This window comes from Yoonia sp. (assembly GCF_965660735.1).
GTDB lineage: Bacteria > Pseudomonadota > Alphaproteobacteria > Rhodobacterales > Rhodobacteraceae > Yoonia.
In genome coordinates this window covers 1-45976 of the sequence record NZ_CBFIBD010000026.1, presented here as the reverse complement: position 1 = coordinate 45976, position 45976 = coordinate 1, and the positions used below count along the sequence as shown (strand labels likewise).

Below are 45976 nucleotides of genomic sequence, written 5' to 3'. Positions count from 1 at the left end.
CCATGTAGGTAAACGCATTCGTCATCGCCGTTGGATGAACGGCACCACGCAGCAACAACTGGCCGAGCAGGTGGGGATCAAGTTCCAGCAAATCCAGAAATATGAAACAGGCATGAATCGCGTCAGTGCATCGCGCCTTTGGGACATTGCGAATGTCTTGAATGTGCCGGTGTCCTTTTTCTTTGAAGGTCTTGATGCGCAACCTGTGGCTGCCGCAGGAAACAAGGATATGCCCGGGGATATCCTGACAGACAAGGAAGCGCTGGAATTGCTGCGCTCTTACTACGCGATCCCTGAAAATCAGCGCCGCCGCCTGTTCGATCTGGCCCGCGTCCTGAGTGAAGCCGCCTGAAAGCAGCCTTGACCAACCCGTCTGCACCGCGCTACCGCAACGTGCGAGGCTGGCGCAGATGGGATGACATGCATGGAATTGGATACGACCACCCAGGCGGAACTGATCCGCGTGGCGCATCTTCTTGCGGATACGGCCCGGCCTGAAACCCTCCGGTTGTTCCGCAGCGTCGATTTGGTCGCTGACGACAAGGGACCGGGCGCCTTTGATCCTGTGACCGCTGCCGACCGTGCGGCTGAACAAGCCATGCGCACTGTTCTGGCCCGTGAGCGCCCCGATGATGCCATCCTTGGCGAAGAATTCGGCCATGCCGCTGGCACCAGTGGCCTGACATGGGTGCTGGACCCGATCGACGGCACCCGTGGCTACATGAGCGGGACACCGACATGGGGCGTGCTGGTGGCTGTTTCCGATGAAAACGGCCCGCTGTTCGGCCTGATCGACCAGCCTTATATTGGCGAACGCTTTGTTGGTGGATTGGGGCAGGCTGAATTGGCCGGGCCACATGGCACGCAGCCCCTGCGCACCCGTCAGGGCAGCGATCTGGCGGGCGCGACCCTGCTGACGACATTCCCCGAGCTTGGCACACCAGACGAGATGCGCGCGTTTCAGGCCGTGTCGGCACGGGCCCGGCTGACACGCTATGGTATGGATTGCTACGCCTACGCGCTTGTCGCGGCCGGCCAGGTCGATCTGGTGATCGAGGCAGGGTTGAACCCCTATGATATTCACGCCCCCATTGCCGTCATTCAGGCGGCGGGCGGAATTGTGACCAGTTGGACCGGTGGCCCGGCCCATGACGGGGGGCGCGTTATTGCCGCCGCCAACCCGACTGTCCATGCTGCAGCACTGGCTGTTTTGCAGGATACCTTGCATGAGTGATATGCTGATCCGCAATGCGATGACCATTCTGACGATGGATGATTCCCGGGCGGAACTGGCCGGGTCCGACATTCGGATCAGAGGCGGCGTGATTGCCGCCATTGGGCACGATCTGCCCGCCGAAGGTTGTGCCATCCTTGATGCCGCAGGTGCGGTTGTGACCCCCGGTCTGGTGAATACCCATCATCATCTATACCAGACGCTGACCCGGGCGGTCCCCGGCGGTCAGGACGCGCTGCTGTTCGGCTGGCTGCAAACGCTCTATCCGATCTGGGCGCGCTTTGGGCCGGATGAAATGTTCACTTCGGCGCAGATCGGGCTGGCAGAATTGGCCCTTTCGGGCTGTTCGCTGACATCCGATCATCTGTATCTCTTTCCCAACGGATCACGGCTGGATGACACGATTGCCGCGGCCTCGCAGGTCGGCCTGCGGTTTCACCCCACCCGCGGCGCGATGAGCATCGGAGAGAGCGCCGGTGGCCTGCCCCCCGACAGTCTGGTCGAAGACGAGGCGTCGATCCTGAACGATTGCATCCGCGTCATTGATGCCTTCCACGACCCGAACCCGGGCGCGATGGTGCGCGTCGGTGTCGCCCCTTGCAGCCCGTTTTCCGTGACCCGCGATCTGATGCGCGACGCGGCCCTGCTGGCCCGCGACAAGGGCGTGATGCTCCACACCCATCTGGCCGAAAACGAAGAAGACATCGCCTATTCACTGGAAAAATTCGGCTGCCGTCCAGGGCAGTATGCGCAAGACCTGGGGTGGACCGGCGATGATGTCTGGCATGCGCATTGCGTGAAACTGGATGCGCAGGAAATCAGCTTGTTCGCGCGCAGTCGCACCGGCGTTGCACACTGTCCTTGTTCGAACTGCCGCCTTGGGTCGGGCATAGCACCTGTGCGTGCGATGCGCGACGCTGGTGTGCGCGTGGGGTTGGGCGTGGATGGATCGGCCAGCAATGATGTCGGTAACCTGATGGCCGAGGCGCGGCAGGCGATGCTGTTGCAGCGGGTGCAGAATGGTGCCGATGCGATGTCAGCGCGCGAGGCGCTGGAAATCGCCACGCGTGGCGGCGCACAGGTGCTGGGCCGCGACGATTGCGGTCAGATCGCCGTGGGCAAACGCGCCGATATCGCGATCTGGGACGCGCGCGCGGTGGAAAACGCAGGGTCATGGGATCCGGCGGCGCTGGTGCTGGCGGGGCCTGCCAAGGTGCGTGATCTGTTCGTCGAAGGGCGGCAGGTGGTCGCGGGCGGCCGGATGACGACCATTGATCTTGATGCGACGATTACCCGGCAGAACAAATTGGCGGCACGGCTGGCAGAATAGCCGGTCCCTGTCATCTTGTTCAGGAGTAGACAAAGGACATTGGAAATGCGGATTTGGGTGGCTGTGATTGCGATGATGATGGTGACGGCATGCACCGAAACTGTGGCGGTCAAGGCGATGGACCAGCCCGTGACGGGTCGTTTCGCCAAAGATATGAACACATTCCGCGGCAGTCAGGGGCAGGGCGCTGTCGCACCAGACCGCCGCCTGCAACGCGCCGCCCAAGCCCATGCAAATGACATGGTGCGGCGCGGTTATTTTGCCCACCAATCGCCTGACGGTGGCAGGATGAGCGACCGCATCGCCGCCAGCGGCTATCGCGCCTGTGCCGCGGCGGAAAACATCGCCTTTGGACAAAAGACCGAAGCCGCCGTTTTCGCTGCATGGCGTGCCTCTGCTGGCCACCGGCGCAACATGCTGGGTAGCACCTTTGTCGACTATGGCATGGGCCGGTCGGGTGATACCTGGGTCTTGCTGCTGGCGCGGGACTGCTAGCGGCGCTGGCCCGCAATCCAGACAGCGCGCACCGCGCGATCGTCGCCCATCATGATCGTCGGAAACAGCGCATCCCAGATATCATTCGCCCGCGCGCTGCGCTGGGCAATCGCGGGCGTCGATGCCAGGTCAAGCACCACAAGGTCCGCCATGGCACCAACCCCCAGATGGCCGATCTGCCCGCCCATATGCAACGATTGCGCCGATCCTTCGGTCGCCAGCCACAACAGTTGCGCGGGATGCAACGCGACCCCGCGCAACTGCCCGATTTCATAAGCCGCAGCCATCGTGCGCAGCATCGAAAACGATGATCCGCCGCCGGTATCTGTCGCCAGCCCGATCCGCAGTCCGGCCTGCGCCAGCCCCATCAGATCGAACAGCCCCGACCCGATAAAGGTGTTCGACGTCGGGCAATGCACGACCGCCGCACCCACTTCGGTCAGGCGGTCCACCTCGCGCGGTTCCAGATGGATCGCGTGGCCATAAAGGCCGCGCGCGCCAAGCAGGCCATGACGTTCGTATGTATCGAGATAATCGCGGGCGTGCGGGAACAAATCGCGGACCCATGCGATTTCAGGCTGCTGCTCGCTCAGGTGGGTCTGCATCAGGCAATCTGGATATTCGGCCCAAAGCGCCCCAAGTGCTGCAAGCTGCTCTGCCGTAGATGTAGGCGAAAACCGCGGCGTGATCGCATATTGCGCCCGTCCTGTGCCGTGCCACTTGTCCAACAGGGACTTGCTGTCGTCATAGGCGCCTTGCGCAGTGTCGCGCAGCGTGTCGGGTGCATTGCGGTCCATGCAGGTCTTGCCCGCGACCACGGCCATGTTGCGCGCGCCGGCGGCGGTGAAAAACGCATCCACGCTGGCAAGGTGGATGGTGCAGAAACTGGTCAGCGTCGTGGTGCCGTGGTCCAGCGCCAGATCAAGCGTGCGCGCGGCCACATCGGCGGCATAGGCCGGATCGCCAAAGCGGGATTCTTCAGGGAAGGTGTAGGTGTTCAGCCAGTCGATCAGCTGTTTGCCCCAACTGGCGATCATGCCGGTCTGGGGGTAATGCATATGGGCATCGACAAAGCCGGCGCTGATCAGTGCCGCGCCATAATCGGTGACAGGTGCATCGGGATGGGCCGCACGCAACAGATCGGCGCTGCCCACAGCGGCGATCCGGCCACCTTCGATCAGAACCGCACCGTGGCGTTCATATCGCACCGCATCGGTCCAGTCCCCCGTCAGTGCGGGGCCCGCAAAGCCAAGCGTTTGTCCAAGAAGTAGCTGCTGTGCCATCGAATTTCCTTATGCGCGCCGATCAATGCGATAAATCACGGAATCGCGTTGTCTGGCTAGGCCATTTGGTTATGTTGCGGACACAAAGAGGGGTGCAGCATGGCCGATCCGACCGAGACCAGCGAAGACGAGGCCTTTGGCATCACCGACCGGCTGATCGCCGAAGTGCTGGAGGCCGTCGCCGAAAACGCACCCGATGCAATCGGCGCGCTGCTAGAGCCGCTGCACCCGGCCGATATCGCCCACTTGCTGGAACAGATCGACAACCGCGACCGGCGCGACCTGCTTGCCGTCTGGAAGGGCGGGATTGACGGCGACGTCTTGTCGGAACTGAATGAACAAATCCGCGAAGAGGTAATTGAACAGCTTGCGCCCGCCGAACTGGCCGACGCTGTGCGCGATCTGGACAGCGACGACGTTGTCGATCTGGTCGAGTATCTGGACGAAGAACAGCAAGAGGCGTTTCTGGGCGCGCTCGAGGCGGGCGACCGGGTCGTCATCGAACAGGCGCTGTCCTATCCCGAAGAATCCGCCGGACGGCACATGCAATCCGAACTGGTGCGTGCGCCCGAACATTGGACCGTGGGCGATGCCATCGATTATATGCGGTCCGATGTGGTGCTGCCTGAACAGTTTTACCATGTTATCCTTGTCGATCCCCGGCTCAAGGCCATCGGCTATGTCACGCTGGGGCGTATCCTGAGCCATGCACGCGCCACCCCGCTGGTCGATCTTGCCGAAGACAGTTTTCGCACCTTTCACGTCGAACAAGACGTGGAGGAGGTGGCGCAGGCGATCAACCACTATCACATGATCACGGCCCCCGTGGTGGACGATGACGACAGGATCGTCGGGGTGATCACCATCGACGACGCCATGGCGTTTCTGGAAGAAGAAGCCGAAGAAGACATCCTGCGCCTTGCCGGTGTGGGCGAAGGTAGCCTGTCGGATTCCGTGCTGCAAACCACGCGCTGGCGGCTGCCTTGGCTGGCGGTTAACCTGCTGACAGCGATTTTGGCATCGCTTGTCATTTCACTGTTCGAGGAAACCATTGCGGGCCTGGTCGCCCTTGCCGTTCTGATGCCCATTGTCGCATCCATGGGCGGGAACGCGGGAACACAATCCCTGACGGTGGCCGTGCGCGCGATTGCGACCCGCGACCTGACATCATCGAACGTGTGGCGTGTGATCCGCCGCGAAGTCCTGGTCGGTTTAATCAACGGTTTGATCTTTGCGCTGGTAATGGGTGTTGTGGGGCTGGTCTGGTTCGGGTCGCCGATGTTGGGTGTGGTCATTGGCGTGGCGATGGTCTTCAACCTTGTGGTGGCGGGGCTGGCAGGGACGGTGGTGCCGGTTGTGCTGGACAAGATCGGGGTTGACCCGGCCCTGGCCTCCGGCACGTTTGTGACGACAGTGACCGATGTGGTGGGTTTTTTCGCCTTCCTCGGGCTTGCAGCACTTTGGCTGATCTGATGGACAAAAGCGCCGCACGCGATGCTGCATTCGCGCGGCGGGCGCAGGCCCATGCAATAGGACAGGGCACCGCCGCACATCTGAGCACCGTTCTGGCAGGATATCGCGGTGTGCCGCTGTCCGGCTACATGGCGATGCGCACGGAAATCGACCCGACGGCGGCGATGGAAGAGGCCGCAGCACACGGTCCCGTCGGCGTGCCGGTGATCATGGGCAAGGGCCAGCCCCTGCAATTCCGCCTGTGGGAGCCGGGGTGCGCGATGGTGGCGGGGCAATTCGGCGCGCAGATCCCTGAAAACGGCGACTGGATGCAGCCTGAAATCGTCATCGTCCCGTTGGTCGCCTTTGACAGGCGCGGCGGGCGGCTGGGCTATGGCGGCGGGTTTTACGACCGGACGCTGGAACTGCTGCGCAGCCGGCGACCCACGCTGGCGATCGGCTTTGCCTATGCCGCACAGGAAGACAGCGCACTGCCGCTGGAACCTACCGACCAACCTCTTGACCTGATCGTGACGGAACAGGGCGTGATCACGCCCTGACGCTTCTTTGTCGTTCAAATATCCCCGCCGGAGGCCACAAATTTCGCGAAATTTGTGTCGTCCCCAGAGGCATGCGTCAGGTGCTGGAAAAAGCGTCCATCACGTCGTCAGAGGCCTCGAAATTAGCGGTGACGCGCTGCACATCATCGTCCTCTTCCAAGGTGTCCAGCAGCTTCATCAGCTTGGTCAAGCCTTCCAGATCGACCTCTGTCGTGATGTTGGGCTGCCAGATCAGTTTGGTCGATTCTGATTCGCCCAATGCGGCTTCCAGTGCCGTGGCGACATCGTTCAGGTCGGTGTCGGCGCAGATGATGACGTGATTGTCTTCATCGCTTTGCACGTCTTCGGCACCCGCCTCGATCGCGGCCATCATCACCGTGTCGGCGTCGCCCACGGATGCGGGATAAACCACCTGGCCCTTGCGGTCGAACATGAATCCGACAGACCCGGTTTCACCCAGATTGCCACCATGTTTGGAAAATGTGGACCGGACGGTCGATCCGGTGCGGTTGCGGTTGTCGGTCATCGCCTCGACAATCACGGCAACGCCGCCGGGGCCATAACCTTCATAGCGGATTTCGTCATAGTTTTCCGCATCCCCACCTTGGGATTTCTTGATCGCACGGTCAATCACGTCCTTGGGCACCGAGCTTGATTTCGCTTCCTTGACCGCAAGACGCAGGCGGGGATTCTTGTCAGGGTCCGGGTCGCCCATCTTTGCAGCAACGGTGATTTCCTTGGCCAGCTTGGAAAACAGCTTGGAGCGCAGTTTATCCTGTCGTCCCTTGCGGTGCTGGATATTTGCCCATTTTGAGTGGCCGGCCATCGGAAACCTCGTCAGATGTGGAGTAAATCTGCGTCTCTATAAGGCAAGGGCAGGGCTGCCCGCAACCCACGTCCTAGAGGGGCCAGACAAAGGGAATGACAAAGGATACCACAGGGGCCAGCGACAAGTTCAGCGGGATACCGAATTTCAGAAAATCGGCAAACCGATACCCCCCCGGCCCATAGACCAGCGTGTTGGTCTGGTATCCGATGGGCGTGGCAAAGCTGGCGCTGGCGGCGATCATCACGGCTACGACCAGCGGGCGCGGATCGACGCCCAGTGCGCTGGCCAGGCCGATCGCGATGGGGGTCATGACGACCGCAACGGCATTGTTCGACACCAGTTCGGTCAGCAGGCTGGACAGCATGTAAACCGCCAAGACGATGAAGAACGGCGGCAGCACCATCATCACCGGCGACAGCGTGTCGGCGATCATCGCGACCGCGCCCGAGGATTGCAGCGCCGATCCGACCCCCAGCATCGCAAAGATCAGCGCCAGAAGGCGGCCTTCGATAAAGGAAAACGCCTCGTCCGCGTCGATGCAGCCGGTCATCAATACAACTGTCACCCCGACCATGGCCAGCAACAGGATCGGTGCGACACCAAGCGCTGCCAGAATGACCACGCCCAACAGCGTTCCGATCGCCACAGGCGCATGTCCGCGCCGATAGGCCCGCTGCGACGGTTTCGACACATCGCCAAGGTTCATGTCCTCGGCCAGCCGCTGGATATCTTCGGGCGCGCCCTCCAACAGCAGTGTGTCTCCGACGCGCACGACAATATCGTCCATCTGCTGAGCGATATTGATGTCGCGCCGGTGGACCGCCAGCGTATAGACCGCATAGCGCCGCCGCAGCCGCAGTGAGCCCAGCCGCCGTCCCACCATCTTGCAGTTGGGGGTGATCAGCACCTCGACCGTGGTGGTCTCCACCGCTGACACCTGATCGACGCGGCGCAGGTCCTTGGTCGCTTGCAATGACAGCAGTTCGGACATTTCGGTGCGTAGCACGACCCGGTCGCCAACTTGCAACTCAACGCCCTTTAGGTTGCGCCGCAGCGATTTGTCGCCGCGCACGACGTCGATCAGCCGCACGCCGTCGCGTTTGAACAACTGCACGCCGGTCACTTCGCGGCCGATCAGGTTGCTGTCGGGGGGGATCACCGCCTCGGTGAAAAACCGCATCTTTGAGCGGTCCGACAGCATGGTCGCCATGCTGGGCCTGTCAGGCAGCAGGCGCGGCCCCATGACGAAAAGATAAAGAAAGGTCCATATCACCACGACGGCACCCACGGGCATGATTTCGAGAATGCCAAAGGGCTCCAGCCCCGAAGCCCGCGCGACCCCGTCGACCAGCAGGTTGGTCGAGGTGCCAAGCAGCGTCAGCGTGCCGCCGACAATGGCCGCATAGCTAAGCGGGATCAGCAGCTTGCTGGCGGATGTTCCCAAGGTGCGCGCGAGCTGCACAAAAACCGGGATCATCACGACAACCAGCGGCGTGTTGTTCATGATCGCGCTGCCCAGTGCGACAAAGATCAGCCCCCCCCCTATAGCACGCGCGGGGCTGACCTTGGCCTGCCGTTCGGCTAGCTGGGTCATGCTGTGCAGCGCGCCGGTGCGCACCAGGGCACCGACGATGATGAACATTGCCGCAATCGTCCAGGGGGCGGGGTTGGACAGCGCCGCGACTGCGTCGGTGTAGGGCAGAACACCGGTGACAAGCAGCGTCGATACGCCGATCAGGGCGACGACTTCGGTGGGGTATGTTTCGCGCAAGAACATCACGAACATCGCGGCGATAACGGCGATGGTGAGAAACGCAGATTGCGTCTGGCTTAATGCGAACAGATTATTCATGGTATCCAGCCTTGCGAATGGGGCTGATCAGGGCAAGCAGAGCCGCTGTCACGTGGGTCCGGCCTGCGCCAACCGGCCACCCTGCCGGATCATTTCAACGCGTGTCGCCTTGCCGGTGCGATCGTCGGTTTCGACATATAACCCCGAAAGGGTGGCGGATTCGGTTGCGGGGGTGAACCGCGCCTTGGGCATGCCGGTGATGAAACGGCGCAGCGGTTCTGTCTTTTCCATCCCGATGACGGAATTGTAATCGCCGCACATGCCTGCATCGGACAGGTAAGCGGTGCCACCGGGCAGGATCATCGCATCTGCGGTCGGGATGTGCGTATGCGTACCGACGACGATGCTGGCGCGCCCGTCGCAGAAATGGCCCATGGCCATCTTTTCTGATGTCGCCTCGCAGTGCACGTCGATCAGGCTGGCCTGCACCTGCCCGCCCATGGGATACTGGCGCAGCGTGGCATCCAGCGCCGAAAACGGATCATCAAAGGGCCGTTTCATGAAAACCTGCCCCAGAACCTGCGCGACCAACACCTTGCGCCCGCCGGGGGCGGTGAAAACGCGTGCGCCGGCCCCGGGGGCCGCCTTGGAATAGTTGAGCGGGCGAATGATGCGCGGTTCCTTTTCGATGAAACCCAGCATGTCCTTTTGATCAAAGGCATGATCGCCCAGCGTCACCACATCGGCACCCGCATCCAGCAACAGCTTGGCGTGATCGGTGGACAGCCCCATGCCGGATGTGGCATTTTCGCCGTTCACGACGACGAAATCCAGCCGCCAGTCCTGACGCAATTGCGACAGATGCGCTGTAACAGCGGCCCGGCCTGCGCGGCCCATGACATCACCAAGGAAAAGAATTCTCATGTCACCCTGTTAGGTGGTCTGCAAAAAATCTTCTAGAAGATTTTTTCGTGCAGGCTCTTTAGGCAGGATTTCTGCGCGGTCACGCTTGCCTTGTTGCACGGATGGTGCCACCGCTATGGCATGCAAAATATTTCTACCTCGCGCCCACTTGCCGGTGTTTTCTGGATGGTTGTTACCGGCCTGATGTTTGTTGCCGTAACGGCAATCGTGAAATATCTGGGCAAGGATGTTCCCGCCGCAGAGGCCGCGTTCCTGCGTTATCTGCTTGGACTGGTGTTCTTGTTGCCGATGATCCGCCCGATCCTGAACGCGCGGCTGACCCAAAGACAACTGCGGCTGTTCGCCGCGCGCGGTGTGATGCATACGCTGGCGGTGATCTTGTGGTTCTTTGCCATGGCCCGCATCCCTATCGCAGAGGTGACGGCGATGAATTATCTGTCGCCGGTGTATGTTTCAATCGGGGCGGCATTGTTTTTGGGTGAGAAACTCCCGCCGCGCCGCCTGATCGCCGTGCTGTTGGCGCTGGTGGGTGCGGCGGTTATTTTGCGCCCCGGCATGAAGGCAGTGGAACCGGGGCATATCGCGATGCTGGCGACGGCCGTGTTTTTTGCCATCGGCTATCTGATTGCGAAACAGCTTTCGGGTGAATTGTCACCGGCTGTTGTGGTGGGGATGCTGTCGATCACGGTCACGATCGGGCTGGCCCCGTTTGCCGCGGCGGTCTGGGTGACGCCGACATGGGGGCAGTTGGGCGGGTTGTTTCTGGTCGCCTGTTTTGCCACGGCGGGGCACTATACGATGACCATGGCCTTTGCTGCGGCCCCGCTGACCGTCACCCAGCCGGTGACCTTTCTGCAACTGGTCTGGGCGGTGCTGCTGGGTGCTGTGTTTTTTGGCGAGGCGGTGGATGCCTTTGTGGTGCTTGGCGGCGTCATCATCATGGCCTCGGTCAGTTTCATCACCTGGCGCGAGGCGGTGGCACGGCGCGCCGTTACCCCGGCCGTGCCCGCGACAAAGGTCTGATTGCGCCTTTGGCGCAGCCTCCGGCGGGGATATTTCTACTCGGAAGAAGCCGGGGCGAGGCGTGCAAGGATCGACGCTTGCGTGATCTGGCCAACAGGCTGGCCGTTCTCTGTCACTTGCAAAGCCGTGGTTTCAATCATCTGCATGATGTCATGGACAGGGGTTTCCGCATCTATCGCTGGTCCAGCCGCATCGCCTGCAATCATCACGTCCCGTGCGGTCAGTACGCCCAGCGGGTTCATATGGGCCACGAAATCGGCCACATATTCATTTGCGGGGTTCGTGAAAATCTCGCGCGGTGTGCCGATTTGCACGATCCGACCACCTTCCATGATGGCGATCCGGTTGCCCAGTTTGAACGCCTCGTCCAGATCATGGCTGACGAAGATGATCGTCTTGTTCCGTTTGGCCTGCTGGTCAAGCAGTTCGTCCTGAAGCCGCGTGCGGATCAGCGGATCGAGTGCCGAGAAAGGTTCGTCCATCAGCAAAATCGGCGCATCCGTGGCAAAGGCCCGCGCCAGCCCGACGCGCTGTTGCATTCCGCCCGAAAGCTCGCCCACCAGTGCATCGGCCCTGTCATCAAGCCCCACCATCTGCAATTCCCGATCGACCTGTTTGTTTCGCGCGGCCTTGTCCAGCCCGGCCAGCTCGAGCCCCAGCCCCACGTTGTCGCGCACAGTCCGCCATGGCAGCAGGCCGAATTGCTGGAACACCATCGACACATATTCCCGCCGGACCCTGCGCAGGTCGCTGGCCGATGCACTGCCGACGCCGCATGTCCAGTTGCCGTCGTGGATTCGCACCTCGCCGCGGATCACGGGATTCAGCCCGTTGACCGCGCGCAAGAGCGTGGATTTGCCAGACCCCGACAGCCCCATCAGCACGAGGATTTCGCCCTCGGCCACGTTCAGCGAACAGTCATGCACGCCCAGCACCTGGCCCGTCGCCTCGCGGATTTCCGGGCGTTCCTGCCCCTGATCCATCAGCGGCAGGGCGGTTTCCGGTCTGTCCCCGAAGACGATGGACACATTATCAAATTCAACAGCATTCATTTCGATTTCACCCGCAACATCCTGTCCAGCATGATCGCGACAACCACGATGACAAAGCCGGATTCAAACCCCAGCGATGTGTTGACCGTATTCAGCGCCCGGATCACGGGCACGCCCAATCCGCTGGCCCCTACAAGGGCCGCGATGACGACCATCGACAGCGACAGCATGATCGTCTGGTTCAGTCCCGCCATGATCTGCGGCAGCGCCGAGGGCAATTCAACCTTGAACAGCACCTGCCGTTTTGTGGCGCCAAAGGCTTGCGCGGCTTCAAGCAATGGTGTCGGTGTCGAGGACACGCCCAGATGCGTCAGCCGGATTGGCGCGGGCAGCACAAAGATCACTGTGGCGATCAGCCCAGGCACCATGCCGATGCCAAAGAACACGATGGCCGGGATCAGATAGACAAACGTCGGCAGCGTCTGCATCAGGTCCAGGACCGGCGCCATCGCCCGGTAAAGCCGGGGCCGGTGTGCGGCGGCGATCCCGATGGGCACGCCCACGCCCATGCAGACAACGCAAGCCGACAGCACCAGCGTCAGCGATTGCATCGTTTCTTCCCAGTAATCCTGATTGAGGATGAATAGAAACCCCAGCACGATCAGCAGCGGCGTTTTCCAGTTGCGTTGCAGCAACCACGTCAACGCGGCAAAGGCAGCTATGATGATAAAGGGATGCGGCGTTTCCAGAACCCACAGGATCCCGTCAATCAATGCCTCCATCGCGTTGGACAGCCAGTCAAAGAAAAAACCCATGTTGCGGTTCATCCAGTCAAAGATGGATTTTGCCCAAGGGCCAATGGGGATCTTGTTTTGGGTCAGCCAGTCCATGCATGCCTCGTCTGATACGAAAAAGGCGGCCCCGTCGGGGACCGCCTGTCAATGTGTGGTTACTGGGCCAGCTTTGCGGCCACGGCAGCGGCGGCATCGCCACCATCCTTGGTGGTCACACCGTCCAGCCAGCCTGCGTAGGCGTCGGGATTGGCGGCCAGCCATGCGGTCGCGGCATCGGCCGGGTCTGCGCCATCATTCAGGATCGCGCCCATGATCTCGTTTTCCATGGCCAGCGTGAATTCCAGATTTGTCAGCAGCGCACCTACATTGGGGCATTCATCCACAAAACCGGCGCGGGTGTTGGTGTAAACCGTCGCACCGCCCAGGTTCGGGCCAAACCAGTCATCGCCGCCTTCCAGATAGGACATATCGAAATTGGCATTCATCGGGTGTGGTTCCCAGCCCAGGAACACGATCGGTTCGCCCCGGCCAGACGCGCGGTCAACCTGTGCCAGCATCCCCTGTTCGGAACTTTCGGCAACCGCGAACCCGTTCAGCCCGAATGCGTCGGCTTCGATCATGTCAAGGATCAGGCGGTTGCCGTCATTGCCGGGTTCGATCCCATAGATCTTGCCGTCCAGCGCGTCTGCATTGGCAGCGATATCTGCGAATGAGGCAATGCCCATGTCGGCAGCGGCGCGATTGACGGCCAGCGTATATTTCGCCCCCTCAAGATTGGCGCGCACGGTGTCCACAGTGCCCGCTTCGCGGTAGGGGGCGATGTCGGCCTCCATCGTGGGCATCCAGTTGCCAAGGAATACGTCGACGTCGCCTTCGGCCAGCGAAATATAGGTCACTGGAACCGACAGCAGTTTGATGTCTGTGTCATAACCCAGCGCATCCAGCACAACCGATGTGGCCGCGGTGGTCGCAGTGATGTCGGTCCAGCCAACGTCAGAAAACGTGATCGTGTCGCAGTCGGCCAGTGCAGGTGAGGCAGCAACAAGCGCCAGCACGGATAGGGTGGATTTGAATGTCATTTCTTTCTCCCGGTTGTTTCTTGATTGACGAGTCAATAAAGAACGTTTTAGGTGCCATGGCAACCCCTTTGAGGATGATATGCCAAAGCTTGGAATGGAGCCTATCCGCCGCGCGGCCCTAGTGAAAGCCACGATTGATGAAATCGGGGCGGCGGGAACGTTGGATGTGACGGTTAGCCAGATCGCCAAGCGTGCCGGCATGTCATCGGCGCTGGCGCATCACTATTTTGGCGGCAAGGAACAGATTTTCCTGGCGGCGATGCGCCATACGCTGACGGTTTACGGGGCCGAAGTGCGCGGTGCCATGGCAATGGCGGACGGCGATCTGCCCCGGCTGGAGGCGATCATCCGCGCGGGATTTACATCGTCGAACTTCCGGCGCGAGGTCGTTGCCGCATGGCTGAATTTCTATGTGCTGGCGCAGTCGTCACCGGATGCGCGACGTTTGCTGTCGGTCTATCAGCGGCGATTGCACAGCAATCTGGTGTATAACCTGCGCCCGCTGATCGGGGATCGCGCAGATCAGGCTGCGGCGCGGATTGCAGGGCTGATCGACGGGCTATACCTGCGCCGCGGCCTGCAATGGTCAAAGCGCTGCGATTTGCCCGCCGCCGACCATGTGCTCACACTGCTCCGGTTGGAATTGAAAGGGACAGCGATATGACACAGCCAAATATCCTGATCATCATGGTCGATCAGCTCAGCGGGACCTTCTTTCCGGATGGGCCCGCTGACTGGTTGCATGCACCCAATCTGAAAAAACTTGCCGCGCGATCGACACGTTTCGCCAACGCCTATACCGCCTCACCGCTTTGCGCGCCGGGGCGGGCCGCGTTCATGTCGGGGCAATTGCCGTCGCGCAACGGTGTCTATGACAATGCCGCCGAATTCACCTCTTCCATACCAACCTTTGCGCACCATCTGCGCCGCGCGGGTTATCAGACTTGCCTGTCGGGCAAGATGCATTTTGTCGGGCCCGACCAGATGCACGGTTTCGAAGAACGCCTGACCACTGATATCTACCCTGCCGATTTCGGCTGGACCCCGGATTACCGCAAGCCGGGCGACCGGATCGACTGGTGGTATCACAACATGGGGTCGGTAACCGGCGCTGGCGTGGCCGAGATCACCAACCAGATGGAATATGACGACGAGGTGGCATATAATGCGACACGTCAACTGTATGATTTGTCGCGCGGCCATGACGTGCGGCCGTGGTGCCTGACCGTCAGCTTCACCCATCCACATGACCCTTATGTGGCGCGCAAGAAATACTGGGATCTGTACGCAGACTGCGACCACCTGATGCCGCAGGTGGGCCCGATCCCCTATGACGAACAGGATGCACACTCCAAACGCATCCTCGATGCCAATGACCGCGACAATTTCAACATCACCGAAGACCACATAAAGCGCGCCCGCCGGGCCTATTTCGCCAATATCTCTTACCTCGACGACAAGGTGGGCGAAGTGCTGCAAACGCTTGAAGACACACGACAGGATGCCACGATCCTTTTTGTGTCCGATCACGGCGACATGCTGGGTGAACGCGGCCTGTGGTTCAAGATGTCTTTCTTCGAAGGGTCGGCACGTGTCCCGCTGATGATCGCCAGCCCCGACATGGAACCGGGCCTGAACCCCACACCGGTCAGCAATATCGATGTCACGCCAACGCTTTGCGATCTGGCCGGTGTGGATATGTCAGAGGTCATGCCATGGACGATGGGCGAAAGCCTTGTGCATCTGGGGCAGGGCGGCACACGTGATACGCCCGTCGCGATGGAATACGCCGCCGAAGCCAGCAACGCGCCTCTGGTGTCGCTGCGCTATGGCAAGTGGAAATACAACCGCTGCGCGCTGGACCCTGACCAATTGTTCGACCTTGATGCCGACCCGTACGAGCTGACGAACCTTGCCGATGTCCCGGCGCACCAGGGCACGCTGATCCAGCTGCGTGCCAAATCAGAAGCCCGCTGGGACCTTGCCCGTTTCGATGCCGATGTGCGTCAAAGTCAGGCCTGCCGCTGGGTGGTCTACGAGGCGCTGCGCAACGGCAACTACTACCCATGGGACTACCAGCCGCTGCAAAAAGCGTCTGAACGCTACATGCGCAATCACATGGACCTGAATGTTCTGGAAGAAAACCAGCGTTTCCCACGCGGCGAGTAGTCGCTTCTTCCGAGTTTAAATATCCCCGCCGGAGGCTCCGCACCATGCAAATACAACCAACCGCCAGCCATTTCATCGATGGCAAGTATGTCGAAGACACAGCCGGAGAGGTGATCGAGGTCATCTATCCCTACACAGGCAAGGTCATTGCCACCTTGCACGCAGCCACACCTGCGATTGTCGGCCAGGCACTTGACGCGGCAAGACGCGCACAAAAGGAATGGGCGGGCTGGTCCGCCACCGAACGGGGCCGCGTGCTGCGCCGGGCCGCCGATATCATGCGTGCGCGCAACCATGACCTGTCGGTGCTGGAAACCTATGACACAGGCAAGCCATATCAGGAAACATCCGTCGCGGACGCCACATCGGGGGCCGATGCGCTGGAATATTTCGGCGGGCTGGCCGCCAGCATTACCGGCGAATACATCCCCCTGGGGGATGATTTCGTCTATACCCGCCGCGAACCGCTGGGCGTTTGCGTGGGCATTGGCGCATGGAACTACCCCACCCAAATCGCCTGCTGGAAAGGCGCACCCGCGCTGGCCTGCGGCAACGCGATGGTGTTCAAGCCGTCGGAAACCACGCCGCTGTCGGCGCTCAAGGTGGCCGAGATATTATGTGAGGCTGGCGCCCCCGCGGGCGTCTACAACGTCATTCAGGGCTACGGCGCCGTTGGCGCATCGCTGATCACCGACCCCCGCGTGGACAAGGTGTCACTGACGGGTTCGGTGCCCACCGGCCGCAAGGTCTATGCTGCCGCAGCGGAAGGTATCCGCAATGTCACGATGGAACTGGGTGGCAAATCGCCCTTGGTTATCTTTGACGATGCTGATCTGGAAAGCGCGGTTTCGGGGGCCATCCTGGGCAATTTCTATTCCTCGGGGCAGGTTTGTTCCAACGGCACGCGGGTGTTCGTGCAAAACGGAATCAAGGATGCGTTCCTCAAACGCCTGACGGAACGGTTGGCGGGTGTCAAAATGGGCGATCCGCAAGACCCCGATGTGAACTTTGGCCCGATGGTATCGGAAAAACAGCGCGATATCGTCGAAGGTTTCATCGCCAAGGGGATCGCGGAAGGGGCGACGCTGGTTTGTGGCGGCAAACGCCCCGACATGCCGGGGTTCTTTCTGGAACCCACGGTTTTCGCCGATGTCAGCGACGATATGACCATCGCGCGCGATGAAATCTTTGGCCCCGTCATGTCGGTCTTTGATTTCGACACGGAAGAAGAAGCGCTGATGCGTGCCAACGACACGATCTATGGCCTTGCCGCAGGGGTCTTTACCGCCGACCTGACCCGCGGGCACCGCATGGCCGCCGGCTTTGCTGCTGGCACCTGCTATATCAACACCTACAACGATGCCCCGGTTGAAGCACCTTTTGGCGGTTCCAAACTGTCTGGCGTGGGGCGTGAAAACTCCAAGGCGGCGATCGAATACTACAGCCAGATCAAAAGCGTCTATGTCCGCATGGGCGACCTGGAGGCACCTTTCTAGATGCAAGCTGATTATGTCATCGTCGGCGCGGGCAGTGCGGGTTGCGCCATGGCCTACCGTCTGGCCGAAGCGGGCAAGCAGGTTCTGGTCATCGAACACGGCGGGTCCGACCGTGGCCCGTTCATCCAGATGCCTGCCGCACTGTCATACCCGATGAACATGAAGATGTATGACTGGGGTTTGAAAACCGAACCCGAACCGCATCTTGGCGGGCGGCAGTTGGTGACGCCCCGTGGCAAGGTCATTGGCGGGTCGTCATCCATCAACGGCATGATCTATGTGCGCGGCCATGCGCGTGATTTCGATCACTGGGCCGAGAGCGGCGCACAGGGCTGGTCCTATGCCGATGTGCTGCCCTATTTCAAACGGATGGAAAACTGGCATGACGGCGGCCATGGCGGTGATCCGGCTTGGCGCGGCACCGATGGCCCGTTGCATGTCACACGCGGGCCCCGCAAGAACCCGCTGACCCGTGCCTTTGTCGCAGCGGGGCATCAGGCAGGCTATCCTGTCACAGGGGATTACAATGGCGAACAGCAGGAAGGGTTCGGCCCTTTCGATGCGACCATCTACAAGGGTCACCGCTGGTCGGCCGCGAGCGCCTATCTGCGTCCGGCACTGAAACGTCCCAATTGCACCCTGACCCGTGCATTTGCCCGCCGTATCGTGATCGAAAACGGTCGCGCTGTCGGGGTCGAGGTCAGCCGCGGCAACAAGACCTTCGTGATACGCGCCAATGTCGAGGTGATCATTGCGGCGTCGTCGCTGAATTCGCCCAAACTTCTGATGCTGTCGGGCATTGGCCCGGCGGCGCATCTGGCGGAACACGGGATCGACGTGGTCGCCGACCGTCCGGGTGTCGGCCAGAACCTTCAGGACCATCTGGAACTTTATATTCAGCAGGCGGCGACCAAACCGGTATCGCTGTTTTCCTACTGGAACCTGCGCGGCAAGGCGCGGATCGGGGCGGAATGGCTGTTGTGGAAAACCGGGCTTGGCAGTTCGAACCAGTTCGAAAGCGCGGGCTTTATCAGGTCGCGTGCCGGCGTCGATTATCCCGATATCCAGTACCATTTCCTGCCGATTGCGGTCAGCTATGACGGCAAGGTTGCCCCAGAAGGCCACGGGTTCCAGGCGCATGTCGGCCCGATGCGGTCTGTCTCGCGCGGGCAGGTCACACTGCGGTCGTCCGACCCGAACGACAATCCGCGCATTCAGTTCAACTATATGTCCGACCCATCAGACTGGGAGGATTTCCGCACCTCAATCCACCTGACCCGCGAGATTTTCGCCCAACCCGCATTTGACGACTATCGTGGTCATGAAATTCAGCCCGGTGACGCCGCGCAGACGGATGAAGAACTGGATGCCTTTATTCGCGATCACGTCGAAAGCGCCTATCATCCCTGTGGCACCTGCAAGATGGGCGCTGTTGATGATCCTATGGCGGTGGTCGATCCGCAGGCGCGCGTGATCGGAGTTGACGGGTTACGGCTGGCGGACAGTTCGATCTTTCCGCGCATCACGAACGGTAATCTGAATGGGCCGTCGATCATGGTGGGTGAAAAGGTGTCTGACCACATCCTGCAACGTCATCCGTTGCCCCCCGCCAATGACCAGCCCTGGATACACCCTGCGTGGGAAACGTCACAGCGTTAAGGTTTGTTAACCTTCGTTAACGAATTGGCTTGAGGGTTCGCAGCAGGACAATCATGCCTGCCGCATGACCCGACCCCTTTTCCTTTTTCTGGCGCTGTTTCTTGCAACGGGTAGCTTTGCTGCGCCTGGTGGCGTCTTGCGTGTGATTGACGCGGACACGTTTGATATCGGTGGCGTGCGCGTGCGGTTGTTTGGCGTGGACGCGCCAGAGATGGGACAGCCCTGTGCATCCGGCGGGCAGAAATGGGATTGCGGGCGCTGGGCGCGGGACGTGGTGCGCGACCGTTTCGAAGGCCAGCGCGCCCGCTGCACCCAGCAAGATATCGACCGGTATGGGCGGGTCGTGGCGACTTGTGATGTCGGCGGGGTTGATCTGGGGGCCGCACTTGTCAGTGACGGCATCGCCTGGGCTTACCGGCGCTATTCCAGCAAGTACGATCTGGATGAAAAGGCGGCGGCGGTGGCCGGGCGGGGCCTGTGGGGGTTTGATGTGGAAAGGCCTGCCGATTACCGCGCGGGACAGGCTGCGGCACGTAACGCGCCGGAAACAGATTGCGTGATCAAGGGCAATATTTCCAAAAGCGGACGCATCTATCACGTGCCCGGCGGGCGCGATTATGATCGCACCGCGATCAACCCTTCGCGCGGCGAACGCTGGTTTTGCAGCAGGTCCGAGGCCGAAGCCGCAGGATGGCGGGCGACCAGAAACTGAGTACTTTGATCCGTATCAAGGTCTGTGATCTGACCTGTCTGTAAGTGTGACGCGACAGACGACGAAAGGACCATTCAGATGTCGCACACACCACATGAACTGCACGAGGAATTCCCCGAACATGCCGCCACATTGCATCGCCTAAAGGAAACAGATCCGCATTTTGCAAAACTGTCCGAAGAGTATCACACCGTCAATCGCGCCATCCACCGGGCCGAGACCGATGTCGAACCGACCGACGATCTGCACATGGCGGAAATGCGCAAGCAACGTCTTGCACTCAAGGACGAGATTGCCGCGCTGCTGCGCGACGCCGCCTGATCAGGCGGTCTCCTTGCCTTCGACGGTGTCTTGAAACCGTTCAAAGAACTGGTCAGCCATCTTGCGGGCAAAACCGCCCACGATCCGGCTGCCCAGTTGCGCAAGTTTGCCGCCCACCTTGGCGTCGACCGAATACGTCAACTCGGTGCCTTCGGCGACTTCGGTCAGGCTGACATCGGCGCGCCCCTTGGCAAAACCGGCGACACCGCCCTTGCCTTCACCGACAAGGGTGTAACTTTCGGGGGCGTTCACGTTTTCCAGCGTGACCGCGCCCTTGAAGGTGGCTGACACTGGTCCGACCTTTTGTTTCACCACGGCCTCGAATCCGTCTTCGTGTGATCCGGCCAGTTCCTGACAGCCGGGGATGCAGGCGCGCAGTGTTTCGGCGTCGTTCAGATGCGCCCAGACTGTTGCGCGATCCGCGGCGATGACCCGTGTGCCGGATAATTCCATTGTGTTCCCTTCCTTAAGCTTGCGGCCAATGGTCGGCCATGCATCCGCGCTTGGCAATCACGAATATCAATCCAGCTGATAGGGCAGCATGCCGCGCCGGTCGGGATCGACACGCAACTGCCTTTCCAGCGGCGGCACCGATCGTTGGTGGCAGTCGCGTCTTTCGCAGATACGGCAGGAGATTCCGATGGGCGCATAGGCCGAAGGGGCGCCGGCATCCATATGGTCGGCATAGACCAGCGCGGCGGCATGGCGAACCTCGCAGCCCAGCCCGATGGCATAGCGCCGGGTGGGCGCATTATAGGCCCCGCCGGATTTGCTGACATCGCGGGCAAGGCAGAAATACCGCGCCCCGTCCGGTGTTTCAGCCAGTTGCCGCAGGAATTGGCCGGGCAGTTCAAACGCCTGATGGACGTTCCAAAGCGGGCAGGCCCCGCCATAGCGGGCGAATTGCAGGGTCGTGGCGGAATGCCGTTTGGTGATCGTGCCGGCCTGATCGACACGGACAAAAAAGAACGGAATCCCCTTGGCGCCCGGCCGTTGCAGCGTCGACAGACGGTGCGCCACCTGTTCCAGCGATGCGCCAAAGCGCGTCGCCAGCAATTCCAGATCGTGCCGGGTGTCCTGTGCGGCGGCCAGAAACGGGCCATAGGGCATCAGCGCGGCACCCGCGAAATAATTGGCCAGCCCGACGCGGGCGATGCTGCGGGCCTCGTCCGACTGGAAACGCGCCAGATCCAGCGTGGCATCCAGCAATTGCCCCTGCGTGATCAGCGCGACCTGCAACAGCAGTTGAAAGGTTTGCGTGGCCGGGGCGGCATGGCGCGAAATGGTCAGCGTTTTCGCTGCCGGATCGAACCGGCGCACCGCATCGCTGTCGCCAATGAGGGTGGTGATCTGGCGGGCAGCAAGGGTGCGGACGGCTGCATCGGCCATTGCCTCATCGGGCTTGCGCTGTGCTGCAAAACGTTCGGCACTGCGGTCCACCGCATCTATGTAATTGTCGCAATAGTGGAAAAAATCGCGGACTTCTTCCCATGGGCTGGGTTGCAGGCGGGCATCTTCGCGGCCCAATGCCTCGTCCAGTGATGCCAGGCGTTCGTGGGTTTGCCGATAGGATGCGTGCAAGTCCAGGAATGCACGCGCCAGCGCGGGGGCATTCGATGCCGCCAACCGCAGATCAGCCAGCGCAGGGGCAGAGCCGGTAAACACAGGATCGGCCAAGGCCTCGCGCATGTCACTGACAAGGCGCGCCTCGTCGCCCGCCTGTAACTCGGTCACGTCAAAGCCGAATTCCTGCGCCAGCCCCAACACGACGGATGTGGACACGGGCCGGTTGTTGTTTTCCATCTGGTTGAGATAGGGCAGCGAGACGCCCAGCTTGCCTGCGAAATCCTTTTGTGTCAGCGCCAACCGCCCACGTAATTCACGCAGCTTGGCCCCGGCATAAAGTTTCTGGATCGCCATCGCGCACCTTTGCAGTTTTGCGGACCATGATTAGCCGCTGCAAAGCGCGCGTCAACCGATGCGTTTTTCCCGCCAGATCACAAACAGCACTGACACCAGCGCCAGGGCGGACACTGTCAGCATCAGCAGTTGCAGCGGCAATGTGCCGGTTTCCACGGTCAGGATCCCGCCCGCTATCTGCGACAGCCCGGCACCGCCGCCGATCATGATTGCGCCACCCAATCCACTGGCAGTGCCGGCCAGATGTGGCCGGACAGAGATCAGCCCCGCAGAGACATTGGGCATCGTCAATCCGTTGCCCAGCCCCAAGAGGGTGCAAAAACCAAAGAACAGCACCGCATGATCCACGCCCGCCAGTGTAAGTGCTGTCGACGTGCCCAGCCCGACGATAACGACGACGGTGCCGATAATTGCCATCCTGTTGATCCCGAAACGGCTGGAATAGCGCCCCGAAAAGAAATTGCCGAGGGCATAGCCGACGGCGGGCGCACCCAATGCAAAACCGCTCCAGAACAGGGACAGGCCAAAGATGTTGCTGGCCACGAATGATGCGCCGCCCAGCAGCGCGAAAAACGCCCCTGACGCGAATGCAGCACACAGCGCATAACCCCAGAACCGGGGTGAGACGAACAATTCGGGATAGGTGCGGACCTGTTCGGCAAAGCTGGTGCCGCTGCCGACGACGGTTTCGCCCTGATCCATGTAGCACAGGATGAAAACGCCGATGCCCACAAGGGTCAGGAAGACGAATGTGGCGCGCCAGTCAAACACCTCGGCCAAGGCGCCACCGATCATCGGGCCGACCAGCGGCACCAGCGCCATACCCATGGTGACATAGCCGATCATGGATGCGGCTTTGTCCTGATCGACGATGTCGCGCACGATGGCCCTGCTCAGCACCATGGCCGATGCGACGGTGGCTTGCAGCATACGGAAAAACAAGAACGCCGTTACATTTTGGCTGAACAATGCACCGATGCTGGCGATGATGAATATCCCAAGCGAGATCAACACGACCCGCCGCCGTCCGAACCTGTCGGATATCGGTCCGACGAATATCTGCAACACTGCTGTTGTTGCCAGATAGCCGGACAGCGCGATCTGGATAACGGCATAATCGGTATCGAAATAAACAGCCATCGCCGCCAGCGACGGCAGGAAGATCGACATGTTCAGCGCGGCAACCCCCGTCAGCAGGACAAGGGTCAAAAGATGCGGCGGTGTGGTGCGGTCCAGGAAGCGGACAGAGGGCATGGTTGTCATGCCCAAGCTTTACGCCCGCCCGTTGGGGGTGTCCATTGGCATGGCTGCACAGTCAGTCTGCAGTTGGGGTATTTGCAGATTTGCGAATATCAATATTTGCAAACCGCAATCTTTGCAAATATCCCAGTCAATGCTTCTCATGCGGCCATAAACTGCTACACAGAGTGGATAAAAGCAGGGGGGAGTATCCGCATGGATGTCTTGGACGAACTTGAACACCGTCGCAACACGGCCCGTATGGGTGGAGGTGAACGCCGCATCGCAGCACAGCATGCCAAGGGCAAGCTGACCGCGCGCGAGCGGATTGAACTGTTGCTTGACGATGGATCGTTCGAGGAATTCGACATGTTCGTGGCGCACCGCTGCACCGATTTCGGCATGGAGACAGACCGGCCTGCGGGTGACGGCGTTGTCACCGGCTGGGGCACGGTCAATGGCCGCATGGTTTATGTGTTTTCACAGGATTTCACTGTCTTTGGCGGGTCACTGTCGGAAACCCATGCGCAGAAGATCTGCAAGATCATGGATATGGCGATGCAGAACGGCGCGCCCGTGATCGGGATCAACGATTCAGGTGGTGCGCGCATTCAGGAAGGTGTCGCCAGCCTTGCAGGTTATGCCGAAGTGTTTCAGCGCAACATCATGGCCTCCGGTGTCGTGCCGCAGATCAGTGTCATCATGGGGCCTTGCGCCGGTGGTGCTGTATATTCCCCCGCCATGACCGATTTCATCTTCATGGTCAAAGACAGCAGCTATATGTTCGTGACTGGTCCCGACGTGGTGAAAACCGTCACCAACGAGGTGGTGACTGCCGAGGAACTGGGCGGTGCCTCGACCCATACCCGCAAATCATCCGTGGCTGACGGCGCGTTCGACAATGATGTCGAGGCGCTGGCAGAGGTGCGGCGTCTTGTCGATTTCCTGCCGCTGAACAATCGGCAAAAACCGCCTGTCCGGCCCTTTTTCGACAACGTGAACCGGATAGAGGACAGCCTTGATACACTGATCCCGGACAACGCCAATACCCCCTACGACATGAAAGAGTTGATCCATAAACTGGCTGATGAAAGTGATTTTTACGAAATTCAGGAAGATTTCGCCAAGAACATCCTGACCGGTTTCATCCGGCTGGAAGGGTCAACTGTGGGTGTTGTCGCCAACCAGCCCATGGTGCTGGCGGGGTGTCTGGATATCGACAGTTCGCGCAAGGCTGCGCGTTTCGTGCGGTTCTGCGATGCCTTTGAAATTCCGATCCTGACGCTGGTTGATGTGCCCGGCTTCCTGCCCGGCACCGGGCAGGAATATGGCGGCGTCATCAAACACGGCGCAAAGCTGTTGTTCGCCTATGGCGAAGCGACCGTGCCCAAGGTTACTGTGATCACCCGCAAGGCCTATGGTGGCGCTTATGACGTGATGGCGTCCAAACACCTGCGCGGTGACTTCAACTATGCCTGGCCGACTGCGGAAATCGCCGTGATGGGCGCCAAGGGCGCGACCGAGATCATCTATCGTGGCAAAACCGCCGAAGAAATCGCCGAGCGGACCAAGGAATATGAAGACCGTTTCGCCAACCCGTTTGTCGCCGCCGAAAAGGGGTTCATCGACGAGGTGATCATGCCCCATTCCACGCGCAAGCGGATCTGTCGGGCCTTTGCATCGCTGCGCAGCAAGCAGTTGCAGAACCCGTGGAAAAAACACGACAACATTCCGCTGTGATGCGGCAAGGGTAGATCTGACATGGCTTTGCCATACATGGAAAAACATCGTGGCTTTCCGGGCCGTTTGCCAGGGACGGATTTTCAGTTCGTGCTGCGGCGCGCCAACAAGGACGGTGCGACACCGCTTGTCGCGCGCACCCGCTATCCCGACCGCCGCCCGCCCGACAAGCGCGCCGATGCGGGGTTCATGCAGGCGCTGTGGGACCATTTCGGAACTGAACCCTTCGTGCGCGGTAATCTGGATGCAGGGCGGCTTGGCTGGCTGTTCAGCCGCGAGGTGATCCCGGCCGAAGACCCGTTCGACCCGGCCAGCTATGAGGCGTTGCTGCGGATCAATGTGGATGTGGCCCGCGTCACCTTCCCTGATATCAACTGGGATCAAGCATAATGCCGCAGGCGACTGATATGCCGGTGGTGCTGCGATTTGGGCAGGTTTATGCCAATTTCGGGCTTCGGCGCGCCCCCATCTATGCAGTGCGGGCGAAATCCGGCAACATCGACCTCGGCGCACGAAAGACCTGCAAACGGCCTGCTGCGCCTTGTCCACAATGTTACCCTTCCCCAGACCGGCGTGCCCCTTTTCGGGGGCGGCCGGTCCTCTTTTATGGCGGTTTTTCGCGGGTGCGAGCGACTGGATCGACATCTGCTATTGGATATCACGTCGGTCTGGCTATGAATGGTGGGACCGTTGGCGTTTATTCCGGCGCATCCATTATACAAACAGTAGGCGATACATCATGCAAAAAAAATCACTCATCCTGGCCGTTGTTGCCATGTTCGGACTGGCCGGTTGCCTTGAAGGCGACGTGGAACGCGGCGTGGCGGGCGCTGGTGCAGGCTTTGTCGCATCCGAAGTCCTTGGCACGGACCGCACAGGGTCCATCCTTGCCGGTGCTGCCGCTGGCGTGCTGTGCGACGACGCGGGCATCAACGGCTGCCGCTAGGCTGAACAGACGCGCCCCTGGGGCGTATTGTAATCACTTCAACCGCCGCAGGGGCTATCCCCTTGCGGCGGTTTTGCGTTTTGGGGACAAAAACTGATGTTCAAGAAAATACTTATCGCCAACCGCGGCGAAATCGCCTGCCGTGTGATCAAGACAGCCCGCAAGATGGGCATCAAGACGGTGGCGATCTATTCCGACGCCGACCGCAATGCGTTGCATGTCAAGATGGCGGACGAGGCGGTGCATATCGGCCCCGCGCCTGCCAACCAGTCCTATATCGTCATCGACAAGGTGATGGATGCCATAAAGGCGACAGGGGCCGAGGCCGTGCATCCCGGTTACGGTTTCCTGTCCGAAAACGCCAAATTCGCCGAGGCGCTGGCGGCTGCCGGTGTTGCATTCATCGGCCCGCCCAAGGGCGCAATCGAGGCGATGGGCGACAAGATCACCTCGAAAAAGCTGGCACAAGAGGCGAATGTATCGACCGTGCCCGGCTACATGGGCCTGATTGCCGACGCAGACGAGGCCGTGACGATTTCGAACGAAATCGGCTATCCGGTGATGATCAAGGCCAGCGCGGGCGGCGGTGGCAAGGGTATGCGCATCGCCTGGAATGACGAGGAAGCCCGCGAGGGTTTCCAAAGTTCCAAGAACGAAGCCGCAAGCAGCTTTGGCGATGACCGGATATTTATTGAAAAGTTCGTGACGCAGCCGCGCCACATCGAAATTCAGGTGCTGGCCGACAGCCACGGCAATGCGGTTTACCTGCATGAACGCGAATGTTCGATCCAGCGCCGCAATCAAAAGGTCGTGGAAGAGGCGCCCAGCCCGTTCCTTGACGCGGAAACGCGCAAGGCGATGGGCGAACAATCTGTCGCGCTGGCGCAGGCGGTTGGCTACACAAGTGCGGGCACGGTGGAATTCATCGTGGACGGCAACCGGAATTTCTTTTTTCTGGAAATGAACACGCGGTTGCAGGTGGAACACCCGGTGACCGAACTGATCACCGGCATTGATCTGGTCGAACAGATGATCCGCGTCGCGGCAGGGGAAAAGCTAACCTTTGCGCAAGGTGACCTGAAAATCAACGGCTGGGCCATGGAAAGCCGTCTTTATGCCGAAGACCCCTATCGCGGGTTCCTGCCCTCGATCGGGCGGCTGAGCCGCTATCGCCCGCCGCTGGAAGAGGCAACGCCAGTGCGCGCCGTGCGCAATGATACCGGCGTTTTCGAAGGCGGCGAGATCAGCATGTATTACGATCCGATGATCGCCAAGCTGTGCACATGGGCCCCCGACCGGGCAACGGCGATCGAGGAAATGCGCCTTGCGCTGGACGGGTTCGAGTTGGAAGGGATCGGGCATAACCTGCCGTTCCTGGCCGCAGTCTATGATCACCCAAAATTCATCGCCGGCACCATGACGACCGCCTTCATCGAGGAAGAATTTCCCGATGGCTTTGACGGCGTTACGCTGCCGGATGTCACCTGCACCCGCATCGCCGCTGCTGCCGCCGCAATGCACCGGGTTGCCGAAATTCGCCGTGCGCGTATTTCAGGTCGCATGGACAACCACGAACGTCATGTGGGCGAAGATTGGGTCGTGAGCCTGCAAGGTGCGTCACATGCGGTTGTGATCACCGCCGACAAAGGCGGCGCGGATGTGCAGATCAATGGCAGCACTTTGCGCGTCGAAAGCGACTGGACACCGGGCGATCCGCTTGCGCGCTTGTCCGTCGATGGGGACCCGCTGGTGCTGAAGGTGGGCAAGATTTCCGGTGGATTCCGCGTCCGGTATCGGGGTGCGGACCTGAAGGTGCATGTGCGCACGCCGCGTCAGGCGGAATTGGCGGCGCTGATGCCCGAAAAATTGCCCCCCGATACGTCCAAATCGTTGCTTTGCCCGATGCCCGGCCTGATCGTAAAGGTCAACGTGGCCGAAGGCGACGAGGTGCAGGAAGGTCAGGCGCTCTGCACGGTCGAGGCGATGAAGATGGAAAATATCCTGCGCGCCGAACGCAAGGGTATTGTCAAAAAGGTCAACGCGGACGCGGGTGACAGCCTCGCGGTCGATGACGTGATCATGGAGTTCGAATGAACGCTCAGCGAATATTGGGCGCGCGCCGGTCCTCGACCTCTTGTTGGCGCAGGGGCATCTTGTCGATGGAACGTGTAATCTCGCGCACGTCCCATGGGCTGGGCTTGCGAAAGGCGACGGTGCCATCCTTGGCCACCAGAGCCAACATGAAACCGCGCGGGCGCAATGCGGTGCGCACGTCCGACATGGCGTCCGGATCGGTATCGGTGACCACCATCACATCACGTTCCGCCAACTCATCGATGCGCGCAAACAGCAGATCCATCTGCTGGACAAAGCGCGGATCATTCGGCGTGTCGGCAAAGACGACCAGCGGGCGTACCCGCCATTGCAGTTCGTCCAGCTGCACGTCTGTGCTATCAAATACACGCGTCGGGTCTGCCTCCCACAACTCATATGTGGTTGCTTCCTGCGCGTTTGCGGCAAGGGCCCCGAACCAGACGGCGGCGGCGGCGATGTTCATCAAGACTTTCATGTATTTGGATATAGCTGCGCTGCACCGAAAAGCTAAGGGGCAACTGCACTTTTGTATGAACAATCTCGTGTTGTTCCACCAGCCAACCGTTTGGAGGGTCAAATGACCGACAAGAAAACATGGGAAGAGATTGCGGCAAAGGAACTGCGCGGCAAGCCGCTGGATGCGCTGACGTGGGACACTCTGGAAGGGATCAAGGTCAAGCCGCTTTACACGGCCGAAGATACCGCCGGGCTGCCTCATATGGGTGGTGTACCCGGTTCAGCGCCATTTACACGTGGCGTCAAGGCCACGATGTATGCGGGCCGGCCATGGACCATCCGGCAATATGCGGGGTTTTCCACGGCCGAGGAATCGAATGCCTTTTACCGCCGCGCGCTGGCTGCGGGCCAGCAGGGCGTTTCCGTTGCCTTCGATCTGGCCACGCACCGTGGCTATGACAGCGATCACCCCCGCGTCGAAGGTGATGTTGGCAAGGCCGGTGTCGCCATCGACAGTGTGGAAGACATGAAAATCCTGTTTGACGGCATTCCACTGGATCAGGTCAGCGTGTCGATGACGATGAACGGCGCGGTCATTCCCATCCTCGCCAACTTCATCGTCGCGGGCGAAGAACAGGGGCATGACCGCAAACTGCTATCCGGCACGATCCAGAACGATATCCTCAAGGAATTCATGGTCCGCAATACCTATGTCTATCCACCAGAACCGTCGATGCGGATCATCGCGGATATCATCGAATACACCACGAACGAAATGCCGCGGTTCAATTCGATCAGCATCAGCGGCTATCATATGCAAGAGGCGGGCGCGAACCTGGTGCAGGAATTGGCCTATACGCTGGCTGACGGGCGCGAATACGTGCGTGCCGCCATTGCGCGAGGCATGGATGTGGATCGCTTTGCCGGACGGCTAAGTTTCTTTTTCGCCATCGGCATGAATTTCTTTATGGAGGCCGCGAAACTGCGCGCCGCGCGTCTGCTGTGGTCGCGGATCATGGCGGAATTCAATCCCAAGGACCCCAAATCGTCGATGCTGCGCACCCATTGCCAGACCAGCGGTGTCAGTCTTGCCGAACAGGACCCTTACAACAACGTCGTGCGTACCGCCTACGAGGCGATGAGCGCGGTGCTGGGCGGCACGCAGTCGCTGCACACCAATTCGCTGGACGAGGCGATCGGCCTGCCGACTGAACATTCCGCCCGCATCGCCCGAAACACCCAGTTGATCCTGCAAGAGGAAACCGGGATCACGCATGTCGTCGATCCCCTTGCAGGGTCCTATTACGTCGAAAGTCTGACGCACGAATTGGCCGAGGCGGCATGGGCGCTGATCGAGGAGGTCGAGGAAATGGGCGGCATGACCAAGGCTGTGGCGTCTGGTATGCCCAAGCTCCGGATCGAGGAAACCGCCGCCCGCCGTCAGGCCGACATCGACCGCGGCACGGAGGTGATCGTCGGCGTGAACAAGTATCGCAAGGATAAGGAAGACCCGATCGATATCCTCGATATCGACAATAACGCCGTGCGCGAGGGCCAGATCATACGTATCAGCGCGACCAAGGCGGCACGCGACGATGCGGCCTGTGATGCGGCGTTGACCGAAATCACCCGCCGCGCAAACGAAGGCGGTAACCTTCTGGAAGCGGCGGTCGAAGCCGCCCGCGCGCGCGCCACAGTCGGAGAAATCAGCATGGCCATGGAAAAAGCATTCGGACGGCATCGCGCCGAGGTGAAAACGCTCGCCGGGGTCTATGGTGCCGCATACGAGGGCGACGCAGGTTTCGCTGAAATCCAGCGCAGCGTCGAACAATTCGCCAAAGACGAAGGGCGCCGCCCGCGCATGCTTGTGGTCAAGATGGGGCAGGACGGGCATGATCGCGGCGCCAAGGTGATTGCCACGGCCTTTGCCGATATCGGGTTCGACGTCGACGTCGGCCCCCTTTTCCAGACACCGCAAGAGGCCGCACAGGACGCCATCGACAACGATGTGCATGTCATCGGGATCAGTTCACAGGCGGCAGGGCATAAAACGCTCGCACCCAAGCTGGTGCAGGCGCTGCGCGATGCAGGGGCGGGTGACATCCTTGTCATCTGCGGCGGCGTGATCCCCCAGCAGGATTACCAATTTCTGTACGACAGTGGCGTCAAGGCCATCTTTGGCCCCGGCACAAATATCCCCGAGGCCGCCCAGGATATCCTGAAACTGATCAGGAACGCCCGCAGCTAGAAACCTCCGCACCCGCTTCTTCCGAGCATAAATATCCCCGCCGGAGGCAGCGGTTTTCGCAGAAAGCCGCTCTTGTGCGGATCAGCTTGCATTGTGACGGGTTTGCGGATTTTGTAGATGTCAGTTTGAATTTTTCTGGCAAAAGCAATCCGATGCTGCATCTTGACCATCTCGCTGTCGGCTGTGCCGACTTGGATAGGGGCACCAAATGGGTCGCGGCGCAGTTGGGCGTGCCGCTGCAACCGGGTGGCCGGCATGACCGCTTTGGCACGCATAACATGCTTTTGGGTCTGGCGGACGGAATATATCTCGAGGTGATCGCGCCCGATCCTGATGCAGCGCCCTTTGACGGCAGACGCTGGTTCGGGCTGGATGATTTCACCGGCCCGCCACGGCTGGCAAACTGGATTTGCCGCACGACTGATCTGGATGCGGTTGTCGCGGCGGCTCCGCCTGCTGTCGGTCGCGCGCATGGGTTGCAGCGCGGCGATCTGAACTGGCAGATCACGGTCCCCGAAGACGGCACGCTGCCCTTTGGCGGCGCCTATCCGACGCTGATGGAATGGGCCGCACACACGCGTCATCCGGCGGACAGGTTGCCTGACAGCGGTTGTCGGCTGACCGAATTTGTCGTGACCCATCCACAGGCCACGCAGGTGCAATCCATGCTGTCGTTGACCGATCCGCGCATTGTCTTTCAGACCGGGCCGGCAGGGTTCAGCGCCACATTTGACACGCCCAGCGGCGTGCGGTCCCTGTGATGATCCGGCCCGCGTGCCGCGACGATGCACCCGCGATCGCCGCAATCTGGAACCATGCCATCCGCGAGACGACGATCACCTTCAACCCGGTTGAAAAAACCGCAAGCGAAGTCGCCGATCTGACGGAAAATGCCTGTCTGATCTGGGAAGACCACGACCGGTTGCTTGGTTTTGCCCGCTATTTCCAGTTTCGCGGTGGCGCAGGCTATCGCCATACTGCGGAACACACGATCATGCTGGCCGACACAGCGCAGGCGCGCGGCGGCGGGCGGGCGTTGATGGCGGCCCTTTGCGCCGATGCCAGGGACGCGGGCATGCATACAATGTTTGCGGGGTGCAGCGCGGAAAACCCCGGAGCTGTGCGATTTCATGCCGCTTTGGGCTTTGTGACGGTTGCAACCCTGCCCGAGGTAGGGTTCAAGTTCGGGCGCTGGATTGATCTGGTGTTGATGCAAAAACGGCTCTGACAAAGGAACGCGCGATGTCGATCTGGTCACGGATGGCCGAAGCAATCGCCGCCCTGGCCAAGGGCGAGCCACTGTCGGCCGTCTTTGACAAATTGCGTGCACGACCTGACCGGACCGTCGGTTTCGCGATCGCCGTCATCGCGCTTGGTGCCAAGATGGCCAAGGCCGACGGCACCGTCACCCGAGACGAGGTCATCGCCTTTCGCGAGGTGTTCCTGATCCCCCCCGAGGAAGAGGCGAACGCAGCGCGCGTGTTCAATCTGGCCCGGCAGGATGTTGCGGGCTTTGATATCTACGCCCAGCGGATCAAGGCAATGTTTAGTGATGACGCCGCCCCGCTTTGCGACCTTCTCGAGGGGCTGTTTCATATCGCAATGGCCGATGGTGACTATCACCCCAAAGAGGATGCATTCCTGCAAGAAGTCGCCGGGATATTCGGTCTGAGCGAAAGCCAGTTTCGCGGTGTCCGGTCCCGCTTTGTCGATGATGCCACGCGTGATCCTTATGACGTGCTTGGTGTTTCGCCCGATGCGCCTTTGCCTGACATTCGCACGGCTTGGCGAAAACTGGTTCGCGAAACCCACCCCGATCAGATGATGGCACGTGGCGTTCCCAAAGAAGCGATCAAACTGGCCGAACGGCGGCTGGTTGCCATCAACCGCGCCTGGGAGGAAATCCAGGACCAGGCCGCATGAGGATCGCCACCTATAACGTGGAATGGTTCAACAACCTGTTTGATGATGATGGGGTTTTGCTGGATGACGGCGGCTGGTCTGGCCGCTGGGATGTGACCCGCGCCCAGCAGACAGAAGCGCTGGGCGGGGTGTTTACCGCGATGGACGCCGACGCGGTCATGGTGATCGAGGCCCCCGATACCAGCCGCAAACGCGACGGGGAACAGGCGCTGGAATACTTTGCGGCTTGGTGCGGGCTGCGGGCACGCAAGGCGCTGACCGGGTTCCACAACCAGACCCAGCAGGAAATCACCCTGCTTTATGATCCTGACGTCATCACTGCGGTGCATGATCCTCTGGAAACACCTGAATTTCCCCGGTTCGATGCAAAGTTCCGAATGGATGTGGACGTGGACGCCACACCAGAGGTGATCCGCTGGTCCAAACCCCCGCTGGAAGTGGCGGTCACTACGCCCAACGGCGCGCTGCGCCTGATCGGGGTTCATGCCAAATCAAAGGCGCCGCATGGTGTCACCAACCCGGATGCGATCAAACGGGTCGCCATCGAAAACCGGCGCAAGCAGATGGCGCAATGCGTCTGGTTGCGGGGGCGCGTGGCACAGCATCTTGCCGCGGGCGACGATCTGATCGTGCTGGGCGATTTCAACGATGGTCCGGGGCTGGATGAATACGAAAATCTGTTCGGTCGCTCCGGTGTCGAAATCGTGCTGGGTGCCGAAGACGAAATCCGGCTTTTCGACCCGCATGCGCAAATGGTGCTGGGGCGCCGGGTCGGGGCGCAACCCGCGACGGCGCGGTTCAAGCGCAAGGGTGAACCCTATCTGTCGGCCTTGCTGGATTATGTCATGATTTCGCCCGGCTTGCGCACCAGAAACCCGAAATGGCAGATATGGCACCCTTTCGATCATCCGGATATATTTGCCAACCTGCACTTGCGCGCGGCGCTTTTGCTGGCGTCAGATCATTTCCCGGTCGTTCTGGACATTGATTTGTGATTTGGGTTTGCAGCTCGGGCCGCGTATACTGAACACATGAAACGCCTTGTTGCCATGATCCTTGCCCTTGGTCTTTGTGTCAGCCCTGCCAACGCGCAGGACAGCGATACAGAGGTCGAGGAAGGTTTCAGCCTGATGGAAGAAGGTGCAAGGATGCTGATGCGCGGCCTGATGTCCGAAATTGAACCGAAAATGGACGAATTGCGCGACACGCTTGAACAGATGGGGCCGGCGTTTGCTGGATTTGTCCGCGACATCGGACCCGCCCTTGCCGAATTGCTGGAAGAGGTCGATGACCTGCGCCATTATCAGGCGCCAGAGTTTCTGCCCAATGGCGATATCATCATCCGTCGCAGGCCCGACGCACCGATCTGGGTTCCCGATGATGCAAGCGAAGCAATCGAGCTATAGCGTTTTCCTGAATTTCACGGTGCCCGTCGCATCAAGCGCGCCCGCAAGTGCGGCAAAGCGCGATTCGGCTACCTCGCCATAAAGCGGGCGTGCGTGTTCGGTCAGCGTCAGCGTCAATGTGCGGTGTCTGGCGCTCCATTGCAGGGTGCCGGGCTGTTCATCGGCGTTCAGCCACAGCATGGCCCCCAGACGCATTGCCTTGCCCAGCACTTCGGCCTCTTTGATCTGGTCGGGATTCAGCATCGCGAACAGCGCCTCGTAGCGCGATCCGTCGGGTTTGTTGGTGTAGCGGTTCATCAGCGCCAGCCCCAACAGCACCCGTTCATAATGCTTCAACCCGCCCAGATTGGCGCGGGTCGCGTTGTCGAATGTCACTTCGGCGCGGTAATCGGGATGGGCGCGCCAGCTGACGTCATGCAGCAGGCAGGCGGCCTTGATGATCCGCTTGCGTTGCCAGTTGGCACGCGGAAACAGGGGTTTGACAAAATCATACAGCACCCGGCCAAAGCCGGGCAGCCGAGCGTCCTTTGCCTCGGCAAAACGGCAGGCCTCGACCAGCGGGTCGCGTTCGCGCAATTCGCGGGGCATCTGTTCATACAGCATCCCCTCGCGGATGCCATAGGATGACACCGCCACATCCTTGGGTTTGAAGGTGCGCATCAGTTCCTGCAAAACGATGGATGCCAGCGGCACCAGCGACATGCGACTGTCGGATATGTTGCAGCGCGCGCGCAGGTCCTGCAGGTCGGAGGTGCGGATATATTCGGCGGTTTTTGAAATGCGCCGCGATGACATGCGATATTCGTGCAGGACCGTCAGCGGGTAATTGCGCCGTTCCATGTCGATGCGCGCAATCGCTCGCCATGATCCGCCCACAAGAAACAGGCGCATCCCTGTTTCATGGCCCATATCGGCGTGCAACTGCGCCATGGTTTCACGCACATAGGCCTTTACGGCCTTTTTGCCGCCCTTGATCTCGCGCAGTTTCAGCGGACCCAGCGCCGATGTCACCCGCTGGCCCACGCGCCCGTCGGCCAGGTCGGCCAGTTCCATCGACGATCCGCCGATGTCGCAGACCAGCCCGTAACTGCCCGGCCAACCCAAAAGCACGCCCTGGGCGGATAATCGTGCCTCTTCCTTGCCGTCGATGACCCACAGCTTGATGCCTGTTTCACGCAAGACCTCATCGCGAAATTCCTGCCCGTCGCTGGCCTCGCGCACGGCGGCGGTGGCGACGGCGGTCAGGGGGGGGATGCTCATCCCTTCGGCGAGGGCGGCGAACCGCCGGATCGCCGACAGGGCGCGTTTGCGACCTTCGCTGTTCAGATGACCTGTCTGCGACAGACCTGCCCCCAATCCACACATGATCTTTTCGTTGTAGAAATAGGCGGGCGACCGCGCCGCGCCATCGAACACCACCAAGCGAACAGAGTTTGAGCCCACGTCGATCACGCCAACCCGGCTTAGCCCGCGCGCGGCATCGCCATCAAACAAAGGACGTCCGAAAGGCCCCCAGTCAATTGTGTCAGGGTCTGGTTGCTGCGTCATGTGATCCCCGTTTGTCGCCCCGCCGACCCCGGTATCGGTCAATCATCCGTGTGGGTCAATTGCGGAACATCAGATGCGCCCGCCGACCCGCGCCCCGACAGCGACGGATTTTCCATGAAAAAGCGGTGGCAATTAAAGGCGAATTCACCTTCGGGGATCGTGGCACGGGTAAAACTGCCGTCTGCGGCCATCACCCAGCTTTGCGCCACGTCAGCCATGTTCGCCGCCATGACCTGACTGACGATCTGGGCCTTGACGGTCGCGTTCGTGATTTCGACAAGCGTTTCAACCCGGCGGTTCAGGTTGCGCCCCATCCAGTCGGCAGAGCTGATATAAACCTTGGACTTTTTGGATGGGAGCGTATGACCATTGCCAAAACAGACGATCCGGGAATGTTCCAGAAACCGCCCGACGATGGATTTGACGCGGATGTTTTCCGACAGGCCCGCAACACCGGGGCGCAACCCGCAGATGCCACGGATCACAAGGCTGATTTTGACACCATCCTGCGACGCGGCATAAAGCGCGTCGATCACATCCGGTTCGACCAGCGAATTCATCTTGGCCCAGATCATCGCCGGCTTGCCGTCGCGGGCGTGTGCGGCCTCGGTCGCGATTCGGTCCAGCAGGGTCTGTTTCAGGCTGATGGGCGAAATCGCGAGGTTTTCCAAACCCTCGGGCTGGGCATAGCCGGACAGGTAGTTGAACACCTTGGTCGCATCCCGGCCAAGGCTGGCATCACAGGTGAACAGGCTCAGGTCCGTATAAATCCGTGCCGTGATCGGGTGATAGTTGCCGGTGCCGAAATGGGTATAGGTGACCAGCTTGTCATCCTCGCGGCGGACCACGGTGCTGATCTTGGCGTGGGTTTTATACTGCATGAAGCCGTAGACCACATGCGCGCCCGCCCGTTCCAGCCGCCGCGACTGCCGTATATTTGCGGCTTCGTCGAACCGCGCCTTGAGTTCGACCAATGCGGTGACAGATTTGCCGTCTTCGGCGGCTTCGCACAACGCTTCGACAATGGGCGAGCGTTTCGATGTGCGGTAAAGCGTCTGCTTGATCGCGACCACATTGGGATCGCGCGCCGCCTGCGTCAGAAACCGCACGACCATGTCAAAGGTTTCATAAGGGTGGTGCAGCAGCATGTCTTTTTGCCGGATCGCGGCGAACATGTCACCGTCGTGGTCCTGCACACGTTCGGGGACGCGCGGCGCAAACGGGGGCCACAATAGATCGGGGCGGTTGTCCAGCACCAATTCGCCCAGATCGGCGATGCCGATCAGCCCGTCCACCTCGACCACTGTGTCTTCGGTCACGTGCAGTTCGTGCATGATCAGGGATTTCAGGGCGGGTGGCGCCCCGGCGGACAGTTTCAGGCGCACGACCTCGCCCCGGCGGCGCCGTTTCAGGGCCACCTCGAATTCGCGCACTAGGTCTTCGGCTTCATCTTCCAGTTCGAGGTCACTGTCGCGTAAAACCTTGAACGCACAGCTGCCCTTGATCTTGTAGCCGGGGAAAAGCCGCGTGATGTGCAACTGCAATAGTTCCTCCAACGGCAGGAAACGCTGATCGCCATCGCCGGACGGCAGCGGGACAAACCGGTCGATCTGCGCGGGCACCGGCAAGAGCGACCGCAACTGGCGTTTGTCGCTGGGCCGTTCCAGTTGCAGCGCCAGCGCGAACCCTTCGTTGGGCAGAAACGGAAAGGGATGCGCGGGATCGATGGCCAGCGGCGACAGCACCGGGAATACCTGTTCGATGAACACGTCTTCCAGATAGGCAATGTCATCCTTGCTCAGCGCGTCACGGGTCAGAATGTGGATACCGTTTTCCGCCATCTCGGCCTGCAAGGCGTTGAATACCTCTTGCTGGCGGCTCATCAGCTGGCGCGCGTTTTCATTGATCATCACCAGTTGTTCGGCCGGCGTCAGCCCGTCAAGTCCCGGCGATGTGTTGCCGGCATTGGCCAGTTCGCGCAGGCCTGCGACCCGCACGGTATAGAATTCATCCAGATTGGTAGCGGAAATCGACAGGAACCGCAGCCGTTCCAGCAGCGGCACGCGCAAGTTCTCGGCCTCTTCCAGCACGCGCCAGTTGAACCCCAGCCAGCTCAGCTCGCGGTTGAAGAACCGCGCGGGCGTGGCGGTGTCGATGTCGAGTGCGGTCGGGGCCGGAAACGCCCCTTCAAGAAAATTTGCTGTGTTCATGAGGCCTTTTGCACCGCGATTGTTGCGGTTGTGTGACAACTATCGCGGTGTCAGCCGCTGTTGTCCAGCAAATCGGCGGCGAGGGCCTGATTGATCTTGCGCCCTTGTGCCAATGCGGCGGCATCCAGCCTGTCCACGATGTCAGCGGCCGCCGCAAAGGACCGTTCGATCCGGGGCGTCAGATAATTGACCAGCGCCGGTTTTGGCATGATCTGGCGATCTGCAAACAGTTTCATGATCAGCGCCTGCAACAGGGCGTCATCGGGGTTCTCGATTCGGGTCAGCGTGGTGGCCTGCATCCGGCTGGCCAGATCAGGCAGGGCGATGGGCCAGCGGCTGGGCGCTGTGCGGGCGGTCATCAACAGTGTGCCGCCGGTGTGGCGCAGATGGTTGTGCAGATGGAACATCGCCTCTTCTGCGTGGCGGGGCAGATGTGCCATGTCCTCGATGATCACACAGGTGGCGTCTGTCTGAAAATCGGCGGTCATTGCGGCAGCATGCAGGATCATGCCACCGGTTTGCGCCCTGAAAATCCGCGCAAGGTGGCTTTTGCCACACCCCTTTGGCCCGATGATGACCAGCTTGCGATCGGGCCAGCCCGCTGGGTTTGTCAGCATCGCATAGGTTTGTGCGTTTGCCTCGGCGACAAAGAAATCATCGGGGCCAAGGGCAACGCCGGTTGGCCAGTCAAAGGAAAGCTGATCCGCCATGTCAGTCGTCTGTCGACAGACCGCGATAAAGGCGGCTTTGCTTGTAACGTGTCACGCCATAGCGCGTGACGACACCGATCATGGCCGCGACCGGAACCGCCACCAGCATCCCTACAAAGCCGAACAGCGACCCAAAGACCGACAATGCAAACAACAGCCATACCGGGTGCAACCCGACCGACCCGCCCACAAGTTTGGGGGTCAGGATGTTGCCTTCCAGAAACTGACCAAGGCCAAAGATCGCCGCAACGATCCCGATGCGCAGCCAGTCGGTGCCGTCCACCCCACCCCAGAACTGGAACAGGGCCAGCCCCACGGCCAGGATGCCGCCAACCAATGCGCCAACATAGGGGATGAATGTGATCAAGCCGGCAATAAACCCGACGATCAGACCGAAATTCAGCCCCGCGATCATCAGCGCGATGGCATAATATGTGCCCAGGACAACGCAGACAGTGCCTTGCCCCCGGATGAAGCTGGCAAGCGTATCGTTTATTTCCCGCGCGAGTTGCCGGACCGCAGGGGCATGGTCGCGCGGCAACAGATCGTCGATGCGCGCGGTCATGTTGTCCCAGTCCAGCAACAGATAGAACGCCACGACCGGCACGATGATCAGCAGCACTAGGATGTTCAGTAGCCCCAATGCGGAGCTGAGCACGCTGTTCAGCAGCTCGCCCCCCTTGGACTGGATGGTTTCCCCGATCTTGAGAAGCTGCTGGCGGATCGTGCTGTCGGCGTCCACCAGCGCCGGGAAACGGTCGGTCAGACCGCTTTGCAGTCGGCTGAACAGCTCTGGCGCGGTGTTGATCAGTTGGGTGGTCTGTTGCACCAGTGTCGGGATCACCAGCAGGATCAGCACAACAAAGACAACAATCGTCACAAGCGTGATGATCGCCACCGACACGGTGCGGCTGAACCCGAGCTTTTCCAGCCGGTCCGCGATGGGATCAAGGCAATAGGCTATCGCCCCGCCCAGCACGAACGGCAGGATCACATCGCCCAGAAACCACAGGACGATCAAAAAGACGGCTGTGGCGATGCCCCAGTATTTGGCTTGTTCGCGAACGGGAAGTGCCATGCCGGATCCTTGTTTTCCTGCACGATAAATGCGGTATGGCGCGGCTTTGTGCAAGTGCAGCGCATTATTTAGCAGTCTGGCTGCCAGGCAGTTCGCAGCGTGGGGGCATTGGCTTTGGCTTGCCACGCCGCAAACGGCACCCTACACGGATGCAAAACCATAGTTGATCAAAAGGTCTGTCCGATGCGTCTCAGCCGCTATTTCCTGCCCGTTCTGAAAGAAACTCCGCGCGAGGCGCAGATCGTCAGCCACCGCTACATGTTGCAGGCCGGCATGATCAAGCAGGCCAGCGCCGGCATTTATTCCTGGCTGCCGCTGGGGTTCAAGGTGTTGCGCAAGATTGAAGACATCGTGCATCAGGAACAGGCCCGCGCGGGTCATATCGCGATCCAGATGCCGACGATCCAGTCGGCCGACCTTTGGCGCGAAAGCGGGCGTTATGATGCCTACGGCGAAGAAATGCTGCGCATTACCGACCGGGGCGGGCGTGACATGCTGTATACCCCGACGGCCGAGGAACTGGTCACAGATATCTTTCGCGCCCATGTCAGCAGCTATAAGGATCTTCCGCTAACGCTCTATCAGATACAGTGGAAATTCCGGGACGAGGTGCGCCCGCGCTTTGGCGTCATGCGGGGCCGCGAATTCTATATGAAGGACGGCTACAACTTCGACCTGACCAAAGAGGACGCGCTGCACGCCTATAACCGCCATCTGGTCAGCTATCTGCGCACTTATGAACGGCTTGGCCTGCAGGCGATCCCGATGCGTGCGGACAGCGGCCCGATCGGGGGCGACGATACGCATGAATTCCTTGTGCTGGCCGATACCGGCGAATCAGAGGTGTTCTATGACAGCGAAATCACCGATCTGAAATTCGGCGACCGTCAGATTGATTATGACGATCACTCTGCCTGTGCCGCCGTGCTGGATGAATTCACCAGCCGCTATGCCCGCACGGATGAAACCCATGATGAGGCCGTGTTCAACGATGTGCCCGCTGACCGTCGCCGCACCGCGCGCGGGATCGAGGTGGGCCAGATATTCTACTTCGGCACCAAGTACTCCGAGGCGATGGGCGCGCTGGTCGATGATGGCCAGGGCGGCAAGGTGCCTGTGCATATGGGCAGCCACGGCATTGGCGTGTCGCGTCTTGTCGGTGCGATCATCGAGGCAAGCCACGACGACAAGGGCATCATCTGGCCCGAAGGCGTGACCCCGTTCCATTGTGGTATCCTGAACATGCGTCAGGGTGATGCCGAAACCGATGCCGCCTGCGAGGCGCTTTATGCGTCGCTGACAGCGCTTGGGCTGGAACCGCTTTATGATGATCGCGACGAACGCGCCGGGGCGAAATTCGGTACGATGGACATGATCGGCCTGCCATGGCGCATCACCGTTGGCCCGCGCGGCTTGAAAAACGGGGTGGTCGAACTGACCAGCCGCCGCACCGGCGAAAGCCAGGAAATGTCGCCCGAGGATGCCATCGCCCGCATCACGCAGATCTATGACGGGATTGCGTGACGCGCCCGCCCTTTTGAACATTTGACTGGTCGCTGATCCGCGCGGATTGGCGCCCATTGGCCAATTTTTCGTTCGCACCTGCGATCTGCCTTGTTATGCTGCCCGAAAAGAAACGAAGAGGCCGCAGATGATGATCCGCCCAAGGGCCCTGCGATGATCCGGATGCTTTGCCTTGTTGCTGGCTTGTCCGGTGCGGCGGGCCTGTCGCAGTATCCTGAATTTTCGCAGCAATACCTGCAACGGCTGGCGGGGCAGGTCGATGCGCTGACCGAGGTCGTCAAGGACTTCGACGCCTCTGCCCTTGCGGCCGGTCTGGGGCGGGAACAGGCGCTGGAGCAGATGACCGGCACACCATTTCTGGAAAGCCGCCAGGCCGATATGCGCCGCACCTTTGCCCGCCATGCGCGGCTGGCCGAAAGCCTGATCATGCTGCGTGATGCGGGGCCGCTGGCGCGGCTGACGCTGCCGCACCGCATGGGCGATGCCGCGACCTTGCGCGCGACCTGGGCGGATTTCACGCCTGCGGTTCCGGTCAGCGTGGCGGGGGCCACCACCGCCGGGGCGGGATTTGTCAGCGGGTGGGGACTGTTCGCGGCCTTGTTTGCGGCCCTCGGGGTGCCGTTTCGCAAGTCCCCGAAACGCGCCCGCAAGCAGGACCGCCGTGCACTTGCCGTGCGGCCTGAACCACCTTTGAACAAACCGACGCTGTTGGCGACGCCCGGGGATCACAAACCAAGATTGGCGGGCGCCCGGCGCTAATTGGTGCGCACACGTCTTGACCATTGCCAGCGCACAGATCACCTTGCCGCGAAACTGATACAGGAGCCGCCATGGCCGAGGTGAAAACCACCGCCCCCTTTGCGAAATTCGAATGGATGATCGCCTGGCGCTATATCCGCGCCAAACGCGCCGAGGGCGGTGTCAGTGTCATGACATGGATCAGTCTGGTCGGCGTAACACTGGCTGTTTTCGCCCTGATTGCCACGCTGGCGGTGCGGTCGGGGTTTCGCGCGGAATTCATCGATACGATCGTGGGGGCGAACGCCCATGTTACCGTCATGCGTCCGCGCGAGGTGATCACCGATTACGATGCAATGGCTGAACGGATCATGGCGATTGAAGGCGTGCAATCGGTTGCACCCCTGGTGCGGGGGCAATCCATGGCCAGCGCCTTTGGCACCAATACGCTGGCTGATATCCATGGCATACGGCTGGAGGATCTGAAGAAATCCGACGCCATCGTGCAAAGCGAACGCACCATAGGCGATATCGACAGGTTACCCGAAGGCATCGCGCTGGGGTCCGCGCTGGCGGCCAACCTGGGGGTCGGGATCGGCGACCGCGTGGAATTCACGATCCGGTCGGGTGCGATCACGCCGATGGGCCGCAGCACGCGGGTCAACGCGTATGAGGTCGTGTTCATCTTTTCCACCGGCCGTTACCAGATCGACGAAGTCCGCGCCTATCTGCCCTTTGATCAGGCGCAGCTGATCTTTAACCGCGATGGCGCCGTGGACGAACTTGAGGTGCGGCTGGATGACATCAACCGGTCTGAAGAGCTGAAGCAGGATATCGCCAATGCTGCCGGGGCGGGGATTTGGGCCTATAGCTGGCAGGACCGCGTGGGCCGCTACCTGCGTGCGCTGACGATCGAAGATAACGTGATGTTCATCATCCTGTCGATACTGGTGCTGGTGGCGTCAATGAACATCATCAGTGGGCTGATCATGCTGGTGAAAAACAAGGGTCGCGATGTCGGCATCCTGCGCACCATGGGCCTGACCGAAGGGTCGATCCTGCGCATCTTCTTTATCTGCGGGGCAGGGATCGGCACGCTGGGCACGGCGCTGGGCGTGGTGCTGGGGTGTTTGTTTGCCATTTATATCGACCAGATTTTCAGCCTTGTGAATTATGTCGCCGGTGGCGGCGTCTGGGACCCGTCCATCAGGGGTATCTACAACGTGCCCGCCGAATTACGGCTGGTCGATGTGGTCAAGGCAATGTCGCTGTCTCTGGGCCTGTCGTGGATTATCACCATATTTCCGGCCCGCCGCGCGGCCCGCATGAACCCGGTCGAGGCGTTGCGCTATGAATAACCCCACGCTGCAGGTCAGCGATCTGACCAAAACCTACAACCATGGCAAACCCAACGAGGTCCGCGTGCTGCAAGGCGCATCCCTGTCCGTGGCCCCGGGCGAGGTTGTCGCACTGGTTGCGCCATCAGGTGCCGGCAAATCGACGCTGCTGCATATCGCGGGGCTGCTGGATACGCCCGACAGCGGCGCGGTGAGGATCGCGGGGCAAGACATGAGCCACCTGCCGGACCGCAGGCGCACTGCGGTGCGGCGGGCCACCGTCGGGTTTATCTACCAGTTTCATCATCTGCTGCCCGAATTTACCGCGCTGGAAAACATCGTCCTGCCGCAACTGGCCAATGGCGCCAGCCAAAAGGCGGCAGAGGCGCGCGCGCTGGCATTGCTGGACCGTGTCGGGATCGCCGAACGCGCATCGCACCGGCCTGCGGCCTTGTCCGGGGGCGAACAACAGCGCGTTGCCTTTTGCCGCGCGCTGGCCAATGAACCCACGCTATTGCTGGCCGATGAACCCACCGGCAACCTTGACCCCGACACATCCGACCGGGTGTTTGGCGCACTGATGGCGCTGGTGCGCGACACCGGGCTTGCCGCTGTCATCGCGACCCACAATCTTGAACTTGCCGCAAGGATGGACCGTCAGCTGCGTCTGACCGGCGGCGTGTTGGCGCCGCTATAGGGATACCGTCAGGCCGATGATGCGGTTGATCCGGCGGTCAGACTTTCTGTGTGACGAAAACACCTGCGGCCATCAATGCAATACCTGCTGCGCGCGTCAGGGTCAGCGGTGACGCTTGCGCCGTGAACAGCCCGAAATGATCAATCGCGGCAGCCGAAATCAACTGCCCCAGCAACACCACAAACACTGCGTTTCCCACCCCCATCGTCGGGGCGATCCAAGTGATCGACAGCACATAGAATGCCACCAGGACCCCTGCCAGAAACAGATGGCGCGGCGCGCCGGCCAGTTTGGCGGCCGCCGACGGGTTGGTGGCAACGGCCGTGCCAGCGGCCACGGCAAAGGCCACGATGAACAGAACCGCCGCCGCCACTGCCGGCGATCCGATCTGGCGACCCAGTGCCGCGTTCAAGGCAGCCAGCACCGGCACGCCGATCCCGGCGGCCAGCATGATGATGATATGATGCGGCATGGATGATCCTTTGGGAATGATTGCGCGGCTTTTAATCTGGATCATGGCGGCCCCGGTCGGCCTTTGCTAGGGTGAGTGCAAAACAAGAGGAGGCATTGATGCGGTATTTGATCATTTTGGGCGCTTTGGGGCTGGCTGCCTGTGTCGAGGACCCCGTGGACGGGCGCACGGCGTATCTGGCGGACTGCGCCGGATGCCATGGTGCGGACGGGCGCGGGGACGGGCCTGATGCACGTGACCTTGCGGTCGTATCCCCCGACCTGACGCAAATCGCGGCACGCAATGGCGGGACGTTCCCCCGCACCCGTGTGATGAGCACGATCGACGGGCTGAACCGGGCCGCCCATTTCAATCCGGCGATGCCGGAATTCGGGGCGGGGGACATGGGTGAAACCGTGATCTTTGAACAGGATGGATTGGGCACGCCTGTGCCGGAACGGCTGCTGGCACTGACGGATTATCTGGAAAGCATCCAGCGATAACCCGACCTGACAATGACGTGAACGAAGGCCGCGGCATATGTGCCGGGGCTGCTGGGGTGCTATGTCCTGCCCGAGTGTCAAAATAGGAACCCCCATGCGCCTGATCCTGCCCGTCCTGCTTGCCGTTTCGATCGCCTTCCCCGCCCTGTCCGGCCCCGTGTCCTTTGGTAACGGCTGGTCGGAACAGCGGCTGAAACTGTTCAGCTCGAACGATTACAGTTTCGGGGACAACCTGGGGATCCGGTCGGATGGGTCTGTGTCCCTGGCCTGGACACGGCTTGCGCAGAGCGAATGGGGCACGCGCGCCGCGACATGGGTTTGGAGCGTCGAACAATCCGTGCCACCCACCGATCTGGCGCGCAAGGGCGGGGATGACCGGAACATATCGCTTTATTTCGTTTTTCTGCCCGAAGATCAGGCAGAGGCATCGGCAGGGGCGGGTATCCGCAGCCTGCTGGGCAATGATCAGGTGCGGGTGCTGCAATATGTCTGGGGCGGCAACCATGACCCCGGTCAGGTGATCCCGTCACCTTATGGCCCGGCGGGGCAGGGGGCGACGGTGGCGCTGCGGCAGGCCGGCACCGGCGCGTACACAGAAGACGTTGACCTGACCCGCGACTATACAGCCGCCTTTGGCGGAACGCCGGGCGCACTTGTCGGGCTGGCCGTGTCGGCAGACAGCGACGATACCGATAGCGCAATACGGGCAGCACTTGGCAGGCTTGTCCTGCGCTAGGCTGGTTTGATCTGCATCAACGCGGTCCGGTCGGGCAGGTCATAACCTCTGCTTGTCATCACAAAGGAGGATCGGATGCGTTTGCTTGGTCTTATTATGCTGCTGGGCCTTGCCGGGCCGGTCGCGGCGCAGGATGCGGTCAGGGGCGAAGCGATCTATCGGTTCTACTGCGCGACCTGCCACGGGGTTTCAGCCGAAGGCAACGGGCCGATGTCGCCTTCGCTGGTCGTGCAGCCAACTGACCTGACACAGCTCGAGGCAGGAAACGGCGGTGTGTTCCCCACAACCCGCGTCGTGATGCGCATTGACGGGCGCGATCCGCTGGTCA

Annotated in this window: 46 protein-coding genes; 30 read left to right on the top strand and 16 right to left on the bottom strand. The window is 60.8% G+C overall.

The window, feature by feature from the left end; translation table 11 throughout:
• The 4 genes from ACTG4B_RS10685 to ACTG4B_RS10670 form a co-directional block, all read left to right on the top strand.
• On the top strand, nt 1-352 hold a 352-nt coding region (locus ACTG4B_RS10685; RefSeq protein WP_439155691.1), incomplete at its 5' end, for a helix-turn-helix domain-containing protein.
• Between the two features lie 72 nt (nt 353-424).
• The gene (locus ACTG4B_RS10680) at nt 425-1234 is read left to right on the top strand and encodes an inositol monophosphatase family protein (RefSeq protein WP_439155690.1); all 810 of its coding nucleotides are present in this window, start codon (nt 425-427) and stop codon (nt 1232-1234) included.
• Nucleotides 1227-2564 carry an 8-oxoguanine deaminase gene (locus ACTG4B_RS10675; RefSeq protein ID WP_439155689.1) on the top strand — a complete coding sequence of 446 codons (1338 nt, stop codon included), beginning with the start codon at nt 1227-1229 and terminating at the stop codon, nt 2562-2564. Before ACTG4B_RS10680 ends, ACTG4B_RS10675 begins: the two co-directional genes overlap by 8 nt.
• Before the next feature lie 45 nt (nt 2565-2609).
• Nucleotides 2610-3059 (top strand): CAP domain-containing protein, encoded by a 450-nt coding sequence (locus ACTG4B_RS10670; protein WP_439155688.1) that lies wholly within the window; start codon nt 2610-2612, stop codon nt 3057-3059.
• Here ACTG4B_RS10670 and guaD read toward each other — a convergent pair.
• The gene (guaD, locus tag ACTG4B_RS10665; protein ID WP_439155687.1) at nt 3056-4342 is read right to left on the bottom strand and encodes a guanine deaminase; all 1287 of its coding nucleotides are present in this window, start codon (nt 4340-4342) and stop codon (nt 3056-3058) included. The two genes, ACTG4B_RS10670 and guaD, sit on opposite strands and share 4 nt — an antisense overlap.
• Nucleotides 4343-4441: 99 nt before the next feature.
• Here guaD and mgtE point away from each other — a divergent pair, with 99 nt between their 5' ends.
• Together mgtE and ACTG4B_RS10655 are read left to right on the top strand one after the other, a co-directional pair.
• Nucleotides 4442-5815, top strand: coding sequence for a magnesium transporter (gene mgtE, locus ACTG4B_RS10660; protein WP_439155686.1), 1374 nt, complete (start codon nt 4442-4444; stop codon nt 5813-5815).
• Nucleotides 5815-6354 carry a 5-formyltetrahydrofolate cyclo-ligase gene (locus ACTG4B_RS10655; RefSeq protein WP_439155685.1) on the top strand — a complete coding sequence of 180 codons (540 nt, stop codon included), beginning with the start codon at nt 5815-5817 and terminating at the stop codon, nt 6352-6354. The genes mgtE and ACTG4B_RS10655 overlap by 1 nt, the downstream gene beginning before the upstream one ends.
• A gap of 76 nt (nt 6355-6430) precedes the next feature.
• Here ACTG4B_RS10655 and ACTG4B_RS10650 read toward each other — a convergent pair whose 3' ends face one another.
• From ACTG4B_RS10650 to ACTG4B_RS10640, 3 genes are all read right to left on the bottom strand, one after another.
• The gene (locus ACTG4B_RS10650) at nt 6431-7180 is read right to left on the bottom strand and encodes a YebC/PmpR family DNA-binding transcriptional regulator (protein WP_439155684.1); all 750 of its coding nucleotides are present in this window, start codon (nt 7178-7180) and stop codon (nt 6431-6433) included.
• A gap of 73 nt (nt 7181-7253) precedes the next feature.
• A complete protein-coding gene (locus ACTG4B_RS10645) occupies nt 7254-9035 on the bottom strand; it encodes an SLC13 family permease (protein WP_439155683.1) in 1782 nt (593 codons plus the stop codon).
• A gap of 48 nt (nt 9036-9083) precedes the next feature.
• Nucleotides 9084-9899, bottom strand: coding sequence for a TIGR00282 family metallophosphoesterase (locus ACTG4B_RS10640; RefSeq protein ID WP_439155682.1), 816 nt, complete (start codon nt 9897-9899; stop codon nt 9084-9086).
• Between the two features lie 120 nt (nt 9900-10019).
• Between ACTG4B_RS10640 and ACTG4B_RS10635 the strand changes: the two genes are divergently transcribed.
• Nucleotides 10020-10922, top strand: a complete 903-nt coding sequence (locus ACTG4B_RS10635) for a DMT family transporter (protein WP_439155681.1) — start codon at nt 10020-10022, stop codon at nt 10920-10922.
• Between the two features lie 35 nt (nt 10923-10957).
• On the opposite strand, the gene choV is transcribed toward ACTG4B_RS10635, so the two are convergent.
• The 3 genes from choV to choX are packed head-to-tail and all read right to left on the bottom strand — an operon-like array spanning nt 10958 to nt 13787.
• Entirely contained in the window at nt 10958-11974 is a 1017-nt protein-coding gene (choV, locus tag ACTG4B_RS10630; RefSeq protein ID WP_439155680.1) for a choline ABC transporter ATP-binding protein, read from the bottom strand.
• Nucleotides 11971-12804, bottom strand: a complete 834-nt coding sequence (gene choW / locus ACTG4B_RS10625) for a choline ABC transporter permease subunit (RefSeq protein WP_439155679.1) — start codon at nt 12802-12804, stop codon at nt 11971-11973. The genes choV and choW overlap by 4 nt, the downstream gene beginning before the upstream one ends.
• A 59-nt stretch (nt 12805-12863) precedes the next feature.
• Entirely contained in the window at nt 12864-13787 is a 924-nt protein-coding gene (gene choX / locus ACTG4B_RS10620) for a choline ABC transporter substrate-binding protein (protein WP_439155678.1), read from the bottom strand.
• 79 nt (nt 13788-13866) lie between these two features.
• On the opposite strand from choX, the gene betI reads away from it, so the two are divergent.
• The 6 genes from betI to ACTG4B_RS10590 all read left to right on the top strand — a co-directional run bounded on the left by betI (nt 13867) and on the right by ACTG4B_RS10590 (nt 20144).
• Nucleotides 13867-14451, top strand: coding sequence for a choline-binding transcriptional repressor BetI (betI, locus tag ACTG4B_RS10615; RefSeq protein ID WP_439155677.1), 585 nt, complete (start codon nt 13867-13869; stop codon nt 14449-14451).
• On the top strand, nt 14448-15956 hold the full coding sequence (gene betC / locus ACTG4B_RS10610; protein WP_439155676.1) for a choline-sulfatase: 1509 nt from the start codon (nt 14448-14450) through the stop codon (nt 15954-15956). The genes betI and betC overlap by 4 nt, the downstream gene beginning before the upstream one ends.
• 44 nt (nt 15957-16000) lie before the next feature.
• Nucleotides 16001-17452, top strand: coding sequence for a betaine-aldehyde dehydrogenase (betB, locus tag ACTG4B_RS10605; RefSeq protein ID WP_439155675.1), 1452 nt, complete (start codon nt 16001-16003; stop codon nt 17450-17452).
• Entirely contained in the window at nt 17453-19111 is a 1659-nt protein-coding gene (gene betA, locus ACTG4B_RS10600) for a choline dehydrogenase (RefSeq protein ID WP_439155674.1), read from the top strand. It begins immediately after the preceding gene.
• Between the two features lie 64 nt (nt 19112-19175).
• Nucleotides 19176-19823: a thermonuclease family protein gene (locus ACTG4B_RS10595; protein WP_439155673.1), complete on the top strand. Its 648-nt coding sequence runs from the start codon at nt 19176-19178 to the stop codon at nt 19821-19823.
• Nucleotides 19824-19901: 78 nt separating this feature from the next.
• On the top strand, nt 19902-20144 hold the full coding sequence (locus ACTG4B_RS10590) for a YdcH family protein (protein WP_439155672.1): 243 nt from the start codon (nt 19902-19904) through the stop codon (nt 20142-20144).
• On the opposite strand, the gene ACTG4B_RS10585 is transcribed toward ACTG4B_RS10590, so the two are convergent.
• The 3 genes from ACTG4B_RS10585 to ACTG4B_RS10575 all read right to left on the bottom strand — a co-directional run bounded on the left by ACTG4B_RS10585 (nt 20145) and on the right by ACTG4B_RS10575 (nt 23327).
• Complete coding sequence (locus ACTG4B_RS10585) at nt 20145-20597, bottom strand: CoxG family protein (protein ID WP_439155671.1); 453 nt, start codon at nt 20595-20597, stop codon at nt 20145-20147. It abuts the gene before it with no gap.
• A gap of 66 nt (nt 20598-20663) precedes the next feature.
• Nucleotides 20664-22064 (bottom strand): helix-turn-helix domain-containing protein, encoded by a 1401-nt coding sequence (locus tag ACTG4B_RS10580; RefSeq protein WP_439155670.1) that lies wholly within the window; start codon nt 22062-22064, stop codon nt 20664-20666.
• Between the two features lie 51 nt (nt 22065-22115).
• Nucleotides 22116-23327, bottom strand: coding sequence for a multidrug effflux MFS transporter (locus ACTG4B_RS10575; protein ID WP_439155669.1), 1212 nt, complete (start codon nt 23325-23327; stop codon nt 22116-22118).
• A 192-nt stretch (nt 23328-23519) separates the two neighbouring features.
• On the opposite strand from ACTG4B_RS10575, the gene ACTG4B_RS10570 reads away from it, so the two are divergent.
• From ACTG4B_RS10570 to ACTG4B_RS10555, 4 genes are all read left to right on the top strand, one after another.
• The gene (locus ACTG4B_RS10570) at nt 23520-25043 is read left to right on the top strand and encodes an acyl-CoA carboxylase subunit beta (RefSeq protein WP_439155668.1); all 1524 of its coding nucleotides are present in this window, start codon (nt 23520-23522) and stop codon (nt 25041-25043) included.
• A 21-nt stretch (nt 25044-25064) separates the two neighbouring features.
• Entirely contained in the window at nt 25065-25433 is a 369-nt protein-coding gene (locus tag ACTG4B_RS10565; protein WP_439155667.1) for a hypothetical protein, read from the top strand.
• Between the two features lie 349 nt (nt 25434-25782).
• The gene (locus ACTG4B_RS10560; RefSeq protein WP_439155666.1) at nt 25783-25989 is read left to right on the top strand and encodes a hypothetical protein; all 207 of its coding nucleotides are present in this window, start codon (nt 25783-25785) and stop codon (nt 25987-25989) included.
• Nucleotides 25990-26085: 96 nt separating this feature from the next.
• Nucleotides 26086-28083 carry an acetyl-CoA carboxylase biotin carboxylase subunit gene (locus tag ACTG4B_RS10555; RefSeq protein WP_439155665.1) on the top strand — a complete coding sequence of 666 codons (1998 nt, stop codon included), beginning with the start codon at nt 26086-26088 and terminating at the stop codon, nt 28081-28083.
• Nucleotides 28084-28087: 4 nt separating this feature from the next.
• Here ACTG4B_RS10555 and ACTG4B_RS10550 read toward each other — a convergent pair whose 3' ends face one another.
• Nucleotides 28088-28546 (bottom strand): DUF4174 domain-containing protein, encoded by a 459-nt coding sequence (locus ACTG4B_RS10550; RefSeq protein ID WP_439155664.1) that lies wholly within the window; start codon nt 28544-28546, stop codon nt 28088-28090.
• Nucleotides 28547-28660: 114 nt separating this feature from the next.
• On the opposite strand from ACTG4B_RS10550, the gene scpA reads away from it, so the two are divergent.
• From scpA to ACTG4B_RS10520, 6 genes are all read left to right on the top strand, one after another.
• Nucleotides 28661-30787 carry a methylmalonyl-CoA mutase gene (gene scpA / locus ACTG4B_RS10545; RefSeq protein ID WP_439155663.1) on the top strand — a complete coding sequence of 709 codons (2127 nt, stop codon included), beginning with the start codon at nt 28661-28663 and terminating at the stop codon, nt 30785-30787.
• Nucleotides 30788-30939: 152 nt separating this feature from the next.
• A complete protein-coding gene (locus ACTG4B_RS10540; RefSeq protein WP_439155662.1) occupies nt 30940-31548 on the top strand; it encodes a VOC family protein in 609 nt (202 codons plus the stop codon).
• Nucleotides 31548-32015 carry a GNAT family N-acetyltransferase gene (locus tag ACTG4B_RS10535; protein WP_439155661.1) on the top strand — a complete coding sequence of 156 codons (468 nt, stop codon included), beginning with the start codon at nt 31548-31550 and terminating at the stop codon, nt 32013-32015. The genes ACTG4B_RS10540 and ACTG4B_RS10535 overlap by 1 nt, the downstream gene beginning before the upstream one ends.
• A 14-nt stretch (nt 32016-32029) precedes the next feature.
• Nucleotides 32030-32710: a TerB family tellurite resistance protein gene (locus tag ACTG4B_RS10530; RefSeq protein ID WP_439155660.1), complete on the top strand. Its 681-nt coding sequence runs from the start codon at nt 32030-32032 to the stop codon at nt 32708-32710.
• Nucleotides 32707-33705 (top strand): endonuclease/exonuclease/phosphatase family protein, encoded by a 999-nt coding sequence (locus tag ACTG4B_RS10525; protein WP_439155659.1) that lies wholly within the window; start codon nt 32707-32709, stop codon nt 33703-33705. The genes ACTG4B_RS10530 and ACTG4B_RS10525 overlap by 4 nt, the downstream gene beginning before the upstream one ends.
• 36 nt (nt 33706-33741) lie before the next feature.
• On the top strand, nt 33742-34116 hold the full coding sequence (locus tag ACTG4B_RS10520) for an AAA+ family ATPase (RefSeq protein ID WP_439155658.1): 375 nt from the start codon (nt 33742-33744) through the stop codon (nt 34114-34116).
• Here the strand turns inward: ACTG4B_RS10520 and ACTG4B_RS10515 are convergent.
• Genes ACTG4B_RS10515 through ACTG4B_RS10500 form a run of 4 tightly spaced genes read right to left on the bottom strand, consistent with a single transcriptional unit; the run spans nt 34111 to nt 39662 of the window.
• Nucleotides 34111-35664, bottom strand: coding sequence for a Ppx/GppA family phosphatase (locus tag ACTG4B_RS10515; RefSeq protein WP_439155657.1), 1554 nt, complete (start codon nt 35662-35664; stop codon nt 34111-34113). The genes ACTG4B_RS10520 and ACTG4B_RS10515 overlap by 6 nt on opposite strands.
• 38 nt (nt 35665-35702) lie before the next feature.
• Entirely contained in the window at nt 35703-37874 is a 2172-nt protein-coding gene (locus ACTG4B_RS10510; protein WP_439155656.1) for an RNA degradosome polyphosphate kinase, read from the bottom strand.
• Nucleotides 37875-37924: 50 nt separating this feature from the next.
• A complete protein-coding gene (locus ACTG4B_RS10505; RefSeq protein WP_439155655.1) occupies nt 37925-38584 on the bottom strand; it encodes a chromosomal replication initiator DnaA in 660 nt (219 codons plus the stop codon).
• A gap of 1 nt (nt 38585) precedes the next feature.
• On the bottom strand, nt 38586-39662 hold the full coding sequence (locus tag ACTG4B_RS10500; RefSeq protein ID WP_439155654.1) for an AI-2E family transporter: 1077 nt from the start codon (nt 39660-39662) through the stop codon (nt 38586-38588).
• A 183-nt stretch (nt 39663-39845) separates the two neighbouring features.
• Here ACTG4B_RS10500 and proS point away from each other — a divergent pair, with 183 nt between their 5' ends.
• The 4 genes from proS to ACTG4B_RS10480 all read left to right on the top strand — a co-directional run bounded on the left by proS (nt 39846) and on the right by ACTG4B_RS10480 (nt 43958).
• Entirely contained in the window at nt 39846-41186 is a 1341-nt protein-coding gene (proS, locus tag ACTG4B_RS10495; RefSeq protein WP_439155653.1) for a proline--tRNA ligase, read from the top strand.
• Nucleotides 41187-41339: 153 nt separating this feature from the next.
• Complete coding sequence (locus ACTG4B_RS10490) at nt 41340-41945, top strand: DUF2937 family protein (RefSeq protein ID WP_439155652.1); 606 nt, start codon at nt 41340-41342, stop codon at nt 41943-41945.
• Nucleotides 41946-42016: 71 nt separating this feature from the next.
• Entirely contained in the window at nt 42017-43282 is a 1266-nt protein-coding gene (locus ACTG4B_RS10485) for an ABC transporter permease (RefSeq protein WP_439155651.1), read from the top strand.
• Nucleotides 43275-43958 carry an ABC transporter ATP-binding protein gene (locus ACTG4B_RS10480; protein ID WP_439155650.1) on the top strand — a complete coding sequence of 228 codons (684 nt, stop codon included), beginning with the start codon at nt 43275-43277 and terminating at the stop codon, nt 43956-43958. Before ACTG4B_RS10485 ends, ACTG4B_RS10480 begins: the two co-directional genes overlap by 8 nt.
• Nucleotides 43959-43995: 37 nt before the next feature.
• On the opposite strand, the gene ACTG4B_RS10475 is transcribed toward ACTG4B_RS10480, so the two are convergent.
• Nucleotides 43996-44430: a DMT family transporter gene (locus ACTG4B_RS10475; protein ID WP_439155692.1), complete on the bottom strand. Its 435-nt coding sequence runs from the start codon at nt 44428-44430 to the stop codon at nt 43996-43998.
• Between the two features lie 98 nt (nt 44431-44528).
• Here ACTG4B_RS10475 and ACTG4B_RS10470 point away from each other — a divergent pair, with 98 nt between their 5' ends.
• The 3 genes from ACTG4B_RS10470 to ACTG4B_RS10460 form a co-directional block, all read left to right on the top strand.
• Complete coding sequence (locus tag ACTG4B_RS10470; RefSeq protein WP_439155649.1) at nt 44529-44912, top strand: c-type cytochrome; 384 nt, start codon at nt 44529-44531, stop codon at nt 44910-44912.
• A 94-nt stretch (nt 44913-45006) separates the two neighbouring features.
• Nucleotides 45007-45648 carry a DUF3047 domain-containing protein gene (locus ACTG4B_RS10465; RefSeq protein WP_439155648.1) on the top strand — a complete coding sequence of 214 codons (642 nt, stop codon included), beginning with the start codon at nt 45007-45009 and terminating at the stop codon, nt 45646-45648.
• Nucleotides 45649-45723: 75 nt separating this feature from the next.
• Nucleotides 45724-45976, top strand: a 253-nt coding sequence (locus ACTG4B_RS10460; RefSeq protein WP_439155647.1) for a c-type cytochrome, incomplete at its 3' end; no start/stop codon positions are given.

Bases quoted from the DNA above. Each gene is read 5' to 3' on its own strand.
- ACTG4B_RS10525 (WP_439155659.1), top strand. From the start codon at position 32,707: ATGAGGATCGCCACCTATAACGTGGAATGGTTCAACAACCTGTTTGAT.
- ACTG4B_RS10590 (WP_439155672.1), top strand. From the start codon at position 19,902: ATGTCGCACACACCACATGAACTGCACGAGGAATTCCCCGAACATGCC.
- ACTG4B_RS10575 (WP_439155669.1), bottom strand. From the start codon at position 23,327: ATGACAACCATGCCCTCTGTCCGCTTCCTGGACCGCACCACACCGCCG.
- betI (WP_439155677.1), top strand. From the start codon at position 13,867: ATGCCAAAGCTTGGAATGGAGCCTATCCGCCGCGCGGCCCTAGTGAAA.
- choX (WP_439155678.1), bottom strand. From the start codon at position 13,787: ATGACATTCAAATCCACCCTATCCGTGCTGGCGCTTGTTGCTGCCTCA.
- ACTG4B_RS10635 (WP_439155681.1), top strand. From the start codon at position 10,020: ATGCAAAATATTTCTACCTCGCGCCCACTTGCCGGTGTTTTCTGGATG.
- betB (WP_439155675.1), top strand. From the start codon at position 16,001: ATGCAAATACAACCAACCGCCAGCCATTTCATCGATGGCAAGTATGTC.
- ACTG4B_RS10500 (WP_439155654.1), bottom strand. From the start codon at position 39,662: ATGGCACTTCCCGTTCGCGAACAAGCCAAATACTGGGGCATCGCCACA.
- ACTG4B_RS10485 (WP_439155651.1), top strand. From the start codon at position 42,017: ATGGCCGAGGTGAAAACCACCGCCCCCTTTGCGAAATTCGAATGGATG.
- betA (WP_439155674.1), top strand. From the start codon at position 17,453: ATGCAAGCTGATTATGTCATCGTCGGCGCGGGCAGTGCGGGTTGCGCC.
- ACTG4B_RS10675 (WP_439155689.1), top strand. From the start codon at position 1,227: ATGAGTGATATGCTGATCCGCAATGCGATGACCATTCTGACGATGGAT.
- ACTG4B_RS10655 (WP_439155685.1), top strand. From the start codon at position 5,815: ATGGACAAAAGCGCCGCACGCGATGCTGCATTCGCGCGGCGGGCGCAG.
- proS (WP_439155653.1), top strand. From the start codon at position 39,846: ATGCGTCTCAGCCGCTATTTCCTGCCCGTTCTGAAAGAAACTCCGCGC.
- ACTG4B_RS10480 (WP_439155650.1), top strand. From the start codon at position 43,275: ATGAATAACCCCACGCTGCAGGTCAGCGATCTGACCAAAACCTACAAC.
- ACTG4B_RS10640 (WP_439155682.1), bottom strand. From the start codon at position 9,899: ATGAGAATTCTTTTCCTTGGTGATGTCATGGGCCGCGCAGGCCGGGCC.
- guaD (WP_439155687.1), bottom strand. From the start codon at position 4,342: ATGGCACAGCAGCTACTTCTTGGACAAACGCTTGGCTTTGCGGGCCCC.
- ACTG4B_RS10510 (WP_439155656.1), bottom strand. From the start codon at position 37,874: ATGAACACAGCAAATTTTCTTGAAGGGGCGTTTCCGGCCCCGACCGCA.
- ACTG4B_RS10535 (WP_439155661.1), top strand. From the start codon at position 31,548: ATGATCCGGCCCGCGTGCCGCGACGATGCACCCGCGATCGCCGCAATC.
- ACTG4B_RS10515 (WP_439155657.1), bottom strand. From the start codon at position 35,664: ATGACGCAGCAACCAGACCCTGACACAATTGACTGGGGGCCTTTCGGA.
- ACTG4B_RS10505 (WP_439155655.1), bottom strand. From the start codon at position 38,584: ATGGCGGATCAGCTTTCCTTTGACTGGCCAACCGGCGTTGCCCTTGGC.
- ACTG4B_RS10520 (WP_439155658.1), top strand. From the start codon at position 33,742: ATGAAACGCCTTGTTGCCATGATCCTTGCCCTTGGTCTTTGTGTCAGC.
- ACTG4B_RS10555 (WP_439155665.1), top strand. From the start codon at position 26,086: ATGTTCAAGAAAATACTTATCGCCAACCGCGGCGAAATCGCCTGCCGT.
- ACTG4B_RS10550 (WP_439155664.1), bottom strand. From the start codon at position 28,546: ATGAACATCGCCGCCGCCGCCGTCTGGTTCGGGGCCCTTGCCGCAAAC.
- ACTG4B_RS10585 (WP_439155671.1), bottom strand. From the start codon at position 20,597: ATGGAATTATCCGGCACACGGGTCATCGCCGCGGATCGCGCAACAGTC.
- ACTG4B_RS10465 (WP_439155648.1), top strand. From the start codon at position 45,007: ATGCGCCTGATCCTGCCCGTCCTGCTTGCCGTTTCGATCGCCTTCCCC.
- betC (WP_439155676.1), top strand. From the start codon at position 14,448: ATGACACAGCCAAATATCCTGATCATCATGGTCGATCAGCTCAGCGGG.
- mgtE (WP_439155686.1), top strand. From the start codon at position 4,442: ATGGCCGATCCGACCGAGACCAGCGAAGACGAGGCCTTTGGCATCACC.
- choV (WP_439155680.1), bottom strand. From the start codon at position 11,974: ATGAATGCTGTTGAATTTGATAATGTGTCCATCGTCTTCGGGGACAGA.
- ACTG4B_RS10570 (WP_439155668.1), top strand. From the start codon at position 23,520: ATGGATGTCTTGGACGAACTTGAACACCGTCGCAACACGGCCCGTATG.
- ACTG4B_RS10595 (WP_439155673.1), top strand. From the start codon at position 19,176: ATGACCCGACCCCTTTTCCTTTTTCTGGCGCTGTTTCTTGCAACGGGT.
- ACTG4B_RS10645 (WP_439155683.1), bottom strand. From the start codon at position 9,035: ATGAATAATCTGTTCGCATTAAGCCAGACGCAATCTGCGTTTCTCACC.
- ACTG4B_RS10565 (WP_439155667.1), top strand. From the start codon at position 25,065: ATGGCTTTGCCATACATGGAAAAACATCGTGGCTTTCCGGGCCGTTTG.
- ACTG4B_RS10580 (WP_439155670.1), bottom strand. From the start codon at position 22,064: ATGGCGATCCAGAAACTTTATGCCGGGGCCAAGCTGCGTGAATTACGT.
- ACTG4B_RS10490 (WP_439155652.1), top strand. From the start codon at position 41,340: ATGATCCGGATGCTTTGCCTTGTTGCTGGCTTGTCCGGTGCGGCGGGC.
- ACTG4B_RS10650 (WP_439155684.1), bottom strand. From the start codon at position 7,180: ATGGCCGGCCACTCAAAATGGGCAAATATCCAGCACCGCAAGGGACGA.
- ACTG4B_RS10470 (WP_439155649.1), top strand. From the start codon at position 44,529: ATGCGGTATTTGATCATTTTGGGCGCTTTGGGGCTGGCTGCCTGTGTC.
- scpA (WP_439155663.1), top strand. From the start codon at position 28,661: ATGACCGACAAGAAAACATGGGAAGAGATTGCGGCAAAGGAACTGCGC.
- ACTG4B_RS10540 (WP_439155662.1), top strand. From the start codon at position 30,940: ATGCTGCATCTTGACCATCTCGCTGTCGGCTGTGCCGACTTGGATAGG.
- ACTG4B_RS10670 (WP_439155688.1), top strand. From the start codon at position 2,610: ATGCGGATTTGGGTGGCTGTGATTGCGATGATGATGGTGACGGCATGC.
- ACTG4B_RS10530 (WP_439155660.1), top strand. From the start codon at position 32,030: ATGTCGATCTGGTCACGGATGGCCGAAGCAATCGCCGCCCTGGCCAAG.
- choW (WP_439155679.1), bottom strand. From the start codon at position 12,804: ATGGACTGGCTGACCCAAAACAAGATCCCCATTGGCCCTTGGGCAAAA.
- ACTG4B_RS10680 (WP_439155690.1), top strand. From the start codon at position 425: ATGGAATTGGATACGACCACCCAGGCGGAACTGATCCGCGTGGCGCAT.
- ACTG4B_RS10560 (WP_439155666.1), top strand. From the start codon at position 25,783: ATGCAAAAAAAATCACTCATCCTGGCCGTTGTTGCCATGTTCGGACTG.
- ACTG4B_RS10475 (WP_439155692.1), bottom strand. From the start codon at position 44,430: ATGCCGCATCATATCATCATCATGCTGGCCGCCGGGATCGGCGTGCCG.